We start from the raw sequence: 57,671 nt of genomic DNA on the forward strand, positions 1-57,671 counted from the left end.
CGGCTCGTCGCATCCTGGGGCTGGAGCAGGTCCCAAGGGTTTGGCTGTTCGCCAATTAAAGCGGCACGCGAGCTGGGTTCAGAACGTCGTGAGACAGTTTGGTCTCTATCCTCTGCGCTCGTTGGAATCTTGAGGAGCCCTGCCCATAGTACGAGAGGACCTGGGTGGACGAACCTCTGGTATGCCAGTTGTCACGCCCGTGGCACTGCTGGTTAGCTACGTTCGGATAGGATAACCGCTGAAAGCATCTAAGCGGGAAGCCTTCTCCAAGATAAGGATTCCCCCACACCCTAGAGTGTGAAGAGTCCCCCCACCAGACCATGGGGTTAATAGGCCAGACGTGGACACATGGCAACATGCGCAGCTGACTGGTACTAACGGACAACAGCACCAACCCGTACACACACACGCAAACCAACCCTACCAATAGCAACACACAAGACCAACACACTAATCACCCGCGTCTACTATCCGGTCGCCAACCCACCACCAACAACACAACAGAATATAGTTTTGTGGCGGTCACAGCCCAGGAGAAACGCCCGGCACCATCCCGAACCCGGAAGCTAAGCCCTGGCACGGCAATGATACTCCACCCGACAGGGTGCGGGAAAGTAGCACACCGCCACCACAACACATACAACAAAGGCTCTATCCCTTATCTCCAACAGATAACGGACAGAGCCTTTTCTTTATCTGACCGGGAGTACCCATAGCTGGAGGCCCGGCACATATACGATACGCGATGGAAGAGGCATAATGCAGACAGACAGCACCAAAAGATCAATGAAGGCCGGCGAAGAGCACCTGTCCTCAGCTGAAGAGGATAATACACGGCAGCACAATACCTCAGAAAACCCTGACCGCAAGGTCTACCCGGCTGTCACTCCGCCGCCTGAAAAGATACCGGGCAGGCTTATTGCGTCCATCATATCTGTCGGAATGGTCTCTTTTATAGGCATCCTCGTTGAAACGCTGACAAGCGTACTTTTCCCGGTCATTATGGCAGAATTCAGGGTTGGCACATCTACAGTCCAATGGCTGACCACAGGCTATCTTCTCGTCGTTTCGCTTATCGTCCCGCTGTCATCTTATATAAAACGGAAATTCAAACTTCGCACTGTTTTCCTTACTGCAGTGACACTATGCATAATCGGGTGCATCGTTGCAGCATGTTCGGCCAGTTTCCCCATGCTCCTTGCCGCGCGTATTTTACAGGGCCTGGGGACGGGGCTTGCAATGCCGCTTATGTTCAATATTATCCTTGAGCAGTCGCCGCGCTCCCATGTAGGGCAGATCATGGGGGTTGGCGGGCTGGTCCTTTCCGTTGCCCCTGCGCTTGGCCCGGCTGTTGGAGGGCTTGTCGGGACTTACATGCCGTGGCGCCTTATTTTCGTGATCCTTATCCCTTTCCTGGCTATCCCTCTGATAACCGGGTATCTGTCTATCCGCCAGGTTTCCCGGCCTGAAGCGGCACAGTTTACTGTCCTTCAGGCAGCAGCTCTGATGGTTTCCTTTGTAACGTTTATTTTTGCTGTAAATAAAGGCGGGCAGGCGGCAGTCGCTGTCAGCAGCCATACACCGGGTGCTGCTGCGGATGGCATAGCTGCAGCAGCCCTGCTGGCTGTATCAATTGCTGCGGCAGGGATATTCGCATGGATGTCACGGCGTTCATTCTCTCCGCTTATACGGCTTGGGGTGTTCCGCAGCATCACATTCCGATGGGCCCTTGCTGCCTACATCCTTATGCAGATATGCCAGATAAGCTTCGGCTATGTTATCCCCAACTCAGCACAGCTCGGATTTGGGGCGTCTGCATTAGTCGGCGGCTTCCTGATCCTTCCGGGGGCGCTTTTTGGGGCTTTCCTGGCGCCATGGGCCGGGTCCCTGCTTGATAAATACGGTCCGAAACGGCCTGTACTATCCGCCATGGTCCTGACATTTGCTGGGGTCCTTCTGTTTATGGTATTCATAACTCCGGGGTCGCCGGTGTATCTTCTTGGGATTTTCTATTTCGTATTTATGATGGGATACTCTATGAGTTTTGCGAATTTCATGACCTGCGCCTTGAATACCCTTGATCCTGAGTTCAAAGCTGACGGCAACGCAGTTTTTAATTCGTTCAATCAGCTGGCAGGGGCGCTCGGCACAACACTGATGTCAGCGCTGGTAAGTATTTCGCAGGCAGGCCTAGCCCTTGGGACGCAGCGGTACCAGGCTGCTACGGTCCGCGGCAGCCATTGGTGCTATATAGTGATGGTTGCCGCGATTGGGTGTTCTATTGTATGCCTTATCCGTGCTTTCTCCGGACGCCGGGAGTCCCGCAGCCAGAAGGGAGCGAGGCTCAGACAAGATCGCTGACGACAGAGTTCAGTATCCCGGAAATAACTGATAGTATCACGGCGCCAAGTGCTCCCCACCAGAAATTCGATATCGTGATGCCTACGCCGAATACGTTCAGTGCCAGCATAGATGCTAATCCGAACAGTGCTATGTTGATAAGCAGCGCAGCTATGCCGAAACTGACGACCGTTACAGGGATGGCAAGTACCTGGATAACAGGTTTTATTGAAGCGTTGATCAGTGCCATAAAAAGGGCGAATGCTGCATACGCCAGGAACCTGTTCCCGCCTACTGCCTGGATACCGGGAAGGAGCCAGCACATGATCCCGCAGGCGATAGTTATAACAAACCAGTTGATCAGGAATCTCTTCATGATTACAAGTATAGGAGTTATTATGCATCTGCGTACCCGCCCTTACCATATCTGCCCATTCCGGCAGGCTGGTTTTGCGGAGTTGTTTTGGCAGCAGCGGGATTGCGTATAGGCGGGCTGCGGAAAAGCAGGAGCTGGCCAGCGGCAGCAGGGCTGTCAGGGGCTGCGGAGGCTGGTGTGATGATGGAAGGGTACGATAGGCAAGGAATAAAGAATAGGGAGTAAGGACTGTTGGGATTATTGATATAGGACAGGAAGGCGCGAATGGGTACAGAACACTATAAGGGTCCGCAAAATACTCCACCCGGGGCACATAGTGCAGAAACAGATCCCGGATCTGCAGCGGCGGATCCGCTGAAAGACTGGACGCTATATGCTGCAGTATTTATAGGGGGCTGTGTAGGGACAGGGCTGCGGTATACATTATCTGCGGTTTTTCCCTATCTGCCATCCTCCGCGCATGGCTGGCAGGCGGATTTCCATCCCGGCACGCTGTGCGCCAATCTGCTGGCCTGTCTCCTGTATGCAGGACTGTCCGCTTTCTTTAGCCGCAGGCATGCGATAAAGACACATAATGGGGCTGTTGCCGACCGTGCGCTGGGGACGGGCCTGTGCGGAGGATTGTCGACTATGTCGACACTGGCATTTGAAGGGTTTTCCGCCCTTCACGCGGAAGATATAGGCGGTTTCGCAGCTTATATGGCTGCCACTTTTATCTTGGGGATTGCGAGTGCGTGCCTGGGGGCGTACTGCGGGAAGAAAGTCTGCGGGCATATCGGCAGCAGTGAGGGGAAACGTGAATGGTGATGGCTGCATCTGAGTTCTGCGCTGTGTGCATATGCGGAGGGATAGGGGCGGTATGCCGTTTTGCGCTTGATGGTGCGGTCAGGCGCTTATGGAAACACAGTTTTCCCCTGTCAACTTTTATTATCAATGCCCTTGCTTCTTTTGCTATCGGGATTATTGCCGGTATTGCTGCGCATCCTCGGATGTACGGTTTCCTGCCTCCTGCTGCCGATCCTGCCGCAGCGCGCATGATAATAGCTACGGGCTTTCTCGGAGGATTTTCAACGTTTTCAACGGCTGTCAACGAAACTGTCTCCCTCGCACGCTGTAAAAAATACGGCACATGTATAGGGTATTTTTTCAGCATAGCCACTGTGCCTGTCCTATGTGTAGCATTAGGGTATTTTATTGTGAAGTGAGCCGCAGCCTGCGTACTGGCAGATAAAATACAGGCATACGGGGTACGGGACTGTCCTGACGACACGCATGCAGATGGTTGTACCCGTTAACTATTAGATTTCATATATGATATACGGTATTGTAAGGTCATAATTGCGGATAAAAGGCTAGCATGAAAAGAAATTACGCGCTTGACGGGATCAAGGGAGTGGGCATTATTGCGGTGCTCCTTTACCACTTTTTCGCGCATACTTTTCCCGGCGGATTTATTGGTGTTGAGATATTTTTTACTATTGCTGGGTTCCTTACCTCGGTTTCGCTCCTGAAGGGTTTTGCGCTTCGGGCAGCATTTAAAAACAACATCAGGATAGGATCTGCGAGGCAGCGGGCGGAGGGACAGCAGCCGGCTGGCTTCCGCAGGTTTCCCGGCGCGCTTGCGGATTTTTACGGCAGGCGCCTTATCCGTCTTGTGCCGGCTTTGCTGTTCATGGTTCCGGCAGTTATTACTGCTGCATGGTTTATCAATAAAGATGCCCTTGTGGGTATTGGCAGGCGTGTGGTTGCCGTTTTTACATTTACCTATAATTATTATGAGATATTCAGCGGCGGGAGTTATTTTGACCAGACAGTCCCTCAGCTGCTGGAACCTTTATGGTTTGTTTCCCTCTGCATACAGTTTTACCTGATTATCCCTCTGTTTATTGCACTGGCTGTCGGCATAGCGCACCTTTTTGCGCCGATGGGGACACAGGGCATATTCTCTGATGCGCGGGGAGCAGACGGACGGAGGAAGCATAAAGGTGCGAATGCGCAGGGCGGGAACAGGAGGCTGCGGTCCCAGTTTGCCAAGTCGCTGTACGGATACAGTAAATATGCGGCATGGATAAGAGCTGTGGGGAAAACAGGTTTTATCCTTTCTTCCGCTGCAGCATGCATAAGTGCGTTTTTGATGGGGATCCTTTTTGGAGGAGGCTGGGGCAGCCCTACCCGCGTATATTTTGGGTTTGATACGCATTGTTTCGGTTTATTCACTGGGGCGGCTTTTGCTTTTGCCCTTCTGTGGTCGTATGGCGGAAAACTCCGCGGGCAGATAGAGCAGGCATTCCTGGAAAGTACCCGTACTCCGCGCAGGAAAGTCCTTGAGTCCCTTGCGGAAAAAATGGATATATCGCATCTTGCTGACAGCCAGGCTGAAGGCCCATTACTGACGCGCGTGATGCTGCCTGTACTTTCCTTTGTATCGCTGATAGCAGTTATCGCAGCAGCATATACCCTCCGCGATAAAGATTATGCTTTTTATGGTGCCCTGTTTGCAGCAAGTATCCTGACAGTGATAATGCTGTGGGGGACGCTTTCGGAGCGTTCATGGATGCGGCCTTTGTTTGCGTGGAGGCCATTAAGGCTTGCAGGGCAGTATTCCTATGGGCTTTATATCTGGCATTGGCCTCTTCTTATTCTCGCACAGCTTTCACTGCCTGGGCTCCGCGGGAAGTACCAGTGGGTTTTCGTACTTGTTTCTTTCTCCCTGACCCTTGTTATGGCATATGTAAGCGCACATTATGTGGAAAAGCCTGCATCGCGCATATATGCGGCCTTTATTTCGCGTATCCCAGGAGCTGGGCCTGCAGAGTCATCACAGCCATCTGCTGGACGTTGCGGTATGGAGGGGGCGGGTACTGCTGATGGTACCGATGAGGCTGCTGATGGTGATAAAAAGGGTGATATAAGTGCTGTAACCGCCGGGCGCATCTCAGGTATGGGGACTGCTGTACGGCGGAAACCGGCTGTGAACAGGGCAGTTATCTGCTTTATCCTTGTGGCTTTGTGGACAGGATGCGGTTTCGTGATCGCTTATGCACCCGCACAGACATCAATACAAAACCAGCTGGAGGCACAGGCTGCAATCCTGAAGGATAGCGGGAAAGCCGGCGGCCCTGCTTCTCAGGATGTCCGCAGGGCCCCAGCCCCTGAACCGTCCCCATCGCATCAGACGTCTGCCCCTGCTGAAGCGCAGCCTTCAGGACCATCTTCCACTCCTGCGCAGCAGCCTGTGATGCCTGCTGGAACTGAAATGACTGCCATAGGGGATTCGGTGATGCTCGGGTCAGCAACTGCTGTGCAGCAGAGGTTCCCCGGGATAATCATTGATGCGAAGGTGTCGCGCTTCCTCCATGAAGGGCCCGGTGTTATTACCTCTTTGAAGGCGAAAGGACTGTTGCGCAAATACATTGTTATCGGGCTGAGCACTAACGGCGCAGGTACGCCGCAGCAGTGGGAAAATATCTATAATGCTGCAGGGCCGGGGCATGTTTTCCTGGTGGTCAATGCCCATATGGACCGCGCGTGGGCTGCTGCCGCCAATCAGAATGTGCGGGACTTTGTAAGCCGGCATCCTCAGGATGCGCTTATGGTCAACTGGGATGCGGCTGCTGCGGCTCACCCCGGGCTTCTGGCAAGCGATGGGATACATGCTGCTTCTTCGGAAGGCGGAAGCCTGTACGCCCAGACTATTTATGATTCCCTCTTGGAATGGCTGCAGGCCCGCGGCAAGTAAGCTGAGCAAAGTAAGCAACTTGGGCTGGCAGCAGCGGTCGTGCTGCACTGCAGACCGCGAGGCTGTGCGGTTCCGCTGCGTTTGCTTCCCGGGTCGGAACGGCCTATCTGCTGCGTTTATCCTGACGGTGCGCTACGAGTTTTTCTGACCCTTTTGTACTCAGCGTTGATGTGAGGGCCCCTAATGCACCTGTAATAGCAGCAAACAGCATGCCGAGGAGGACTCCCTGGCTTGCCTCTTCGCCGGTAGGCATATCTGCATTATCTTCAAGGCTGTCAGAAATGTCAGACGGATCCTGTTTTTTTGCGAACCGCCCCCTATGGAAAATTGCGTCCCAGACGATAGCTATGCCTTTGCTTACTACGAAACCTGCGATTGCAGGCAGGACCCATTTAATGAGCTTATCGGAAAAACTGTCCGGATCAGACTCAATTTTTTCGCGCTGGCCGGTGACAGTTTTATCGACCTTTGCAAGGGCTGAAAAAAGCCCGTCTTTCTTATCGCCGGCCTGCCCGTCGCTGCTGCGCGTATCAATGCTGTTCGTAGTGCTCATATAAGCATTATCGCACGCCTCCATGAGAACTCAAAATATGCATGATGCGGGCTGGGTGTGTGCAGCGGATAAAACCTGCAGCCCCGCGCAGGCAGCAGCGGCTGAGCGTGTGCACTGCCGCAGGGGTGCGGCCCCACGGCTGACAGACGTTGGTAGCAGTGGTATATTACTATAGAAGGGCACAGTATAGCGGGCTGTGCCGGCATATACCGGTTATAGCTATGCCGGTTATGGCTGTGAGAAAGTACCCGGCAATGAAGCATGAGGTGAGATGTTATGGTACAGGGTGTATTACGGGGCAGGCTGGTCCTGCTGCGGCATGGGCAGACTGTATGGAGCGAAACGGGGCAGTACACGGGACGTACTGATATCCCGCTGACGCAGACAGGCTGTATACAGGCGAAGGATGCAGGCAAGAGGATCCGGGAGTTTTTGGCTGGCCCGGGCGCAGGTGCCTCTGCTGCTTTCCATGTCTATGTATCGCCGCTTAAGCGGGCGCAGGATACAGCGCAGCTTGCCGGCCTTGGGGAATATACTGTTGACGACGGCCTTGCCGAATTCGATTACGGCCCTGCTGAGGGGCGGACCCGTTCCCAGGTGGCGAAGGCTATTGGTGAGAAAACGTGGAACATATGGGACCGCGGCCCTCTTACCCTCCCTTCTGCGCTTCAGGGGATAAGGCATGAGATGCTGCCGGAGTATGGCGAGATAACTATCAATAACGGTGTCGGGGAGTCTGTCGAAATGGCAGCTGCGCGTACCCGGCAGGTCATACAGCGGGCAGTTACCGCGCTTGAGGCAGGCGAAGACGTTATATGCGTGGCGCATGCGCATATCCTGCGCATCCTGGCGACGCAGTGGCTTGGCCTTCAGCCTGAAGCAGCCCGCATGTTCGAACTGGGGACAGCCCGTTTCTGTGTGCTGTCGTGGCATCATGAGGACCGCGTCATATCCGGCTGGAATCTGTAGGGCGCTTTGCCGGATTTCTCGCTAATGCCGGTTTTTATCAATAATTTTTGAAATATTTGCGAATCGCCGGAATATAACTTGACAAAACAAAGTTGAGTTGTGTAGGCTCAAGTTTAGAGTTGAGTTGATAAGGCTCAACTTTATAGAGCACAAGCATAACAGAAAACTTACATATACACATAGTGGAGGATAATAATGGGACGTGCAGTAGGTATTGATTTAGGGACGACTAACTCCTGCATTGCAACTCTGGAAGGCGGACAGCCTACAGTTATCGTGAATGCGGAAGGTATGCGCACAACGCCGTCAGTAGTGGCGTTCAGCAAATCCGGCGAGATACTGGTCGGTGAAGTAGCGAAGCGCCAGGCAGTGACGAACGTAGACCGTACGATCTCTTCCGTAAAGCGCCACATGGGCACAGACTGGTCGGTAGATATTGACGGCAAGAAGTGGACGCCGCAGGAAGTATCCGCCCAGATCCTGATGAAGCTTAAAAGGGATGCAGAGGCTTATCTCGGTGAGCCCGTTACCGATGCAGTGATCACCTGCCCTGCATACTTTAATGATGCACAGCGCCAGGCTACAAAAGATGCCGGTACGATCGCAGGGCTGAACGTACTGCGTATTATCAATGAGCCGACAGCTGCTGCTCTGGCATACGGCCTCGAAAAAGGCAAGGAAGATGAACGCATCCTGGTCTTTGACCTTGGCGGCGGTACATTCGATGTCTCCCTGCTGGAAATCGGCAAGGATGAAGACGGATTCTCCACCATCCAGGTGCAGGCGACCAACGGCGACAACCACCTCGGCGGTGACGACTGGGACCAGGCAATCATCAACTGGCTTGTCCGCGAAGTTAAGAATAAGTACAACGTGGACCTCTCCAAAGACAAGATCGCGCTGCAGCGTCTGAAGGAAGCGGCAGAGCAGGCTAAGAAAGAGCTGAGCTCCTCGACTTCCACAAATATCTCCATGCAGTATCTTGCTATGACCCCTGACGGAACACCGGTCCATCTTGACGAGCAGCTTACACGCGCGCGTTTTGAAGAAATGACAGCAGACCTGCTTGACAGGTGCCGTGAACCTTTCAACGCTGTCCTGCGTGATTCTGGCGTATCCGTTTCCCAGATCGACCATATCGTCCTGGTCGGCGGGTCTACCCGTATGCCGGCAGTCCAGGAGCTTGTCAAGGAACTCACCGGAGGCAAAGAACCGAATAAGACTGTGAACCCTGATGAAGTCGTGGCTGTTGGTGCTGCTGTGCAGTCAGGCGTTATCAAGGGGGACCGCTCCGACGTCCTGCTTATTGATGTGACACCGCTGAGCCTCGGTATTGAGACCAAGGGCGGGATCATGACCAAGCTGATCGACAGGAATACCGCTATCCCGACCAAGCGCTCGGAAGTCTTCTCTACGGCAGAGGATAACCAGCCAAGCGTGCTGATCCAGGTATATCAGGGCGAGCGCGAATTCGCCCGCGACAACAAGCCGCTGGGTACATTCGAGCTGACAGGGATCGCCCCTGCACCCCGCGGTGTACCTCAGATCGAGGTTACGTTCGATATCGATGCAAACGGTATTGTGCACGTATCCGCTAAGGATAAGGGGACGGGCAAGGAACAGTCCATGACCATTACCGGCGGTTCAGGCCTGCCGAAGGATGAAATCGACCGCATGGTCAAGGAAGCGGAATCACACGAAGCCGAAGACAAAAAGCGCCGTGAAGATGCTGAGACCCGCAACCAGGCAGAATCCTTCGCCTATCAGACCGAAAAGCTTGTTTCAGACAACAAGGACAAGCTCTCCGATGACACCGCCAAGGAAGTTACCGATAAGGTCAACGCACTGAAAGAAGCGCTTAAAGGCGATGACATTGAAGCTGTTAAAAGCGCGCAGAGTGAGCTTATGGCTTCTGCCCAGAAGATCGGGCAGCAGCTATACAGCCAGCAGTCGGCAGACCAGGCCCAGGCCGCAGGCGGAACCGGTGCATCCGGTACAGGTTCTTCGGCAGCAGGCAGCGATTCCGGGAGCAACGGCTCTGATGATGACGTCGTTGATGCTGAAGTTGTGGACGATGATAAGGATAACAAATAATGTCTGAGTTCAGCAAGGAAGATTACCTCGCCGGCATGGAAGATGCGGACAGGCTCGCCAGCAGCGGCGGGCCTGTGCCCCCGGGCCGTGATGGAGATACTCCATTTGCAGATGCTGATCCGGCACAGGTCCCATCTTCGGCCTCAGGCGAAGGAAACAGTATACAGGGGCAGGAAGGCGAAGGCAGCCACCATGCAGATGAGAGCCGGGACAGCAAGGATAGTGATACCCTTACTCCGCTTGGCCAGGCTAAGAAAGAGGCTGCAGACTATCTGGAAGCCCTTCAGCGGGAACGGGCGGAGTTCATCAACTTCCGCAACCGGGCCCAAAAAGAGCAGGACCGGTATCGCCAGCACGGCATCATTGATGTGCTGACAGCGCTGCTGCCCGCACTGGACGACATAGACCGTATACGCACCCATGGTGAGATGGATGATTCCTTCAAAGCTGTGGCAGCGAAAATAGACAGCACGTTTGCAAAATTCGGTGTTGAAAAATATGGTGCAGCCGGTGAGGATTTTGATCCGTCGCGATATGATGCGGTCCTGCGTAAACCTGACGTCGGGGCGGACCATGAAGTAATCGATACTGTTGTTGAGGCAGGATACCGTATCAACGACCGCATTATCCGTGCAGCCAGGGCAGTAGTGGCCGTTCCGGCCGAAGATGATCAGGAAACTGATACAGGGACTGGATCAGGCAGTGCCGGCTCTGACAGGGCAGACTGACAGCCGGGGATGGAAAGGGGGACGATATGGCAGAAAATGAATGGCTGAACAAAGATTTCTATGCGACACTGGGCGTATCGAAAGATGCATCCCAGGAAGAGATCACTAAAGCATATCGTAAACTTGCACGCAAGTACCATCCGGATCTGAACAAGACTACAGAGGCTGAAGACAAGTTCAAAAACATTTCTGAAGCCTATGATGTCCTCAATAACAGCGAACAGCGGAAACGGTATGATGCCATACGGCAGTTCGGCATGGGCGGGGCGCGGTTTGCCGGCGGGTCCGGCGCCGGAGGCACTTACAGCAGTGCAGATTTCTCCGACCTTTTCGGATCCATGTTCAGCGGTGCTTCAGGCCAGGGGGCTCAGAATATCCGCTTCTCGACGTCAGGTGCAGGCGCGGAAGGCATAGATATCAACGATATACTTGGGATGATGAATGGTATGGGCGGGTCCGGCGCCGGCAGTACTGCCAGCCCCTTTGGGCGGCGGTCTGCTGCCGGTAACGGCAACCCCTTCGCACCCCGTGAGGGTGCCCATGAGCCGGTTAAAGGCGGAAATAAGAATGCCTCCATCACCCTGAGTTTCAGGCAGGCCGTTAACGGCGCCACAGTATCCCTGGGGTCTCTGGGCAATAAGTTCAAAGCCCACATACCGGCCGGCGTCAGGGATGGGCAGAAGATCCGTGTGGCAGGGAAAGGCAAAGCCGGGCAGTTCGGCGGCGCTAACGGGGATCTGTATATTGCCGTTACAGTCAGGCCCGACCCTGTTTTTACCAGTGACGGGCAGGATCTTCGCATGGTGCTTCCCGTTACGTATGAAGAATCAGTCCTCGGTACTTCAGTTACTGTGCATGATTTTAAGGGTGACAGTGTGGAAATTACTGTGCCGGCGGGCTCGGATTCTGGAACAGAGATACGTGTCCCGGGAAGGGGCATCCATACGAAAAAGGGTACAGGGGATCTGGTTGCAGTCACCAGTATCCGTGTCCCTAAGAAAATCAGTAAGGCGCAGGAAAAAGCTGTGGCAGATCTCAGCGAGGCCATGGAAGATTTCGATAATACTGTGAGCGAAAGCAGGCTTGATAAAGGCAGCAGTAAACATAGATAATTGATAAAGGATACTGCGGATAACGATCACAGCAGAGCAAGCAAAGGATAAAGGTGGGACTATGGGAAACCGATTGACGGCACGTGACCGCGAAGCATATACTGCATACGCATTTGGCCTTATTTCAGGGGCGTTCGACATTATAGGCGCCGAAGATGAGGGTTTTGATGTCAACAAGCCTGTATTTACCGTAGGCCAGACTGCAGAACTGGTGGGTATACATCCGCAGACCCTGCGGCAGTATGACAGGCTTGCGCTCATAGTCCCTCAGCGCACAGCGGGCGGCGCGCGGCGGTACAGCCTGCGCGATATCAATAAGCTGGTCCTTACCCAGCATCTGGTGATCGAAGAGTCTATCAACCTGTCCGGGGTGTCGCGCATCCTTCGCCTTATGGAGGAAAACCGGCAGCTGCGCAGGCAGATCCGGTATCTGAAAAAGGCGAAGGATCTGCGCATGTTTGCTGCAGGTGCTAATGGGAATGTTACAGAAGTATTCGGCGATGACAGCCCTGCAGGGCAAATGAAGCGTGAACTCGCGCGCCGCCGCCGCGCCCTGCGTATGGCGCGTGCCCGCGGGCGCCTGCTCCCTCCCGGGCAATATTCGCGTATCCAGCTGCGTATTACTGCCCACACAGAAGGGCCCGATGAGGATTAGCTGCCGAGTGTAATACTTATTTACATAGCGAAGGCATCTATATAGCGAAGGCCTGTCAGATGCATATCAAAAGTATCAGAAGAAGGTTAAGGGGTATTTCTCGCCGAGGGGCCGCATCGATAGTTGCGTGCTGCGAGTATCATTTTACAGTATCTGGCTTGCGCAGGGATGCACAGGTGCAGATATGGAACCGAGGAAGGCCCGGAGGCAGGCAGTTTAGGCTGGTCCATGACGGATCTATGGCCTGCGGGCGCATATCCTTATAAAGTTACGAAAGGAAAAGTATGGCTAAAAAAGTAGCAATGGTCACAGGCGGTGCCCAGGGGATTGGCGAAGCTATTGCACGCCGGCTATCGCAGGACGGTTTCGCGGTAGCAGTTGCAGACCTCAACTTTGAAGGCGCCCAGAAGCTCGCAGATGAGCTGAATGCAGACGGCGGTGAAGCTGTAGCAGTCAAGCTTGATGTTTCGGATTCGTCAGCGGTTGATGCTGCGGTTGATGAAGTAGCTGAGCGTTTCGGTGATTTTAATGTTATCGTCAACAACGCAGGCCTCGCACCGACTACCCCTGTAGGGACAGTTGACCAGGACCTTTTTGACACAGTGATGCATGTTAATGTTGCAGGCACCATGTGGGGCGTCCAGGCAGCTACGCGCAAGTTCCGTGAGCTTGGGCATGCGGGCAAGATCATCAACGCAACATCACAGGCGGGTGTTGTAGGCAACCCTAACCTCATGCTGTACTGCTCAACAAAATTCGCTATCCGCGGTATTACCCAGGTAGCGGCACGCGAGCTGGCTTCCGAAGGCATACTTGTCAATGCATATGCTCCGGGGATCGTTAAAACACCTATGATGATGGATATTGCACATCAGGTTGCAGTGAATGCCGGGAAGGACGATGAGTGGGGTATGGGCACATTCTCCAAGGATATTGCCCTTGGGCGCCTGTCGGAGCCGTCAGACGTGGCAGCAGCCGTGTCGTTCCTCGCCGGGCCTGATTCCGATTATATTACCGGCCAGACCATTGAAGTTGACGGCGGGATGCAGTTCCACTGATAGCACTGGCCATGCAGTGATCAGTTAGAATGGTCCATTCAGGTAGGGGCTGTGGAGGCTGCCGGGTTTTGCCCGGCAGCCTTTTTACATGCCGGTGTATTGTATATTTTGCTTTGCACGGCTACAAATATGCGGATATAGCCCGGTGCAGCCCGGTTACGCTGCAGATAGATCTTCACTGCTGGTGGTAAAACATGCAGATATAAAATCAAAATTGTGGAAAACCGCCGCAATGGTTTTTATATCTGCATGTTTTACCACCACGGGCCGTGGTGCGGATAGCCTGCATGGAGTAATAAAGAGGATACCGAGGGCTGAAAGGCGCCTGCATGAAAAAGCCGCTGCCATAATCCGGGGAAAAGAGACTGCAGGCACCGGAATCAGGGCTGCTGTAAGAATACGATATATGAAACAGAGATATAAAAACGCTGAACTGTGAAAGCGCCTGTCGGCGCGCAGGCCGCTCGCAGCGGCAAAAAATGAAGCCCGGGGCTTAAACACAGTTCAGCGCGCTATCCATAATACGCTATATCCGCGTCGCTTTTCCTGTGTGTCTTATTTTTGCTCAGCACAGCACAGCACGTCATAGGAAAATCAGTACAGCGAACCGTCACGCCACAATTGTGCACCGTGCCTGAAAGATGCAGCAGTTGATGCGAGTTTGCGGGAAGTGGACAGGGGAGCCGGCTGTACTGCCCGTTTGGCGAGAGCCCTGCTGATGACTTCACAGAATGCTGCTGCCCGTTCCAGTGCTACAGCGAAATCCCCGGTAAAAGCACCGGCGAGTATGGAGTCTGCAGTGCGCGCAATATCGTCTGCGCTCGGGGATACGTCAACCCCGGCAATTGCTGAGGCCGAAGTCTCCACGGGCTCGCCTTCACGCCAGAGATGCGAAATGGCCGAGGTATTCCGGCGCATCCACAGGCGCATGACGTATAGCCGCCACAGTATCCCGGGAAGGGAATCCGGTGCGGCCTTGCTCCATAATTCTGCAATCAGGTCAAGGCCTTCGGCCTCAACCAGTGTGAGCACACGGTCAACCGTTTCGGGGTCCTGGGTATGGTGTATGCGGTCCAGAAGCACTGCAGCAGTAGTATGGCTGAGCTCGCTGATCTCCTGCGGATCAGCGCCGCCGTCCAGCTGTCCGATAAGCGCAGGATCCAGCTGGGCAGGCCGTGCATAGCGCGAATCACCCGACCGGTAGGCCGCGAAGCCCGACCCGGCTGCGCGGACGGAGGGGTTCCCTGGGGTAGACAGGCTGGAAGCATCAGTAGACAAGCGGAGCCACCTTTTGGATATCTATTATTATCGGATCGTCACCGCTATTTTCGCCTGGAGCAAGTGTGACTGCAAGCATGTTCCCTGCAGGCATATAAGGGCTGCCGCCTGGTAGCTCATCGGCCAGACGTCTGGTGGCGCACAGGCTCCTCATCCGCTTCAGCATACCGCCAATCACGGGTCTGTGCATGCAGACAGCACTGTTATGGGGATTGTGCGGATCGATACAGCTGCGCATAACAGCCAGGAAATCCCGCCACGATGCCTCTTCATCGTCGGCAAATGCGGCTTCTGTCTGTGTGCTGAGGGTACGGACTGGCATATGCGCCTCATATGAATAGCTGGACACTGTTTCCATACACCGCCGCCAGGGGGATGAGAACAGTCCATCTGGTGCAAAGCATGCAATCTCGCGGTTAAGCGCATATGCTGCCGCAGCTCCGCGAGGGGTCAGAGGGCGCATAGGCTCCTCGCCTTTCCATGATTTCCTGTTTTCTGCCTTGCCGTGGCGGACCATCAGCACAGTCTGGGCACGAAGGAGGCCTGATCCGGCCGCAGACTGGAATAAGTCAATAAGATGGCGGTCCCCACTATGGGTAAGGAGTTTCCTGGCCTTGTCCAGGCTGACCCATCTGAGCCCGCCGATTTCATGAGGGTCTGGCCCGCTGACCGCACCGAAAACCTGCGGCCGTACTTCAGCAGAAGGGCTTGCAGCCGCCTGGGCCGCCCAGTAGAAAACGTGCTTCACAGGCACTGTACCAGCTTTTTTCGATGTGCGCTGTTTGTTGCCAGCAGGTATCGCGGCTTTTTTACCTTCATCAGCAAGCGGATAGCTTATATGGCCGAGGAACATCCCAAGCCGGACCGGCAGCCCTGTCTCTTCCTGTATCTCGCGGACCGCGCAATGGAAAACAGATTCATTGCCCTCCAGTTTGCCTTTCGGCCAGCTCCAGTCATCATATTTCGGACGGTAAATAATACAGACTTCAACAGCGCTGTCAGCATCATTTTCAGTATCAGCGGGAGCGGTATTGTCAGAATAGGCGTTGCCGGGACGTGTAGTGCCGGGGTGAATGCTGATTAGGTTGGGATGGATGTTGCCGGCGCTGACATCAGTATCATCCATGCTGGCATGCTGCCGGCGGGTATACCTCCAGACGATCCCTCCACCGGCGAGCACAATGTTTCCCCTGTTGCCATACCTGGCATGCTGGGCGTAGCCTTCCTTGATGATATGGCTGAAGCTGGAAAGATACATACGCAAGGTTAGTGGCTGGCCCTGGGGGAGCGCGAATGCCGTGCAATCAGAAGGCTCTGGGAATCCGTGAGAGCATTGCCGTTGCTGTCAGCAGAATGTCGGACATAGTCGCCATCAGGCTGCATATGCCACGAATTTGTGCTTTCTGACATCTGCAGGTCAATGTAGTCGATAAGCTGCTGGATCTGAGTAGCATCAGTGATGCGGACCAGAGCCTCAACACGGCGGTCAAGATTGCGGTGCATCAGATCTGCCGAACCGATCCATACTTCCGGCCCTGCAGTAGGGCCTTCGCCGATCTGCGGCCCTTGTGAATTGGCGAAAGCAAAAATACGGCTATGTTCCAGGAACCGGCCCAGGACTGAATGGACATGGATATTCTCGCTCAGCCCTTTTCTTCCGGGTTTCAGGGCACAGATACCGCGTTCAACGATATCGATCTTTACCCCGGCCTGGCTTGCACGGTACAAAGCATCAATGCAGCGTTCATCAACAAGGGAATTGACCTTGATCTTGATCCACGCCTCTTTGCCGCTGCGCGCCGCCTGCTCCTCGCGCTGGATGCGCTCAATAAGCCCTGAGCGTACTGTACGCGGGGCTACGAGGAGGCGGTGGAAACTGGAATTTGGCGCGTAGCCGGAAAGCTGGTTGAACAGGCGGGTCATATCCTGCCCGACCACCGGGTCACAGGTCAGCAGGCCCAGGTCAGTGTATAGCCGCGCAGTTTTCGGGTTATAGTTTCCGGTGCCGATATGGCAGTAACGCCGCAGCCCGTTATCTTCAGAACGGACGACGAGCAGGAGCTTGCTGTGCGTTTTCAGTCCCACGATGCCATAAACTACGTGGACACCCGCACGCTCAAGCTTCCGCGCCCACTGGATGTTGGCCTGCTCATCAAAACGGGCCTTGATCTCAACAAGTGCCAGCACCTGTTTGCCCGCATGTGCTGCATCGATCAGCGCATCAATGATAGGCGAATTGCCGGAGGTACGGTAAAGTGTCTGCTTGATCGCCAGGACCTTTGGGTCGGCGGCGGCCTGCTCAAGGAATGCCTGCACTGATGTTGAGAACGAATCGTACGGATGGTGGAGAAGGATATCATGCTCGCGAATCGCAGCGAAAATATCCTGCTCATGGCTTGACTCCACCTCTGCGATCTGCCGGTTAGTCGTAGGGACGAAATTCGGGTATTTCAGATCCGGACGGTCGATATCATGCAGCTCAAAAAGCGCTGTCATATCAAGAGGTTCAGGAAGGCGGTAAACTTCATCCTCGGAGACCCGAAGCTGCGATATCAGCAGATGGGACAGCTGGCCTGACATGGCATCGCTCAGCTCAAGGCGGATCGGGGGGCCGAAACGGCGGCGCAGAAGTTCCCTTTCCATGGCATTAAGGAGGTTCTCCGCGTCGTCCTCCTCCACATCGATATCTTCATTACGGGTCACGCGGAAAGAATGGGCCTCTTTGATGATCATCCCCGGGAACAGCGCGTCAATATGGGCGAGGACAAGGTCTTCGAGAGGGATGAAACCATGGCGTTCCCTACCGCTGTCTGAATCGAGGCTGTCAGACAGATCATCAACAGGGTACAGTCGGGGAAGGTTGTCCGGTATTTTGACGCGTGCGAAATGGGTCCGCCCTGATGTGGCGTTTTCCACGAGGACAGCAAGATTCAGGGATTTGCCCGAGATGTAGGGGAAGGGGTGCGCCGGATCTACGGCAAGTGGTGTCAGTACGGGAAAGATCAGCCGCCGGTATACCTTGGAAAGGCGTTCCTGCTCGTCAAGGGTCAGATCATTCCATTTCATGATAATGATGTTCTCATCCTTCAAAGCGGGCACCAGCTCGTTGCGGAAGCAGGAAGCATGCTCTTCCTGGAGCTTGTGGGCCTGTTCGCTGATCTCATGCAGCTGCCTGCGCGGGCTCATGCCGCTGGCGCTGGGGACTGCGATACCCGAGTCGATGCGGCGTTTAAGCCCCGCCACACGCACCATAAAGAATTCATCGAGATTGCTGGCAAAGATCGCCTCAAAATTTGTGCGCTCAAGCAAAGGCAGTGTTGGATCCTGTGCCAGCTGCAAAACACGTTTATTGAATTTCAGCCAGCTGATCTCACGGTCAAAAAACCGGTCTTTGGGCAGGCTCCTGTACTGCGAAGCCAGAGCAGTATTTTTCTCCGCCTTTTCGATTTCTGCAATATGCTCCGCGATCTGGCTGCGGAGGACTTCTTTACTGGGTCCCGTAAACTTCTGTGACATACTTCAATTGTACGGAAAAACCTGCCAAAGGGAAGCTGATATATCAGACAGCGTTACGGCTTCTGCTGCTTCCGGCTTCCATACGTGCTGCATGCTGCAGCCCCGTGTTTTCAGTAAAAGTACTGCGGCATTGTTACATTGATAGCTGACACGGATTGGGATACAGTAACGTGCATATGGAGGAATTATGGCTATGGACCGTGACCGCATCCGGGCTGCCGCTGAGGCCGGCATGGATGATATTATCAGCTTCCTTAACAGGAAAATTGCAATGCGTGCAATTTCTGCGCAGGGTGTGGATTCACAGGCTATGAAGGACGACGCGCAGTTCGTTGCCGATGCCATGGAGACTGCAGGCGTAAAGGCGGACGTCGTCCAGTCGCAGAACCCTGATGGGACCCCGGGCGCATGGGAAGTCATCGGTTCAAAAACTGTTGACCCGTCAGCACCGACCGTCCTGCTTTATGCTCATCATGATGTGCAGCCTGCGCCTGATGATGACGGTGTGTGGGAGACTGACCCCTTTACCGGTACGGTTAAGGGCGACCGCCTGTATGGCCGGGGATCCTCTGATGACGGCGCGGGAATTGCTATCCATCTTGGGGCGCTGAAGATCCTTGGCGAAGGGCTCGGCGTGAATGTCAAGCTGTTTATTGAGGGCGAAGAGGAGATGGGATCCAACAGTTTTATCCCCTTTGTCAGATCGCATCCTGAAGATTTCGATGCCGACATCATGATCGTTGCTGACTCGGGCAACTGGTCTGACACTGTGCCAAGCCTGACGACATCGCTTCGCGGGAATGCTGCAATTGATGTTACGGTAAAAGTGCTTGAGCATCCCCGCCATTCCGGTGTCTTTGGTGGCCCTGTCCTTGATGCCAATACTGCTGCAGCACTGCTTATCAGCACTATGTATGGCCCCAGTGGGGAGCTTGCTGTCCCGGGGGTTGAATCGCAGGAAGTAGTTGGCGGGCTGCAGGAAGATATAGATGAGGCGCAGTGGCGCCAGGATGCTGCCGTGCTGCCGTCCGTGAAACTTGCGGGGACAGGCTCGCTGGCTTCACGTGTATGGGTCAAGCCCAGCGTGACTGTGATAGGCTTTGATGCCCATCCCGTAGAAGGGTCCTTCAATGTTATGGCCCCCAGCACGCGGTTCCGCCTGTCTATGCGTACGGCACCAAGCCAGGACCCTGTTGAGGCGCAGAAGGCTTTGGGCCGGTTCCTTGTGGAGCATGCGCCGTTCGGCAGCGAAGTAACATGGGAAGCTGTTGATGCCGGCCAGGGCTGGGCAATGGATGCAGGATCCGCAGCATGCACGTATGCGCAGCAGGCGCTTGCAGATGCGTTTGAGGCAGAGCCTGTGAACCAGGGGCAGGGCGGGTCTATCCCCTTCATCCCCGAATTCCTCAGGCTTTTCCCGGAGTGCCAAGTCCTGGTAACGGGGCCGGAGGACCCGCAGTCCAATGCGCACAGCCCCAATGAATCACAGTCGATCTCCGCATTAAGGAAGTCTATTATCGCAGAAGTATTTATGCTGCGGGATTTTGCTTCCCTGAATATCTGAATATTCTGAGTATATAGAGTATGGGCATGTATTAGGCGGTAAAATACGGGAATAAAAAAAGCCAGCTCCGAAGAGCTGGCTTTACAAGCTAACAATGAGTGGAAATCTCGCACAACATCCTCGTCATGGCGGTAAGTCTCATATAATCCGCCCAACCTTTGACCTTATGTGATCTAGCTTTTGTGGGCTTCCACTGTTCTGTTTTGCTTGTACTTTTATTATGCATCATAAAGGTAAAAAAGAAAAATCGAAACACCGAATCTTCACAATTAATTTTGCCTTTTGGCGGAGGGCCTGAGTGTGGAAAACCTGCGGCTTTCGGCATATTTAACCACACTGGTATGTATGGTTTTGTGCCCGTATAGTTTTCCGGTTCAATAACAGTATGGTCCAGCTGAATCCGGAATACAGGGCAACGGCACCCGCGGCCTCTTCCGCGGCTTCGCCTATGCCTTCGTCCTCACCCTTAACTGCATCTTCACCTGTATCTTTTCCCGCGCCGCTGAAGATGCCGGCGACCAGACAGCAGTTCGCCGGCCCGGATACCGGTGCTGCGGGAAACGGCGGGGCTGCAGGGGGACATGACGATAGGCAGTATTACATGCCCGCATCAGCGCTGGGCAGGCGGACCCGTGATATGGACCATGCAGCTTCTGCCGGCAGATTCGGCAGGGAAGCATATGACGGAGCCCGTATTTACCTTTTTTCTTCCAGCTCCGGAGGATGCGGGACGACTGCTACAGCAGCCATGTTTGCATACCATCTTACGCAGGAAGGGCAGCGTGTGGTGCTGCTTGACCTGGATCTCTCCCGGGGCGGTATGGATATCCTTCTGGGGCTGGAACAGGATGAGGGGCTGCGCTGGTCCGGTATTGATGCCCCGCTTGGCATGATCGACGGACCGGCGCTTATACGGGAAATGCTGCAGTGGGACGGATGCCCTGTACTCAGCGCTGATACCTGGTGTGCTGCCCCGCATCAATGGTGGGAGATATCTGCCGTTATATCAGCTGTGTGTACACAGGCGGATTCAGTCATATGCGACTGCAGCACTAATACCGCTATTATACGGGGGCTTCAAGCTTACTGCGGCGGTACCGGCACATCATCTTCACAGGCACAGGACTGGCTCCATATCTGGGAGGCAGTAGGCAACAGGAAAAACGTGTCTGTAGTCTTCCTCGCAGAACTGACTGTCTTGGGGCTTATCCGTGCTAAAACTGCTGTTGACAGGTTTTCTGCGCATACATATGCTTTACAGCCTGATATTATTGGAGTCAGTCCGGGGATCGGGAAAACGGCAAGAAGAGGGATGTTTTCTGCGGGCAGGACTTCGGGCGTGCGGGGCGCTGTTTCTGTTGAGCAGGCCAGCAGCCTTTTACGGTCTGATGTGCTGGGGCCACTGCACAGGATCAGGACGGTAGATATCAGCATACGGGAAGGCAGGGGGATAGAAGATATCCCCGGAGCGTACCGCCCTATTTTTGAGGCACTCTCCAGAAAGACACTGCAGCATTGGTATCCGGATACCGGCAGCAGGGGTGATTCGGACGGCCATACAGACGGAAGCACTGACGATGATGTGGCCGGCAGCCGATATAGCCCGGATCCTGGTAGTGTACCCGGCGTGAGTAGAGCTGACGGCAGCGGGTGTAGTCCCGCACAGGGAGGCAGGAAGTAATGGCATTGCTTTTAGGGCCTCTCGAATTGATTGCGGCAGAACCGCATGTTACGGATATAGCCGTCACAAGTGACGGAAGGGTCTGGGCTGACAATGGCGATGGGATGCATGAAAGGTTTGTAGACTCGGGTTTGAAGTCGCCGCAGGTTATGCGTGATTTTGCGGTCAGGCTGTGTGCGCAGCTGGGCAGGAGGCTTGACGATTCCTGCCCTATCGCTGATGCTTCCACCCCTGACGGAGTGCGTATCCATGCTGTTATAGCACCGATCGTTTCCCAAGGGGCGGCAATCTCAATAAGGCTCCCGGACCTGTCCCGTGCAACGCTTGATGATTTATGCGCCAATGGTACTTGCCCCAGGCAGTGGGAAGGCCTTTTACAGGGGTTTGTTGAAACACGGTCCACTATCCTTATCAGCGGCGGTACGGGGTCAGGGAAAACCACGCTGCTCAAAGCCCTTCTCGGGTACTGCGGCGAGGGTGAACGGATCGTTACAGTTGAAGAGATCCGCGAACTTGGGTCAGTACCGCATAAACACTGCGAATCGCTTGTAGTCCGTGAGCCAAACATCGAAGGGGCAGGGGCAGTGACTTTGGAAGACCTTGTGAAAGCGACGGTACGCATGCGGCCTGACCGTATTGTTCTCGGGGAATGCCGCGGGGAGGAGATCTCTGATCTGCTGCGTGCTTTCAACTCGGGGCATCGGGGAGGTATGGTCACTATCCATGCTGACAGTATTGACCGTATCCCGGCCAGGTTTTCAGCCCTGGGCCTGCTCGCCGGCATACAGCCGCAGGCTACGGCGCTTATGGCCCAGGATGCGTTTGACTGCATTATCCATATGTCGCGCGTCAAAGGGAAGAGGTTCATATCCCAGATAGGATATTGCTGTGTTGACGGCAGGGATAATCTTGAAGGCCGTGTAATGGCGCGATGGGACGGGAAGGGCGAGCCGTGGTACAGCTCAGGGTGGGGGCCGTGGGCATCCCGGCGGGCCGGCACAGGGGTCGGCAATATACAGTGTGATACCGGCTGCCAGCTCATGGACTGCACAACTGTGCTGCCGGCTGTCCGGCGCAGTATTGTGGGGATGGAGGGGATATGAGCGCAGAAGGGTGGATATATAGTGTGGCCGTTTTATGTGCTGTACAGGTCCTGGTGCTGTGGAGGGATACTCCCGATCTGCGTCTGGCCGCCATCAGCAGGCATACCGGAAGAAATATTGCAGGAAGAGGCATAGATACTTCAGGCCGTCCGGGAAAGTCCCGCGGCCGGCAGGATATTGCGGATATTATTTCTGAGCTTATCTCACTGGTAAAGAATGGGAGCAGCCTGGTGGAAGCATGCGAAGAAGCTGGCGGAAGCTCTTTCGCGGTCCCGCAGATCACCCCCTCGCGTATCTTTACTATGCTCAGGCGCAGATGCAGCGGGTCTCAGCCATATTGTGCAAGGGTATCATTTCAGCTCTCATCCGCCTGCGAGCTGAGTGCCGTACTGGGATGTGCCGCTGCGAAATGCCTTGAATCAGTATCGGCAGACCATAAACGGTTCACTGCTGTTGAAGACAGGAAACATTCAGCGCTTGCAGTACCCCGTATGACGCTTAAGATCCTGCTGGCACTTCCTGCCCTTATCCTTCTCGGAGCACAGGCATCAGGTTCGCAGCCTTTCGCTGTCCTGTTTACAACACCGGTCGGATGGTCATGCCTGGCCGGCGCAGGTGTTTTTTATGGGATCGGGGCTGTATGGGTAAAATCGCTGATCCGCCATTTCCAGAAAGAAAGTGTGGAATATCTGACGTGACGTATTTTTTCTTAATTCTGGTCATATCGGTATGCGCGGGCTGTATGGTATCCTGTGCAGCTGCCCTGCGCTGCAGCACAGGCAGGAGGGCGGAAGCAGCGGTAACACGCATCCGGCAGCTGCATGCGGCAGCAGATAACAGCAAGGCTGTATCTGCCTATGAGAAACCCTCCGCAGCTTATGGAATCCGGAATCCGGCGGGCCTGCCGGATCTGCTGAATGTGCCCGGTATGACCGGATGGGGGTATCAGGGCCAGTCCGCTTTTGCTGCACCGGTTTTTCCAGTCCAGCTGATCCTTGAAATGTTTGCTGTTGCTATACAGCAGGGGTCCTCAATACCGCGGGCGCTGGAAGCTGTCGGATCCGTTATGGGCGATGGCTGCGGGCGGTGTTTTGCAGCCGTTTCTTCAAGCCTGTGCAAAGGCCAGTCATGGGATGATGCATGGGGTACGCCTGCAATAACCTTAAATGATATTGACAGCCAGATATGTGCTCTTATCAGGAAGGTCCTGGAACCGTCATGGAGGCATGGGGCTTCGCCGCTGATAAGGATTGAAACGGCTATTGATGAGGCCAGCCGCCGTGAGCTGCGTGCGGTGGACGATGCTGCGCATACCCTGTCAGTAAAAGTGCTGCTGCCGTTAGGCCTGTGTTTCCTTCCTGCCTTTGTGGCCCTGACTGTGATCCCATCCCTTGCCACATGGGTAAGCACTATGTGGAACTGACTCCGGCATCGTCGGCGGCGGATAGGAAAGGGCTCTGGTGTGCTGGCTGTGGTGGGTACAGCGGATACAGCGGGTACGGGTTCCCGCGGTAGGAATGGTTTATGCGCTTGCGTCATCTGGTGCAGATGCGGAGAGTACGGATGCCGTGCTGTATGGATGCAAAAAATATCCCATGTTATCCACATTCGACCACATTGCTGTAAATATATCCTGCTGCGCAGCTTATGCGAGCATACTGTATATACCGCACCAGGCAGGACATACTGGAAAACCAGGGCTATACCTGCCTGCATGCGATACGGCAATATACAGAACCCCCGGCCATACGTATCCGGGGCAGCAAGCAAAGGAAGAACTATGGAATTTATTACAACAGGGATGAAAGCCTCTCAGGGGCTTTCCGGTACAGGTATCAGGGAACCGCTGCCGGAGAAAATTGCAAAAGCCGTGTGCATGGCTGATGCCCGTGCCCGTACAGTACTGGATAAGCCTGAAGAAGGTATGGCGACAGCTGAATACGCAATAGTCCTGGTAGCAGCGACAGGCTTTGCAGGTGTCCTGGTCGCTATCCTGAAGTCTGATGCTGTAAGGGTAGTCCTGACAAATCTGGTGAAAAGTGCGTTATCCATTAAGTAACCCGGACCTTCCCTGCCGCTGTCCCCGGAGCCGCTGCCCGCGCTGCCATTGCCGGCAGTGCAGTACAGTGCAGACGCAGGTTTCCTGTAAAATGCGCCGGCGTTGCGGCTTGCTGCGGTGCCATGGCGCCTGCCGGAGTGACAGGGGGACTGTGACCGCAGAATTCGCCGTCATGCTTCCTGCGGTTATCGTTATTGCCATGCTGATACTTGTGCTTACAAGGCTGGCAGCGGTGCAGGTAGGATGTCAGGATGCGGCACGGGATGCAGCGCGTGTTGCACAGACCCTCAGCACGGCCCATGGGGTCCGCGGGCAGGATACCCGAATTATTTCAGCGGCCCGGCGGCATGCAGGCACATATGCATCAGTCGCCATATCGGAAGATGCGCAGGCGGTACGTATAGATGTAACATGCCCCGCTGGCCCGGGGCCGCTGCATATTTTCCCTGCATCCCTGCACGGCCATGCGTATGCAGTAAAGGCTGGTGATAGCTATGAGTGATCCGGCAACCACCAGGGTCCAGGCAAGTGAAACACCTGAGCAGGAAGTGTGCGGCTGCTTCAGGCGGCCGGCTGGGACTCCCCGGGGCCGCGGCCGTGACAGAGGGAGCGGCAGTGCTGCCGGGATAGGCCTTGTTGCGCTTGCTGCAGCAGGCCTGTTCCTGGCCGCCGTTCTGGGCAGTGCCTTTATAGCCCGTTCCCAGGCTCAGACAGCAGCAGACCATGCGGCGCTGGCGGGAGCCATGTATATACAGGATAAAGGTGCTGTATCGAGAGGGGAGGCCTGCCTGTCGGCAGATGCTGCGGCCCGTAATAACCATGCAGACCTTACCGGATGTATAGTCAGGGATAGTGATGTTACCGCGGAAACGGGTGTTTCGCCATTTTTCCGGTTCCTTCCCCGTATCCACGCGAAAGCCAAAGCCGGGCCTGTCGATTGTGTCTCAAGAAATGGATAGCCTAGTGGTATGGCACTTGCACTTTATAGGCGTTACCGTCCGGATACATTTGATGGCGTCGTTGGCCAGGATCAGGTAACCATCCCTCTGAAACGTGCTCTTGATGAGGGCAGGCTGACCCATGCCTACCTGTTTTCCGGCCCTCGCGGCTGCGGCAAAACAAGCTCTGCGCGTATCCTGGCCCGGTGCATCAACTGTGCGGAAGGCCCCACAAGCCATCCCTGCGGGAAGTGCGACAGCTGCAGGGACCTTGCGGCAAATGGGCCTGGCTCTGTTGATGTTATTGAGATCGACGCTGCAAGCCATAACGGTGTCGATGACGCCCGTGAACTGCGTGAGCGGGCAGGTTTTGCCCCGACCCGGGACCGCTACAAGATCTTTATCCTGGACGAAGCCCATATGGTGACCCAGCAGGGTTTTAACGCCCTGCTTAAAGTTGTGGAAGAACCCCCTGAGCATGTTATGTTTATTTTTGCCACTACTGAACCGGATAAGGTTATAGGGACTATACGTTCACGTACTCACCATTATCCTTTCCGTCTGGTTCCGCCTGAAGTAATGGCACCGTACCTTGAGGAGGTATGCAGGCAGGAGAAAATCGCTCCCGAAAATGGCGTGCTTAAGCTTACCATGCGCGCAGGCGGCGGTTCTGTAAGGGACACTCTGTCTGTGCTTGACCAGCTGATGGCAGGTGCTGCCGGCAATAAGATCACCTATGATTCGGCAGTTGCACTCCTGGGGTACACTCCCGATACCCTTATCTCTGATGCTGTTGATGCGGTATGTGCCGGTGATGGTGCACGCCTGTATGATGTTGTTGAAAAAGTTGTTGTAGGGGGTTTTGACCCCAGAAAATTTGTGGAGGACCTCCTTTCACGGGTACGGGATCTGCTTGTACTCACCCTGGCAGGGGATAATGCCCGGTCTGTACTCAGCAGCGATACGGGGGCAGGAAGTGAGGAGGCGCTCCACAGGCAGGCTCAGGAACTTGGGCTTGTGCGGCTGACTTCTATAGCCGAAATTATCAACGATGCTCTGGCGGGCATGTCAGGCGCTACATCGCCGCGTATGAGGCTGGAACTGTTAGCTGCGCAGCTACTGGTCCCCGGACGCGGTCCTGCCGGGGACGGCGGTCAGAGTATGGTGCCGTCCGGCTCCGATACCAGCGCATCTGCACAGCCGGGGGCGAAAGAGGCTCCCCGCGTCCAGCAGAGGCCTGCCGGGGCGAATACGGATCCGCGCCGCGGATATGTGAGGCCGCAGGAATACTCAAACCGTATAAAACAGCAGACGGGCTCGCCGGCTGCCGGGCCTGCCGCGCTCCCTGGCCAGGACCGGCCTGTTTCCGGGCGTCCTTATAACGGTGGGGTACGGGATCCGGAAAATGCCGGTCAGGAGGATACCGGCAGCAGTGTGGAGAGTTCCGGCGGCTTGAAAGGCTCGAATAGGCCAGACAGCACGAATGGCTTCCATGACGCAAACGGCTCAGGCGATTCTGACAGCCCTAATATCTCAGACAGGTCAGACAGCCCGGGTAGTTCCAGCAGTTCACCGGAGCAGACGGGGCCGGCCGATGCGTCGTTATTTACGCCTGACGCAGTAGCGCGCCAGTGGAAGGCTCTGGTCGCAGGGCTCCCGCAGGATATACAGGCGTATGTTAATGAAACCCATATCCCTCATGTGGGAGTACTTGCGAGGGGGGATATGCACAGGATCGTCCTGAGGTTCGCAGACCCGCTCAGCCAGCATGCCTTTGCACTTGGCGTGGCAAAGCAGGGGATCAATGGCCGCACTAAAGTAAGGGATATCATTGAGGATAAATGCGAAGAAGTATTTGGCAAGGGCGTTAAGGCACAGCCGGATAAGCTCACTGCCTCGGGGGATACCGTTACCCCGATATCCCGTATGAGCGACAAGGAACAGCAGAAGGTCAAAGCACAGATTGCGGCAATGGCTATGGCTCAGACCGGGGCCGGGGACGCTTCCCCCGTTTCCCGGAACAGCAGCAATACCCAGCCCGGCAAGGCGTCCCCCACAGAGATGGAAGATGTGCAGGATGAGGACGGAGATCCATGGGATACGCCGGTGGCGAAGCCGCAGGATGCCGTGCAGCGGAAAAAGGGAACCAGTGTGGCGTCTTCTGCTCCTGCAAAGGCGGGTTCTGCGGGAACACATAAGTATGGACCGCGCCGCGGCGGCTTATCTCCTGCGGGCAGTATAAACGCGGATACCGGGGAAAATACGGAAGCTGATGCAGGCGCAGTAAAGCCTGCAGGCAGCTCCCGGGCTGCAGCCTCCTCAGATACAGATGCTGCGGACAGTGCAAATACTCCCCGCAGTACTGATGGTGGCAGCACTGCAAATACGGGTAAAGCTAAAACTTCGCAGAGCGAAGCTGTGCAGCAGGCAGATTATGCTGACGACGATAAGCATGTAGACGGCCAGGGTAAGATGACAGTGGCTGAAGTTGCACGTATGTTCGATGCAAAAAGCGTGGAAACAATAGAACCCCATAATGGTGAAGGCGAGTAAAGATAATGCCAGCTGCATATGAAGGAGCGATCCGGGACCTTATAGACAGGTTCGCAGACCTGCCGGGAATCGGGCCGAAAGGGGCGCAGAGGATAGCATTTTATCTGCTGTCAGTGAGCCAGGAAGATGCGCAGGGCCTCGCTGAATCAATAACTGCCATGAGACAGAAAGTACAGTTCTGTGAGATATGCGGGAATGTCTGTGAAAAAAGCCCGTGTACTATATGCGCTGACCCTCGCCGTGACCGTACAAAAATCTGTGTTGTCCAGGAGCCCAAAGATATTATGAGCATTGAACGTACCCATGAATACAGGGGCGTATACCATGTGCTGGGCGGCGCGATAAACCCTATGTCCAATATTGGCCCGCAGGACCTCAAGATTGCTGAACTGCTTGACAGGCTGAAAAAGGATGAGAATAAGGATGTTGCCGAGATTATTTTTGCCCTTAACCCGGATATTGAGGGCGAGGCGACGACTACTTATTTAAGCAGGCTTCTGGCTCCGACGCAGATCACCCTTACGCAGCTGGCAAGCGGTCTGCCTATGGGGTCTGATCTTGAATATGCCGATGAGATCACACTTGGAAGGGCGCTTGCAGGCAGGCGGGAAGTTTAAGGCAGGCTGGGTGCAATGTCTCTTATCGTACAGAAGTATGGCGGATCTTCCGTTGCTGATGCTGATTCGATCAAACGTGTTGCCCGTCGTGTTGTTGAAACGATGGAGGCGGGGAACCGGGTAGCAGTCGTCGTGTCTGCAATGGGGGATACTACTGATGAGCTTATTGACCGGGCATCAGGTATTGATCCTGACCCTCCAGCGCGTGAGCTTGATATGCTGATGACTGCTGGTGAGCGCATCTCCATGAGCCTGCTGGCGATGGCGATCCATTCCCTGGGGCACCGGGCGTCATCGTTCACCGGGCAGCAGGCGGGCTTCCTCACCGATGCCCGGTATGGCGCAGCACATATACGCGCAGTGAGGCCCGGGCGGGTATCCCGCGCGCTGGATGAGGGGCGGGCTGCAATCGTTGCGGGTTTCCAGGGCATCAATTCACGCGGCGACACAACTACCCTCGGACGGGGCGGATCCGATACTTCTGCTGTTGCCCTTGCTGTTGCCCTTGGCGCGGATGTCTGTGAAATATATACCGATGTGGACGGTATCTTTACTGCTGACCCGCGTATCGTTCCGGCTGCACAGTGCATCCGGCATATATCGTATGAGGAGATGCTTGAATTTGCGGCGTCAGGATCTAAAGTACTGGCTCTGCGCTGTGTGGAATATGCCCGGCGGTTCGGCATGCCGATACATGTCCGCAGTTCCTTCTCCCATGATCCCGGGACCCTTGTTGCGGGGAGCATCCCAGGCAGATATGGTTCAGGCGCTGAGCCGGGTCCTGGTGTCATTGCCGGAGACACGCTTGAATACGGTGCGCAGGAGGATAAAATGGTAAAAGGAAAACAGGCAGATACAGGCAAGTATAGATATACAGATAAATACAGATAAACGAGGCAGGATATATGGGATATACAGGATACGGGGACAGCCGCGAAGATGCTTCCAGTGCTCAAAGTTTGTCCGGCGGGATGATTGAGGGTATGGCCGAGAGTACAGACGGGTCCGCAGGCAGAGGCCCGGATGAGGGCATGGATAAGGGTCTGGGCGAAAACTTGAGTAAAGATCCAAACAAAAATCTGAAAAAAGTTTCAGGCAGAGGCCTGAAGGGCGTATCCGGCGGGTCCCTTGGGGATATCTTCCCGGATCTTCAGGGTCCTGAATCCCCTGTTATTTCAGGCGTAGCCCATGATTCTTCGGAGGCTCTGGTAACGCTGCGGGGGATACTTGACGAACCGGGCCTCGCGGCACATGTATTCGCACAGTTTGCCAAGGCCGGCGTCAACATTGATATGGTAGTCCAGGCACTTGGCCGCAATGATAATGGTTCCCGGACAGCAGATATTTCCATCACTTTCCCCGAAGCCCAGATCGGTACAGTCAGGGAACTGGCTGAATCGGCTAAAGGGCAGCTGGGATACAGCTCCGCCGATGTTAACCCTTCTGTCGGAAAGGTTTCCCTGATAGGGGTAGGGATGAAAACCCATCCCGGGGTCACTGCCCAATTTTTTGAGGCCCTGAGCCGGGAAGGCATCAATGTGCTTATGATCTCGACCTCCGAGATCCGGATATCGGCCATTATCCCGCTTGATATGCTCGCCTGCGGTGTGCGCGCTGTGCATACTGCCTTCGGCCTCGACTCAGAAGGCACCCAGGCAATTGTGTATGCAGGTTCGGGAAGGTGACAGGGATGGCAGGGGCAGCAGGGATGATAAAGACGGTAAAAGTAAATGAGGCAAAAAGGATCGAGGCGGCATAGTGGTTCCGCAGACCGGACAGATATATACCCAGGTACACAGCCATGGCGTTGATCTTGCTGTTTTAGGCGCAACCGGGCAGGTTGGCATGGTTATGCGACAGATCCTTGCCTCGCGGGATTTTCCTGTAAAAACGCTGCGTTTTATGGCGTCTGCCCGGTCGGCCGGACAGAGTATCAGCTTTGAGGGCCATAATATTACGGTCGAAGACGTTGAAACAGCGGATCTGTCTGGTATAGATATAGCCATTTTTTCTGCCGGGAGCAGTACCTCACAAATATGGGCGCCGCGCTTTGCTGAGGCCGGGGCTTTTGTAGTCGATAATTCATCATGCTGGCGGATGGATAATGATGTGCCGCTTGTTGTGTCCGAGGTCAATCCGGACGACCTGGATGTGATCCCCAGGAAGATCATTGCTAACCCAAACTGTACTACTATGGCCTGCATGCCTGCGGTAAACGCCCTGCATAGGGCTTTTGGGCTGAAACGGCTTATAGTTTCCTCGTATCAGGCTGTTTCCGGAGCCGGCCGTGCAGGGGTCCGCCAGCTGGAAGCCGAAGCTGAGAGTGCAGTCGCACAGGGTGCGGAGAAATTAGTATATGACGGGCATGCCGTTGATTTCCCGGTCCCGGAAAAAGTTGTTAAAACTGTTGCGTTTAACGCCGTCCCTTTTATTGGTGCGCTGGCCGATGACGGCAGCGGGGAAACGGATGAGGAGCAGAAGCTGCGCAATGAGAGCCGTAAGATCCTCCATCTTCCGGATCTGCGCGCCTCATGCACGTGCGTACGTGTAGGGGTGTTTACTTCGCATGGCATGAGCGTTAATGCCGAGTTTGACAGGGATGTTACCGCTTCTGCTGCGCGTGAAGTGCTTTCCTGTGCTCCGGGAGTAAGGCTTATGGATGTCCCGACCCCTCTTGATGCTGCCGGCAAAGATCCGAGTTTTGTCGGCAGGATCCGCGAGGACCAGTCAGCTGCCGGCCACAGAGGGTTGTCGTTCTTTATTGCCAGCGATAATCTCCGCAAAGGCGCAGCACTTAATGCTGTCCAGATCGCTGAGATACTTGTCCGTAAATATTGGGCTCTATAATTTCTGTAGTGGGTAAAACTACTGTAGGGATTATGGAGTCTATTTTTTGTAGAAAAAAAGCCCCATAAGACCTATAATGAAAAAGTGACCAAACCCTCATTAGAAAGAATCTTATGGAACAATTAAATTTTATCACAAACATACTTGGAATGAATGACAAAAATATTATTATCTTAGATTATCTTGATGCTGGAACGCATAAAGAAGTCATTTCTAAGCTCGATTATCCTGCCTCGCCTGCCTCCGATTTTGCGCAAAATATCAGCGACATTCTGGATGGCAAGGAGCCAAACCTCACTTGGACAGAACAAGGCGTGACGCTGGGCGTCGTGGTTGCCTCTGAGGGCTACCCTCTAGCTTATGAAAAAGGCGTGGAGCTGCCAGAAAAGACTTCTGGCGACATCATCACCTACTATGCAGGCGCTAAGTTCGCTGAAAATGGCAAAGCTCTGCTGTCAAATGGCGGCCGTGTCTACATGCTGGTCACCACAGCAGACACTGTCAAAGCAGCCCAGGACAAAATCTATGCCCAGATCGCCCAACAAAACACAGACGGCCTCTTTTACCGAACCGACATCGGCAGCAAGGCACTATAAAGCGAGTCTTGTCCACTGTCTGATTAGCAGCCATTAGTGTAAAAAGAGGTGAATAAAAGTGAAAGATAGATTGCTATTTTTAGAAGGAGCCAGTCTAACTTCAAGGGAAACGCTCACGGTATTGCTGGCGGATAACTATAAGGTAGATGTACTATCTCCTGATAGGTTTTCTATTGCGGCATTCAGTCGCTTGACGCACATGCTTACAACAGTTGATGTGAATCGTTCTCCTTTGACCTATTTAAAGCAGCTTGATCAGTTGCTAGAAGAGAAGGACTATAAGGCTATCTTGCCAACCCATGAAGAGGGGTGGCTCTTAGCAAATGGAAAATCCCTCTTATCATCTGATTTACTGCTGGCTCTTTCTGAATCAGAGACTTTTCGGGAAGTGGTAGGAAAAATTGCTTTTGCTGAACTTGCGGATAAGTTAGGCTTGCCGGTTCCCAAGTGGGAGTATGTGAACGACCTGGAATCTATTCACTTGCCCTATCCGTATTGGCTCAAGGCCGATTATGGGACGGCTGGTCGCTCAGTTTATAAAATCACGAGTGATGCTGATTTGAAAAGCCTAGTAAAGCTTCACTTGCTTGACAGTGAAAGTTGGATGGCCCAGCAAGATATGGTAGGGCAATATGGTCAAGTTCAAGCAGTATTTAACTGTGGAAAATTACTGGCCGTGCACTCTAGTATAAAAGTTGGGTCTGGTGCTGGTGGTTCAGCTGCTGCCAGATTAAGTATAGACTCTGAGGTTACAAGAGAACACATTGAGAAGTTAGGACATCATTTAAAATGGCATGGTGGTCTAACATTGGATTTCATCTTCCTTAATCATCACTTCTATTATATAGAATGCAATCCCAGAATGGTCGAGCCGGCTAATGCTTATAAAGCAGGGGTAAATTTTCCCAAACTCTTGATAGAATTGGCCCAAAATAATGATTCACAACCCGATATTTCTGTAGGGAAGCCAGGGGTAAGAACGCATAGTTTATTAGCCTTAATCATTGGGACTGCTGAGAAAACGCAAAGCAGAAGAAAAATATGGGAAACGATCAGGCTGTGGCTGTTTAAAAGTGACAGTGATGAGGTCTTGACCCCGATTAGGAAAGATTTTCCAAGTATCATTCCCTTGGTTGTGATTGCGATTCGGCTACTGCTAAATCCCAAGAGTGTGAAAAAGCTTGTTGAGCATACCGTTGGCCACTATAGTGTGGCTCCTGCCACGATAAAAGCTGTTGAACAGCAGGCGTCGATGAAAACTATAGTTAACGGCATAAATAACTTTACTTTGAAGTAATAAGTCATATATGGTATACTTCTTTTAGGAGGCGCCATGATATGAACTCTCGTAAATATAATGTTGGTCGGGAAGAACTTCTTCGGCAAGGTAAAGAAATTATGTCGTCGTCAAATGAATCGCGTTATTATTTTCGTGTCTTTACCGTAAATATGGTTCTTTCCGGGTTGCCGCCATCTCAAATCTGTGAGATGGCTGGTGTAACAAAACAAGCCATTACCGGTTGGGTTAAGCTTGCCGATGAGCAAGGCTTTGATGCGCTAAAATCAAAAGAAAGATCTGGTAGACCATCAAAACTTACCAAAGAGCAGAAGGCAAGTATCGATGCAGCCTTGAATTCAGATCCTAATAAGTATGGATTCAAAGTTTGGGATGGACCAAGCCTTTCCAAGCACATTCAAAAGGAATTTGGTCTTGATATCAGCGTTCGCCAGTGCCAACGTTTGTTTCATCAGTTAGGCTATTCGCTTATCCGTCCTCAGCCCTATCCAAGCAAAGGATATGAGGATTCAAAGGAGCGGGAAACCTTTAAAAAAAACGAAACGAAATAGAACAAGACGATTCACAGTTGCTTGTATATCAGGACGAAGTCCACTTCCAGATTCAAACAACAGTTACTTCTGGATGGTACAAAAGAGGCAGCGCTCCGAAGGCAAAATCGTTTCCTGGGAGACAAAAAGCTTCTTATAGTGGATTTGTGCGGCCTGATACAGGCGAACTATTTGTGACAAAGCCAGCTCGTTTCAACTACGAAACAGTTATTGCGTCAATACGTGAATTCATTACTGCTCATCCGGTGCCCGAAGGCAAGAGATATGCTCTGGTAATGGGCAACGCACCATGGCACAAAAAGGTAATTCGTTTGGTTGAAACAGAAGAACAGCCAGAGTATGAGGATATCCGAAAGTCTGTTGCTTTTGTCAAATTGCCTCTTTACTCTCCTGACCTAAACCCTATAGAGCAGGTTTGGAGAATTACTCGTAGAGAAAATACACATAATGTATTTTTCTCAAATATTAAAAACCTTGCTGAAACGGTAGAAAACGCCTTTCTAGCCTGGGCAAAACCAAATCAGCAACTTGTAACATTATGTAGCTTTAAGTAAAATTACTTTTGTCGTTTACTATAAAATCGTTCTCGATCGCTTTCATATTGTCCAGCATCTCAGTCGAGCAATGAATCGCGTACGCATCAAAATTATGAATCAGTTTGATAGGAGATCGCACGAATATAAAGCACTGAAACGTTACTGGAAACTCATTCAACAGGATAACTATACGCTGAGCAGTAAACGATTTTATCGTCCAACATTTCGGTCGCATTTAACCAATAAAGAGATTCTTGAAAAACTTCTCTCTTACTCTCAAGATATTAGAGATCACTATGGACTCTATCAGCTTTTACTCTTTCATTTTCAAGAGAAGCACGCTGACTATTTCTTTGAATTGATCACAGAGTCCATTTTTTCTGTGAATCCTATCTTCCAGACCATTTTTAGGACCTTTTTGAGAGATCAGGATAAGATCATTAATGCACTTGAACTTCCCTGCTCAAACGCAAAACTTGAGGCCACAAATAACCTAATCAAAGTCATTAAGCGAAATGCTTTTGGCTTCCGGGACTTTGAAAATTTTAAAACGAGAATTCTCATTGCTTTGAATATCAAAAAGGAGAGAACCAATTTGGTCCTCTCCAGGTTGTAACTTTTTATCAACCCACTACAGTTGACAAAGAGCCACCTTTGGACGGTCGGAAACATAAAAAACAGGCGGGAGGTGATCGTGATGTACAATCCTCAACTTGAAACTTTCCTTCGTGTAGCGGATGCAGGCAGTTTTAATAAGGCTGCGGAGGAAGCCTATATTACGGCCACGGCTGTCATTAAGCAGATCAATCTTCTGGAAGATTCGATTGGAGTGAAATTGTTTGAGAGGACACACCGAGGGCTGATTTTAACGAAAGCGGGAAAATCTTTGTACCAAGATGCGAAATATATTATTCAATACTGTAAGGACTCTGTGACGCGGGCGAAAAATGCGATGCAGGAAGATAATGCCGTAATACGCATTGGGACTTCTCCTATGACACCGGCGCAGCTTTTGATGCAGATTTGGCCTCAAATTCAGGAACAATGCCCCGATTTGAAATTTCAAATTGTTCCCTATGAAAATACGCCGGAAAACGCCCGTGAAATTTTAGCCAATCTGGGAAAAAACATTGATGTGGTTGGAGGAATCTTTGATGAGACCATGCTGGATTTAAGGAGGTGCGCCGGTCTGGAACTATCCCGCGAACCTTTTTGCTGTGCCGTTTCCATTCACCACAGGCTTGCAGGAAAGGATAAACTACAAATACAGGATTTATATGGTGAGAACTTACTTCTGATGCACCGGGACTGGAGCCATTATGTAGATCAGCTCCGGGATGACATTTGGCGAAACCACCCGAAGATTCAAGTTGTAGATTTTGATTTCTACAATATGGATATTTTCAATCGCTGTGAAAACAGTTATGATGTTTTGCTGGCTATTCCGGGATGGGCAAATGTACACCCGCTTTTGAAAGTGATTCCTGTGGAATGGGATTACAGCATCCCATACGGCTTGCTCTATTCTCCACACCCATCCGAATCGGTGAAACGCTTTCTTTCAGCAACGAAAAGCGTCGTAAAATAGAAAAAATAGTTATAACCTTTGGGTAATAACTGATGAACAAATCGAGACTTCTGATGAAGCCTCGATTTTTTTATTATATAAGCAGGAACCACGGAATAAGCCGGTTTCAAAACTGCAAGGAGGATACAAAATGAGTATTTTATTTATCAATGGAAGCCCGAACAAGAATGGGAACACCACCCGCATGGCAAACGCACTGATGAACGGAAAGGATTACCGGACGCTTCATTTGGTGGATTATAGACTGTACGGATACGGGCAGAACTTTGCGGACGATCAGTTTGCTGAAATTCTGGAAGGTATGAAAGAGGCGGATACCGTTGTGATCGGTTCCCCTGTTTACTGGCACAGTATGTGCGGTTTGATCAGAAACCTGATTGACCGCTTTTACGGTCCGGTGAGTCAGGGAGAACTGGGAGGAAGAAAATTTGTCTTTCTGTTTCAGGGCGCTGCCCCGGAAAAATGGATGCTGGAAAGGGCCGAGTACACTATGAACCGTTTTGCCCGGATGTACGGTATGGAGTATGTCGGCATGGCAACAAACGAGGCGGAAGCGAAAAAATTATCTGAAAAGATATGATGCGCATCCTTTGCGAAAGGAGGTGGCAGAGTGAGAAACCTATTTCTGAGCATTTCGATTCTTTGCGTGCTCCTATGCCTTGCCGCGTGCAGTGCGAACGGGAATACGGACAATAGCCTTTCTGATGTGGAAAGCGTCGATGCAGCGCAGGAGCAGACACAGCCGCAGAGTGACCGGGAGGAAACGTCATTGCAAGTAATACCTGTCAGTGAACCATATACAAAAGATACAAGAATATCCGAGGTAATGAATGATCCTGCTTTTGGGGATTACGGCAGACTGATTTTCCCAGTAGACAGCGGCTATTACGGAGGCGACACGTTAGGCGGTTTAAGCCTTACCTGGTACAGCCACATAGATGCGGATAAAACAGTGGAAATTGCAAATTATCTCAAATCTCACGCCGAAGCCGGGGACACGATTTTCTATGACATTTACACGGAAGAAGAAAAGGCCGCAGATCCTGAAAAGGAGAATACAGGGCTGTTCTTCTTCAAAGGAACTCCCGGAGAAAGATTTGCCGTATGCAACGCAGGCGGTGGCTTTGCCTATGTGGCTGCCATGCACGACAGTTTTCCCCACGCTTTGGAATTATCGAAAAGAGGCTACAATGCCTTTGCCCTCATTTACCGTCCCGGTTGGGATACCGCCGTGGAGGACTTAGCAAGAGCCATCAGCTTTATCTTTGAAAACGCAGAGGAATTGGAAATAGACACCGACTGTTACTCCCTTTGGGGCGGTTCCGCTGGTGGCCGGATGACGGCTTACCTTGCATCCTACGGCCCCGCAGCCTTTGGTGGGGACGAATTGCCAAGACCGGGAACCGCAGTCATTCAATATACCGGTCATAGCGAATATACGCAGAATGACCCGCCTACCTACAGTTGTGTGGGGGATCGTGATGGCATCGCAAGCTGGCGTACCATGCAGAACCGCCTGAATGCGATGTCTGCTCTTGGCATTGACACAGAGTTTCATGTGTATGAAGGGCTGGGGCATGGATTTGGACTTGGCACAGGAACAGTCGCTGAGGGATGGCTTGATGATGCGGTGGATTTTTGGGAAAAACAAATGAACAAATAGGAGGATAACACAGAATGAACAATTTTATCTTTGAAAACAAAACCAAAGTTTATTTCGGCAGAGGCTGTGCAAAAGAATACCTGACCTGTCTGCTGAAACAGTACGGAAACAACGTCATGCTCGCCTATGGCGGCGGCTCCATCAAGAAAAACGGTGTTTACACAGAGCTTATGGGCTATCTGAAAGCTGCTGAAAAAACGGTAACGGAATTTTCCGGTATCATGTCCAATCCAACTTATGCAAAGGTGCAGGAGGGCGCAAAGCTCGTCCGTGAAAAAGGGATTGATCCGATTCTTGCGGTAGGCGGCGGCTCGGTTATTGACTGCTGTAAGATTATCTCCGCACAGGCAAAAACGGACGAGGATATTTGGAAGATGGAATTTGAGCATCATACCTATCCGTCCAGCTTTGTACCCATGATTGCCATTGTCACAGCATCCGGGACAGGTGCGGAAATGAATAACGGCGCTGTGATTACCAACGAAGATAAAGGCGGGGCTGTTGGGCGCACAGGCAGATATTGCCATGCTTGATCCCGCTTATACGATGTCCCTGCCTATGACTCAAGTAATCTCCGGGGCCTTTGATACGCTCAGTCACTGCATGGAAACCTATTTCGGCAAGCCGGAAGAAAACAATCTGTCCGATGATATGAACGAAGCAATCATGCGGAGCGTTATCCGCAATATGCGTGTCCTGCTGGATGACCCGCAGAATTACGAGGCCCGGAGCGAACTGATGTGGGCGTCTGCTATGGGAGAAAACAGCATTTTGAAGATTGGCAAAATTACCGACTTCCAGGCACACCAGATTGAGCATCAGTTAGGGGCATACACCGACTGCAATCATGGCCGGGGACTTGCGGTGATTCATCCGGTTCTCTACCGGCATATCTACAAAGAAGGACTGTCCCGCTTTGCCCGCTTTGCCGCCCATGTTTGGGATATTGATTCTTCCGGTAAATCAGAAACGGAAATGGCTCTGGCCGGTATCGACGCTTTGGCGGCCTTCATTAAGGAAATGGGACTGCCAACAACCTTCCGGGAGATGGGGATTACAGACACGCAGTGCTTCCAGGCAGTTGCGGACAGTACGAACGTAACGGCAGGGTGCTGTAAAAAATTGTCGCACGAAGAAATCTATCAAATTCTGATGGAAGCATTTTGAGAGAAATAATAGGAGGAATCTACTGTGAAAAAACTAACCGCATTGATTATGAGCTTGCTGATGATGTTCAGCCTGGCCGCTTGCAACAGCGGTGAAACTAACACTTCTGTTCCTTCTGAGACAGAATCCGCTGAGCCAGAAAGTGTCCAAACTTCCGAACCGGAAAGTACACCATCATCTGAGCCAGAAAACGAAACTGCTGGGGGCTCCGGCAGCAATACGCTGGTCGTTTACTTTTCCATGCCGGAAACAACAAATCCAGATGAAAGCAGCATGACAGAAGAAGAACGCAACAGTACCGTTATTATTGACGGTGAGGTGTTAGGAAATACACAGTATGTGGCCTATGTTATACAAGAGAATACCGGAGCCGATCTGTTCCGTATCGAGCCGGAGGTTCCTTATCCAACAGACCATGACACGCTGGTAGATCAGGCAGCGGAAGAACAGGACAACGGAGCCCGCCCTGCAATTAAAGATACGATTGAAAACTTCGACCAGTACGATACGATTTTTGTCGGCTACCCTAACTGGTGGAGTGACATGCCGATGATTCTTTACACGTTCTTTGATACTTATGATTTTTCGGGCAAAACCATCATCCCGTTTAATACCAACGGCGGTAGCGGTTTCTCGAATACAATCAGCATGATTGCAGAGTTGGAACCGGATGCGAGCATATATGAGGATGGTTTTACCGTATCCAGAAATAATGTGCAGGAGGCAGAGCCGGACATTCTGGCATGGCTGAATGAGCTGGGATATAGTAATTAAAAAACTTTATGCAGGCCGCAGCTAGGCGATGGCTGTGGCCTATACATTCAGGAGGTAACACATGAAAAGGTTAGAAAACAAAGTTGCTTTGATTACCGGTGGCAGCTCAGGAATCGGTTTTGAATCTGCCTGCAAAATGGTAGAGCAAGGTGCCGTTGTATATATCACAGGTCGCCGGGAACAGGCATTGCAAAAAGCTGTGCAGCAACTTGGGAGCAACGCTCATTATGTATGTGCCGATGTAGCTGCGATGTAGCTGTGAAACAAGATATGCTGCGTGTTTGCGAGGTTATTCAAAGCAAAGAAAAGAAACTGGATGTTCTTTTTGCAAATGCAGGAATTGGCAGATACATGAAGCTGGAAGAACTTACGGAGGAAGAAATTGACCGTACTTTTGATACGAATGTAAAGGGAACCATTTTTACAGTACAGACAATGCTTCCTATTTTATCAGAAGGAGCTTCGATTATTTTGAATACATCCATTACTGCTGAACTTGGTCTGCCTGATTTTTCTCTGTATGCTGCCTCTAAGGCTGCGGTACGTTTCTTTATCCATAGTTGGACGACAGATTTGAAAAGCCGACATATCCGGGTAAATGCTATAAGCCCTGGTGTAATTTCAACTGCCGCCGCTACTGGAGAATTGGGGAGAACAGTTCAGGAAGAACAAGAACTTCAGAAATGGCGCAAGTCACTTACTCCTGTTAGCAGAATGGGAAGTGTAGAGGATATAGCAAATGCTGTGATTTTTCTCGCTTCTGATGAGAGTAGTTTTGTGACGGGAGTAGAGTTGACCGTGGATGGTGGGATGAGCGCAGTATTTGCTAACCGGCTTTAACAGAGATTGTAGTTGTAACCTATGAGTATAAACTGGACAACCAAACGAGACTTCTGTAACTAGAAGTTCCATATTATGATAAAAGCATAAAGTAGCTTCTATCAAACAAAATTTTCAGTCTTAATAGAATAGAAAGGAAGATTTATCGTTATGAAAAAAAGAAAACTTGGAAACAGTGATTTATTTGTGAATCCGGTTGGTCTTGGCTGCATGGGATTTAGCCATGCCTCCGGTGATCCGGTAGATAGTGAAACCGCCGTAAAAACACTGCGGCAAGCCTACGAAATGGGATATGATTTTTTCGATACCGCCGAAGCATATACGGGCTTTTCCCCAGATGGCTCGGTTTCCTACAATGAGGAGTTGGTGGGCAAGGCCCTCCATGATGTGCGGGATAAGGTTGTGATTGCAACTAAAATGGGCGTACATCATAATGAAGATTTAAGCCTAACCGTAGATGTCAGACCGGAGACGATACGCAAAAGTGTAGAGGGAAGTTTAAGAAAGCTGGGAACAGATTATATTGATCTCTATTATCAGCACAGAATCGATCCGAAGGTGGAGCCGGAGATTGTAGCAGAAACAATGGCTGCACTAATCAAAGAAGGGAAAATTCGTTACTGGGGAATTTCAGAGACTACTGAGGACTATCTACGTCGCGCCAATGCGGTCTGTCCGGTGACAGCCATTGAAAACCGCTACTCCATGATGGCGCGGTGGCATGAATCTATCTTTCCCATCTGCGAAGAACTGAATATTGCTTTTGTTGCCTTTTCTCCTATGGCAAATGGGTTCTTAACAGGCAAATATACACCTGACACAAAATTTGAGGGGAAACAGGACTACCGCGCTGGTATGCCGCAGTACACACAGGAAGGATACGAAAAAGCAAAAGCTCTTTTAGAACTGCTCACTGGTATGGCAGAAGAAAAGCAGGCTACTATGGGACAACTCTCGTTGGCGTGGATGCTTTGCAGGAAACCCTATATTGTTCCTATTCCCGGTTCCAGGAAAGTAGAACGGCTGCATGAGAATATAGAAGCCGGGAAGATTGTCCTGACAGAAGATGAGGTTGCAGAAATTGATGCAAAACTGAATACGATGGAGTTTGAAGTATTCGGCGGACACAGCACAAAGTGATAAAGGAGGATTTTATTATGGAATATGTAACTTTGAATAATGGAGTAAAAATGCCGCAGCTTGGCTTTGGCGTTTATCAGATCACCGACCCTGCACAGTGTGAACAGGCAGTCGTGGATGCAATCTCGGTTGGCTACCGCAGCATTGATACTGCGGCTTCCTATGGGAATGAAGAGGCTGTCGGCAGAGCAATCAAGCGCTGCGGTGTTCCCAGAGAAGAATTATTTATTACCACAAAGCTGTGGATCACTAATACCAGCTACGAGGGCGCAAAACGCGGCTTTGAAAAATCTATGCAGAAGCTGGGGCTGGACTATCTTGACCTTTACCTGATTCACCAGCCGCTGAACGACTACTATGGCGCATGGAGGGCGATGACAGAGCTGTATAAAGCAGGCAAAATCCGTGCCATCGGCGTATGCAGTTTTTATCCTGACCGTTTGGCGGATCTAATCGCTTTTAACGAGGTCACGCCCGCCGTCAATCAAGTGGAAGCGAATATATTCTTCCAACAGACGAAAGCGCAGGGATTTATGCAGTCAAAGGGTGTGCAGATGGAAGGCTGGGCACCTTTCGCCGAAGGACGAGGTAATTTGTTCGGAAACGAAACACTCAAAGCGATTGGCGAAAAATATCATAAGAGCGTGGCGCAGGTGGTGCTTCGCTGGCTTTTGCAGCGCGGAATCGTGTGCATTCCCAAGAGCACGAAAAAGGAGCGCATGGAACAGAATCTCGACGTGTTCGATTTTGAACTGAACGGCGATGATATGGCTTTGATTGCCGCGCTTGATACCAACACCAGCGCCTTCTTTGACCACCGCGACCCGGCGGCGATTGAGCGTCTGACAAATCTGGTACGAAATGTGTAAAATGGAGGAAACAAGGCTGTGAAAGTATTACTTGTAAACGGTAGTCCTCATCAGAAAGGATGTACTTATACTGCACTGTGCGAGGTATCGGATGCGCTAAATAATAACGGTGTGGACACGGATGTATTCTGGATTGGAAAAAAGGCGCTGTCCGGCTGTATCGCGGCTTATAGGTATGGGTGTGTTGCTGGTTGGTTAGTAGGTTTCGTGCCTGGGTGTGCCGTGATGGAATTCTGTGTGGGCTAGTGCGTTTCCCCATCCCGGGATGGTTGCTTTCCATTGTTGGTATTCGTTGATGTGCCGGTAAAGTTGCGTGGTGTCGGTGTCTGTGGGCATGGTGGGTAAGTATTCTTGAGGGTTTTGGGTTGCTGTGGAATGTGTGTAACAGTACCAGAAAATTGTTTTGATGTGCCGGTTAAGTTTCATTCCTCTATGCGCGCGTAGCAGGGCTCTTAACTGGGTGTTGACACCGCCTTCTATCTGGTTATTTGTTACGATGACGTGATTCTTATACGTGTAGTAATACTTGTTATGCAGGTTGGTGAATAACTGGTTTTGTTGAATGAGCGTGTTGATGCTCCTGGCTGCTTTGGCAAGACACGCGTGCGTGTCTTGCCAGCGGGTATCGATGAGAGTTTTCTCATCGAGTCAGTCATGCCATGTCTCATACCATAGGGCATACATGTGTACCCATTGCCGTGCATGGTCAAGAGTTTTTACTTTCAATAGGCTTGTTCCTATACGAAGGAGTTGTTTACCGGGTAGTAGACGCGGGTGCAGAGTTGTTGCTGTGCGTATGGTCATGTATATGTGGAACAGGCAGCGTTGAATTTTCGTGTTAGGCCACGTGTTTTTACAGGCTTTTCTAAAGCCACTTCCTCCATCAGAAACGGCTATCGTGGGAGCTGCTATCCGTGATAGGAGTGCTGTGTATGCGGCTGTGGTCTGGCTTCTAGCCACGTACCAGCCAATAATATGCGTGGTCGTGCACGCGATTAATACCACGATTTTACGAGTGATGTAAATACCGTCAATGAATACAATATCGTAGGATTCATTGACTAAGGGTGGCAGCGGCCAATACTGCCAGAAACGGCGTGTTTTTTCTCTGAGAGTTCTTCCTGCTATCGTGTAGTCGTTTTGGCTATGCGTGTGGGTGACATAGTCCAGGAATAAGGCAAAATCTTTGAATGTTGAATCATACTCGTGTGTGAAACTCGTTTTACAGTTTTTGCAGTATTAGCGTTGTTTACCGCTACTGGTTGTCCCGTTCTTTTTAATATTCGTACTCTGGCAAGTAACACAGACTATGGTTTTCATACCACCTAGCATGCATGGTTTTTAAACAGGGTTACACCCCGCGCAATCACGAGGGGTACACGTGTTTCTAGCAACACTTTCATGCCTATACGTAAAAAAGAACAAGAAATTTAAAACACAGTCGACCCCAATAAACACAAGGAATAAAAACTAAAACAGCAACACACCCATACCTATACGCCCAATTTGGTCCTCTCCAGGTTGTAACTTTTTATCAACCCACTACAGTTGACAAAGAGCCCAAAAGAGGCTGGAGTTCCAACCTTTATTTTAAATATCAGCGTGAAATAAAGCGTTGAAGAATGCGTTCCATAGCTGAATTTGGAAGCAGCTTGGTTAATCGGATAATAAAGCGATAGCCTCTTCCAGGATAATAAGACGATTTATTACGCTTCAGAGCTGCAAGCGATTCTTTTGCACACTGCTGAGGCGTGATTTCAACCTTTTTCAATGGATTATGCGTCGCAAAATCTTGAGAGGAAGACGAACTGCTGCTGTTCCCGAAATTCGTAGCAACAGGTCCCGGTTGAATCTCTGTTATATGGACACCAGTCCCTTTTAAATCAATCCGAAGACCTCTGACCAGCCCATGGATGAGATTTTTGCTGGCGGAGTAATGAACCAGACTGGGCATGGGATGTGTTGCCGCTCCTGCTCCGATAAACAGAATATTTCCCTTGTTTTTGATGATGGCTTTTAAAAATGCCTGAGTCAGCAGGGTCGGCGCCATCGCATTGGTCACCACAGCCTTTTCGACAGTCTCAAGAGGCAGACTGTCAGCCAATCCGCTCACTCCGTAGCCGACATTGTTTACCAGGCTATCAATATCGAGATTTAAATCTTCAATCTGCTCAATGCAGCGGCGGATGCCCTCAATCGTTGATAAATCAGCACTGATTAGGGAAATCTTTAAATTCGGATTCATTGTTATCAGTACTTCTTTAGCCTGAATCAGCCTTGTCAAATTTCGTGCTACAAGGACAATATGATCGGCATCTTTTGCCAATAATTTTGCAATTTCCAGTCCTATTCCAGAGCTTCCCCCTGTGACAATAACATTTTTCATCTATCTGCTCACCCTTGCCTGTTTCTAACCTGTTCACTACTATACTCTTAAGCAGCAGCTTCATCAAGTCAAAACATTTGGCTCTATAATTTCTGATATTTGCGGCCCGAAACTTGCGGCCTGAAGCTTCAGATGGTCCGGCGTCCGTTTTTATCCCAATCCGGCTGTATCAGCTGTATGAGAAGGTATAGGGGTCATGCCCGGCCCGCTGCGGTGAATCAAGGGAATCGATCGCCTTGTGTTCGTCAGGGGTAAGTGCGAAATCAAACAGGCTGAGATTCTCTGCCATGCGTGCACGGTGCGTGGTTTTGGGGATTATAACCGTCCTGTTTTCAATATGCCAGCGGAGGATCACCTGCGCCTCGGTTTTATGATGGGCCTTGGCAATCTTCCTGATAATGCCGCCCCCTGCTGTGAGGTCAGCTCCGCGCGCCATAGGGGAGTACGCCTGGACTGCGATACCGTGACGGGTACAGTATTCCACCGTCTGCCGCTGCTGCCACGTGGGATGCAGCTCAATCTGGTTGATAACAGGATATTCGCCGACTTCGCCATAAAGCCTGTCGAGATGCTCAGGCATGAAATTGCATACGCCGATACTCTTTACCAGCCCCTGGCTGCGCAGCTGCGCCATAGCCCGCCAGGTATCCCCGCTGCGCCAGTTGAAAGGCGTTGGCCAGTGGATCATATACATATCCACGTAGTCCAGCCCAAGGCTTTCCAGCTGCGCATCGAAAGCCCTGAGTGTCTGGTCGTAACCCTGCTGGGAATCGCGTACTTTAGTCGTTACCCATAATGATTCCCGCGGCTTTCCGGCGGCGAAACCTGCGCAGCGTATCCCGTCCCCAGTCCCTGCCTCGTTCCCATAGCCTGCAGCAGTATCAATATGGCGGTATCCGGATTCCAGCGCAGCCCTGACCACTGCTGATACGTCACCGTTGCCGATACGGAGGACGCCAAGGCCGATCTGCGGGATACGGCTTCCGTCAGATAATGTGATCCGAGGTACAGCAGTTTCAGGGGAAACGCCCCTGTCTAAAGGTTCAGGCATACTGCCACACTACATCACGGATCAGAGAATAACAGCATTCCGCGGTGCTGCATGGCAGAAGCATTCCAATACCTTCAGGCCTGTATATGCCCCCGCTGTCAGGACCGCCTGGATACCTGCACGGGATGTTTACATAGTGTGTGCCATACTGGGAACATGACGCAGTCTTCTCAGGAATTGGTTCAGCAGCTTGACCGTATCGTTGCTTTAGGGTATCCCGATGTTGCCGATATGTCAGATGGGGCTTTCCGTGCGCTTGCAGAACCGCTTGTCAAAGTGCTTGAGAGGGTAGAGCTTGGAAGAGATATACTGCTTGTCCCTACCCGCGAGCTTGTTTCCCCCGAATCCCTTATTGCGCGGACAAGCATCCAGCGCAGGGCCGGCTTCACAACGATGCCGCCGCGTGACGTACTGGGGTTCCTGCCCCAGGAAGGGTTCGAACCGCCGGAGGGGCCGTTTTATCTGGTTGTAGAACCGCATACCGGCACTGCTTATACTAACCGCGAACCGGATGTAGCACGGCGCCTCATCGATTCCGACAACCGCCTTCCCCTTACCCTTGAAGAAGGGCTTGCAATTGCTACCCAGCATCCTGACTGGCTGCATGATAAAAATGGTTTCAACCTGCTGGGATCCCGCAGCGCTGATGGCAGATATCCCAGCATATGGATGAGCCAGAATGCCCCGCGGTTGGGGGCAGTCTGGCCCAACAGCCGCCACTCCTGGCTGGGCAATGCTTATTGCACCGGCCGCCGTGGCGTGTCATTATTCACGAATCCTGTGAATAGATGAAATAGATAATAAATATTTAAATTGATGCGTATAGTTTTACTTGTAATTCTTCCGGTTCAGACTGTGCGGCCGCTCTGTACGGCCGCACAGATCATATCAGGACCGTGCCGGGGATTTCAACGGGCAGCATTGGCAGGATTACCAGTGCTGTCGGGCGCTGCGGCATCCACCGTCATCGGAGCAGGAGAACTGCCCGGGCCTTCAGCTTCTCCAGGCATAGCCCCCTGTCCTTGTGAAGGGCTCGGGTAGTTGGCATAACCCTGGTCACGGTAATCATCAGAATAGCCGTCAGGATAATCATCGGGGTCGCCTTCAGCGCCATATCCGTCTGTTCCATCTTCAGCTTTCCTGCGGTCTCGGCTGACTGCAGCTATTATCCCGCCTATGATTATCGCAGCTCCGACAAGTATGCAGCACACAATACCAAGGAATGCCATATAATCCTGTGATATAAAATCAGTCACCCTGAGTATAGAGAATATGCCTATTATGCCGAGAAGGACAAGGAATATCCCCCATACAATTGTCATAGTATAAGGGCCTTTTTTATAATATATCCGCGGCCTGCGGCGGCGATGTTCCGGATACCCTGAATACCGGTCCCATCCCGGATACTGCGGGCCTGGCCTGCCTGCGTCCTGCGGGGGTATGCTGCCTGAACCGGGATAGCTGTTGCGGTATGCCTCAGATGCATACTGTGCAGAGGCATCCTGCTGGTCCTGCCATGCCTGCTGCGGTTTCCCTTCTTGCTGGGGCATAGTTTCGGTCGGTATAGCCTGGGTATCTGATGCAGCCGGCATAGCCCGGGTAGGGGAGTTGTCAGGATCTGTGTGTACGTCTGCAGCAGATCCCGGAGAGGAGCTCTGTACGGCAGTTGTGTCAATAGTATTTTTGCCGTCATCCCCCGGGAATGGGGCTGATGCAGTATTGTTATTTACCATAGTAAAATCCTTTCAGATATATAGTCCGGAACATGGTGGGGCAGCAATAGCCCTGCAGCACTGGTATCAGTCCCAGTCCTCATTATTCCCATTATCGCTGTCATCGTTAGATGTCTGGTTAGAAATCCCGCTCAGCCTGGATCTTGGGCTTGGTGAAGCAGTAACTCCGCTGAATACAGCTGATGCATTGACTGTCAGGGTTTTATCTTTGCCCAGCGTTGTCCCTCTGGGCAATCCCGATCCTTCGACAGAACCTGCAACTGCATGCTTGCCCTGATACTGTACTGCGCAGCCGTCGGGTACGCGGATATTGATGTTTGAGAAATATGCTTCAACATTCAGTGTGCCGGTGGGGCAGGCTGTCTGACGGGCAGAGGCCCAGTCCCGCAGATCTACTGTCACATTCGATGAGCTGGTTTTAAGACCGTGCTGCACCAGGTTGTCGTAGCTGTCGGGGCCGAGCGTTCTAGTGGAAAGAGTAATTTGTACAGGATGTACCAGGCTGCTGTGTATGTCAGCTGTGGAATTGAACGTACCTAAAATACTGAGCATTATAACCGCGCAGATAATGCTGATCGGCATCAGCCCGCCGGCTTTACGCCCACGGATCCCGAGCACAATAATAACAGCCCCAAGAACCAGTACTGCGGCAGTGCAGAAAATAATCCCCAGCCGCAGTGCGCTGAAAAAGTCGAGGCCCTGATAGTATACGATTCCGGAATAGACCCCGAAGGCAATAATGAGGAGCCCCAGGACTATTGATACAACGACTGGCCCCGCGGTTTTGCGGCGCCACGCAGCATAAGGCCTGCTGGGCTCAGTATACCTGTTGTTCATTGGATATGCTCCTTGGTAGTAGTTGGGATTGGATTGATATGGATATGTGTGGTATGCGGTATCGTTTTGTGTGTAGGGCGTGTAGGCGCTTTCCCGGCCGCGCGGCTGCCCCTGCCGGTCGGGCTGTGCAAAACGGTCCTTGAAAGAATCGCGGCCCTCCTTTCCCGACAAGGAAACCATGACGATCAGGCAGCACAGGACCGCCACGCCTATCCAGCCAATAAACGGCGTTAGGATATTCAGCCCGCCGCCCAGAAGGATGGCTACAAGGGCAGCCCAGAACGCGCGGCTTGTGTGGCCGCGAAATAACGCCTCCTCAGCGAGGATCTCATTATTACGGGAATCCGGCAGGAATATCCACAGGATGGCGTATACGAATACCCCTGAACCGCCGGCTATGCAGAAAGCAAAGAACAGGATCCGTATGATCACAGGGTCCCAACCGAGCTTACCGGCTATAGCCCCTGACACGCCTCCGATCCAGCGGTTGCTGGAACGGTACATGTTCAGTGAACGGATCCATCTGAAGAAGCTGTTGCCGACAGGAGGATCAGGCTGCCCCTGGGCGTTCCCGGGCTGCTGCGGTCCGCCCTGCGGCTGTTCCGGCCCGCTGCCGTATGGATGAGTAGCAGACATTGTGTTTGTGTCTCCTTTTATGTAAGACTGGGCTTATTACTTTAATTAAAGCCCGGAAAACGTCTGACGTCTATAAGGGTTTACTCTGATTTTCTGTAAGGGTATACTGCTCGGCTTTGCCGGTGTGCTTTATAATATCTGTATGAACCATCGCAGACAGGCAGATACTGGGCGCGGTTCCGGTCCAGACGGCACGGATACTGGCAGAAGCGCAGAGGCACACAATGATGCTGCCCAGGATGAGGGCGCGCCGGGACCGCAGCGGCATTATGATTCCCCGCTGCGCCGTACCACGCTAAGCGATATGGTCGATAAAGCGAGCGCAAAGCAGTCATCAGAAGGGTGGCATTCTGATTCTCCGTGGAGGATGGTTTTTATTGTTGGAGTGCTGTGCATTATGGTCAGCTTAGTGGGAGTGTTCAACCGTCTGCAATGGCGTATGATCGTGGGCATGGTCCTTCTGTTTGCCGGTATATCCTTGAGCTGGATACAGACAGGGATACTGACCGAACACCATCCGGCGAGTTTTTTTGATGACCTTCGCCACGGCCGCGCATCATCATTGCTGAGCATGCGCTATATCCTTGTGCTTGTTGGGATCCTGACAGCATTCACCGGGACCTTTGTGGCATTCAGCTCATTCCTTGATTTTAATTCCCTCCTTATAGGCGTGGGGGCAGGGCTGATACTGATCGCCATACTTGTAATGATCGTCGCGCCATGGTGGATCAGCCTTATTTCCGACCTGGGGAAGGAAAGGGCACATGCTGCACAGGAGGAGCTGCGGGCGGATATCACAGCACAGCTGCATGACTCGGTACTGCAGACCCTGGCCCTTATCCAGCTGAATGCTGATGATCCCAGTGAGGCAGCCGCTTTGGCTCATGCGCAGGAACGTGAACTGAGGGAGTGGCTGTACGGTGCTGACAGGGCTTCGGCAACTCCTGCTGCTGTGCCTGCGCCAGCCCCGCACGCCCCCGGGCATCCTGCAGCATCCGCCTCCGTTCCCATACCTGCCCCTGACAGCCGTGTATCAGCCGGCAGCGGTGCTTCTGCGAATCCTACAACTCTTACCCATGAACTTAAAAGGATCATGGCCCGTATAGAAGATTCATCGCGGGTCCCTATCGAGGTTGTAACTGTTGGGGATGCCCGGTACCGGAAAGAATTTGAGCCGCTCCTGTCAGCCGCTTCGGAGGCTGCGCTGAATGCGGTACATCATGGCAGGCCCCCGGTATCCGTGTATTGTGAAGTTGACCCTCTCCGCCTGCGGTCTGTTCAGATATTCATTCGGGACCATGGGGACGGGTTTGATACCTCAGCTGGCTATCCGGGGCATATGGGCGTTACTGAGTCGATTATCGGGAGGATGAGGCGCAGCAAAGGCTCAGCCCAGATCGATTCGCGCAAAGGGTGGGGGACTGAGGTTAAGCTGGCTTTACCTTTTTCCCCTAAAAACGGCAGTGCAGCCGGGGAAGGGCCGGGTACTGAGGCAGATGCGTAATACATACAATACGGGGCATGGCCAGCAGAAAGGGGCAGGACCCAATATGATAGGTAATATGTCAGAACAGCAGCCAGCAGGGGCAGCGCCGACAGAGGCGGCTGATGCCGCAGGCATCGGGTATGACAAGGATGTTGCAGAGGCCGGCAGCGGCTGCAGCACAGTTTCCCGGCGTATCCGCGTTACTGTTATAGATGACCATGAGATGTTCCGCCGCGGTGTTATCGCAGCAATCAGCGGGGCATGCGATGTTGTCAGCGAGGCCGGCGATGTTGAAGGTGCAGTTGCAGCCATCTCGCGCACCCAGCCTGATGTTGTGCTGCTTGATGTGCACGTTCCCGGCGGCGAAGGCGGAGGCGGCTCCGAAATAATCCTGAAAAGTGTCCCCCACGCCCCTCGGACGCTGTATCTTGCGTTGTCTGTATCGGATTCCCCTGCGGATGTGGGCGCTGTGATCCGCGCAGGGGCGCGGGGCTATGTGACAAAAACGATCACCGGGGACGACCTGGTGTCATCAATTGAGCAGGTAGCCCAGGGATACGCTGTTTTCAGTCCGCGTCTGGCGGGATTCGTGCTGACTGCTTTTCAGGGTTCGGCGGATACCGATGTCCGCGGTCTGCCGGGAGCCGGGAGAGGGCCGTTTGCCCGTCCAGCCAACGGCCGTGCCGGAACCTGGACTGCCGCCCCTTCCTGGGGCCGTGGTGCCGATCCATCAGAGGGCCTGCAGGATGGCCAGCCTGATGAGTTTGAAGATATCAGCATTAATGTGCTGACATCCCGTGAACGCGAAGTCATGCAGCTTATTGCACGCGGATATACCTACAAGGAAGTTGCTTCCGAACTGTTCATTTCTATTAAGACAGTGGAGACCCATGTTTCCCACGTGCTGCGCAAGCTCCAGCTGTCTAACCGTGGGGAGCTTGCTTTGTGGGCTGCCCATCAGCGGATCGTCTGACCTTATCCGGGTGCAGCTCCGGATTGGGACGGTATGGATGTATGTGTCAGTTCAGCCCTGCGCCCGGTGCTGGGCTATAAGCAATGTGCTGCTGTCTGTCAGCCATAGTCCCGGTTCTGCGGGTTTGTTTGTCTGCCTTCTTAGCCTTTAAGGCACAGGGAATTTTTAGGAAAGAATCAGAAAAACCTGTGTTTATCTGGAATAGCATAAAAGTTACCTTAATACTGTAGTATTGAGGAAACAGAGACGCTCTACAGGGTACAGTCAATCTGATAAAAGGAGTTTTATGACTGACAGCAAGGGGAATCCGGCAGCACCTTCGCAGGACGGCCAGCGGTATGGAACGGATGCTGACAATACATACATTCCGCAGGGATATCCACAGTATGGGCAGTCCCAGCCGCAGTATGCGCATACAGAACAGACTGCGAGGTTCCGGCAGGAGACGCAGCCTTATCAGCAAACCCAGCAGTACCAGTACGGAAATATGGCTCAGACACAGCAGCTGTCGCAGCAGCTGTTCAGCGGACAGAATGCCGGGCAGCCGGACAGTCCGCAGCTTTCAGGGGGCCAGCAGCCGGGCCAACCTTATCAGCCGGCGCAGCAGTACCAGCAGTATCAGGCGCAGCCCGGAGCCGGACAGTTCCCGCCTGTTCCGGGCCAGCTCCAGCAGCCCGCGCACCCGGTGAGCCAGGCGAACCGGGCAGATACAGCGTCAAATCCTTTTGTCAATCCTGCTGCCGGCCGGGCATCAACTATTTCTGGAGCAGCGCCGTCGCCGGCTGATGCAACGAAAAGCACAGGACGTACTGTTTTAACTTCTACACTGACTTCACTCCTTATCACACTCGTGGTCCTGGGCCTGGGGTGGCTTGCAGTCTACAGCGGCGTTCTCCCGATTTCCCGCTCATCGGGGCTGAATCCCTCTACGGGCGGCGGCGGAAGCACGTCTACGCAGATCGGCAGTGCCGGCACAAGTACATGGAAGGCTGTAGCCAAGAATGTTGCACCCTCCGTTGTTTCCATTACGATCACGACAGGGACTTCCCGGGTTATGGGATCCGGTGTGATCATTGATAAAAAAGGGTATATCGTTACAAATAACCATGTGGCGAGCAATAACGGGCAGATGGTCGTTACCATGTCTAACGGCGAAATGTACGGGGCCAGCGTTGTGGGGACTGATCCTACAACAGACCTTGCTGTGCTGAAAATCGATAATCCGCCGAGCAACCTCACGGCAGCCAGTTTTGCGAGCTCGTCGAATCTGGCTGTAGGCGAAGATGTTATGGCGATCGGGAACCCGCTGGGGTATGAGAATACGGCTACAACGGGTGTGGTGTCTGCGCTTAACCGCCCGGTAGTATTATCCGAATCGGGCTCTTCCTCATCGTCATCCAATACGGTATTCACTAATGCTGTCCAGATCGATGCGGCGATAAATTCCGGGAACTCAGGCGGGCCGTCATTCAATGCCGAAGGCAAGATAATCGGCATCAATACTGCTATAGCATCCACGCGCTCTACTTCCGGTTCCAGCGGCAGCACGGGAAGCATCGGCATTGGATTTGCGATCCCGTCGGATACAGTTAAATGGGTCACAGAAGATATTATCAAGAACGGGCATGTGCAGCATGTTTCGCTTGGCGTCACAGTACAGACAGATACTGCTAAAACAGGTAATGCCACACGGTCGGGTGCGGCTGTCAGGGATGTTGCTGCGGGAAGCCCCGCTGAAGCTGCCGGGCTTAAGTCGGGCGATACCATTGTGGGGTACAACGGCAATGTTGTAGGCAGCATGCAAAGCCTTCTCGGGTATGTCCGTGCTACCCGCATGGGCAGCAGAGTCACTCTTACGGTTATCCGCGATGGGCGTACTACGAATCTCTCGGCCACTATGGATCAGGCTGAGAATTCCGGTTCCTCCGAAGGGTCCCAGCCGAATGATGATTCAGATGGGGACAACGGCGGCAATAATGACGGGGGTAATGATGATAACAATAATAATGATGATGGGAGCGGCAACTAGGACAGTATCCCGGGCAGGACGCAGCATAGGGGATCCTGAAAGGGCTTAAAACTTCTGTCCCTTCCTTCCCTTTTCCTTTCCCTCTCTCAAAAGCGTAAAGGGCTGGATGCTAATCATCCAGCCCTTTACTGTATCCCTTCCCCTTTGATTTCCTGACTGTGATATTCCTCCCGCTATGCGTCCGGTTCATCGTACTATTCCTCCCGCTGGTGGTAAAACACGCAGATACAAAATCTGTTTTTGGCGTTTCCCGTAATTCCTATTTTCGTATCTGCGTGTTTTACCACCAGGGCCAGCCCATGACATATAAAATCCTGTGGTCACTTATGTAAAATACGGACTGACAACGGGAGGGGAGAGAGACAACAGGAGGCATTTATGGATAATGCGCCGCGGCTGCAGAGTTAAAGGAGAATGGTTTAAAGAGGATCCATAGCCCATATACATGGCTGGGATTTCTCTCATATCGGTGGAAGATATGAGGAAGAACAGGATAGATACAGCATGACCGTATCCGGAATTCTCCGTCACCGGTTTATTTCCGTGGGAAAACCATAGCTCTGCCGTACCCCTGCTTTACATGGGTATGCTTCCTGTCCCAGCTGCTAGTTCGGCGATGAAGGCTGGACAGGGGTTGTGGGCGAGGGGACGGCAGGATGCTCTCTGCCGGTATTCTGATTATTATTCCCGTTGCCGTTATCATTGCCGGAGTTTCCGCCGCCATTCCCATTATCACTGCCGCCTGAATTGTTACCGCCTGAATTATTGCCGTTACCGCTGCCGTTACCGCTCCCGCTCCCGCCGGAATTCTCGCCAGGGGATTTCCTGTCTCCGGGAGCTTCAGGTTCGTTGCCGTTTTTATTGACATCGCTGTTGTCGGGGCTGGTATTCCCGCCGGCTTTACCGCCGTCGGATGCCGCTGCACCGCGTATACCCCACGTACCGTTAGGCCCGCCGATTTTCCCGGAATCTGTGGCGCTCTCGAAGTTTTCATTAGCGGTATTGGCTAAAGCAGATTTCATATACTGCGTAAAAAGGTAGGTAGGGTAGCCGTGCCCGTATTCATATCCGTTGAACGTAGGCAATTCTGCAGCAGACCCGTCGCTGGCCGGGCTCCATATAGCGTATGCCGTAACAACGGATGGCGTATAGCCGACGAATGCAGCTGCCTTGTTATCGTTCGCAGTGCCGGATTTGCCTGCAAGCGTTTTACCTATGCTGCGCGCGGAAGAGCCTGTCCCTGATGTGATAACACCGGTGAGGGCCTTGTTGAGCAGCGCCACGTCTTTAGGCTCAAATACCCGGTTCCCTGAGACTGAGGTCTGGTAAACAGTGCCCTGGCGGGAATCATTGACTTTATCCACAATATGGATCGGCATCTGCTGTCCGCCGTTGGAGAACGTCGCATAAGCCTGGGTCAGTTCTTTCAGCGTTACCCCGTCAATGCCGAGTGTGTTATACGGTGATGTTGTGCTGATAGCCGAGGTTATCCCCGCAGATTTAGCAAGGATCGCTGTTGTTGCAGGGGTCACATCTTCATTCAGCTCCATAAAGACTGTGTTGACAGAGCTGGCGACCGCTTTGTACAGGGTTACATTCCCGTAGCTGGTGTCCCCGAAGTTCTTCACCGGAGTCTTCAGCCCTTTGAAGGTCCGCGGTGAGTTGCCGTTAAACTGTGTATCCAGGCTGCACTTTTTCTGTATAGCCCCGAGGAGGGTGAATGCTTTCATTGTGGACCCGGGTTCAAAAGTGGCCTGGGAAACATTGTTGAGCTGTTTTTTCAGATAGTCGTCGCCGGCATAAAGGGAGATGATCCCCCCGGTTCTTGAATTGACAGACAGCCCTCCTGCTTCTACAGAATTGGGGACCTTATTGCGGGCTTTTGATTCCGCAACAGTCCGGTTCATGAGGTCCTGCCTGTTTTTATCAAGCGTAGTGATGATCTTGTATCCGCCTGCGGCAAGGTCGTCTGCAGTAAACCGTTTGGATTTGACCAGCTCATTGCGCACCATGGTCAGTATGTATCCGTTGGTCCCCTGGAAATCGTTGCTTGGAGTGTGTGCGGCAGTCTTGGGGACTGCTGATGCCTGTGCCGCCTGCTCTGCTGTAATATAGCGGTCTTCTTTCATAATACGTATTACGCGCCGGAAACGTTTAGCGGCAGATTCCGGTGATACTGCGGGGTCCCATGCAGAAGGCGCAGGGATTATACCTGCTATCAGTGCAGCTTCATCGAGGCTGAGGTCTTTGGCATCTTTGTTGAAATAAGCTTTTGCTGCGGCCTGTATGCCGTATGCACCCCGCCCAAAGTAGATGGTATTCATGTAATTGCACAGTACAGTATTCTTATCCTGGGTCTGTGCGATTTTCAAGGCGAGGAGCGCTTCCTTCACTTTCCCGAAATATGATTTGGTTTCGCCCAGATAGTACCGCTCGGCATACTGCTGTGTAATAGTGGACCCACCCTGGCGTGACCCGCTCGTTACATTGTGGAACAAAGCCCTTGCGATACCTTTGAGGTCTATCCCCGGGTCGCTCCAGAAAGAACGGTTTTCCGATGCGACTACGGCGTTTTTTACATAATCCGGCAGTGCTTTACAGCTGATTATTTCGCGGTTCTGACCTGAGAAACTGCCAATCGGCGTGGTGCCGTCGCTATAATACACAGTAGTTTTCTGCGCGAGCGCGACAGCTTCCGGGCTGGGTACCTCAGTAGCCGCGTAAGCAATGCCCAGGACAGCTGCGCCTGTTGCGAAAATAAGGGCTATAGCAATGAGGAATTTCTTCCAGAGCCTCATTTTCGGTTTGCCGTTTTTCTTCAGCCGCCGTGCAGATGATGTACCGTTTTTCCCCGCTGGAGGCTTCCTTGTGCTGCGCGGCGTACCGGTATAAGAGTTGCGGAAGCTGTACGAACCGCTGCTGTGCATGCTCCGTGCCCCCCTTGTGCTGCGCGGACCGTGTGCACTGTTACCCCGTGTATTGTTTTGAGGGTTGCGCGGGCTATTTTCTGCCATATTTCCTCCGTCTGTTTCTCTATAAACTGGTCGAAACACTGAAGCCTTGGATTACTTATTATTATAGTGTCTAACAGGCTGTATCAGCGTGCCGGACACTGCTGTGCCGCCTGTCTCCGGGGCCTTGTAGCTGCATATCTGCAGGGCCGCATTGCTGGCTGCTGTCTGTGTATGTGTATGGCCTGTTTCCCTTCACTGGTCTATACCCTTTATGCTATACCATAATAATACAGCATCGCCCTTAAAAGATCAGGAAGACAGCAGTCCCGGCAGTACCCGGTCGAGGATGGGTGTGGAATGGTACATACATATATATACAGGCCAGGATATGCCGGGCAGAGTGCAAAAGGCTGCGCAGCCTGCGGGGCTGCCGTCACGGCGGGACACAGAAATATTCAGTTCCCTTCTCCGGTTTAGACAGTGAGGTATCCTGATGGGTGCGCGTCATTTGATGGCAGAATTTCTAAGGAGTTTTTGATGAGTATTCGCGTTGCGATTGCTGGTGTGGGCAATTGTGCTTCATCACTTGTGCAGGGTGTTGAATATTACAGGGATGCAAAAGACGAGGATAAGATCCCTGGGATCATGCATCCGAATTTTGGCGGTTACCGTATCCGCGATATCGAGTTTGTTGCAGCATTCGATGTAGATGCTGACAAAGTAGGCAAGGACCTGAGCGAGGCGATCTTTGCTTCTGAGAATAATACTTACAAGTTCTCAGACGT

The 57,671-nt window shown here is 52.4% G+C and carries 54 protein-coding genes, 2 rRNA genes and 3 pseudogenes (1 of these 59 running past the window's edge); 48 read left to right on the forward strand and 11 right to left on the reverse strand.

Going from position 1 to position 57,671, the window contains the following annotated elements; translation table 11 throughout:
• From HMPREF9156_RS0100005 to HMPREF9156_RS0100015, 3 genes are all read left to right on the forward strand, one after another.
• Positions 1-398, forward strand: a 23S ribosomal RNA gene (locus tag HMPREF9156_RS0100005); the annotation flags it as partial.
• Positions 399-514: 116 nt separating this feature from the next.
• Positions 515-631 (forward strand): 5S ribosomal RNA (gene rrf / locus HMPREF9156_RS0100010).
• Between the two features lie 128 nt (positions 632-759).
• Positions 760-2,361, forward strand: a complete 1,602-nt coding sequence (locus HMPREF9156_RS0100015) for an MDR family MFS transporter (protein WP_007148193.1) — start codon at positions 760-762, stop codon at positions 2,359-2,361.
• Here HMPREF9156_RS0100015 and HMPREF9156_RS0100020 read toward each other — a convergent pair.
• Positions 2,345-2,716, reverse strand: a complete 372-nt coding sequence (locus tag HMPREF9156_RS0100020) for a phage holin family protein (protein ID WP_007148194.1) — start codon at positions 2,714-2,716, stop codon at positions 2,345-2,347. The two genes, HMPREF9156_RS0100015 and HMPREF9156_RS0100020, sit on opposite strands and share 17 nt — an antisense overlap.
• 264 nt (positions 2,717-2,980) lie before the next feature.
• Between HMPREF9156_RS0100020 and HMPREF9156_RS0100025 the strand changes: the two genes are divergently transcribed.
• The 3 genes from HMPREF9156_RS0100025 to HMPREF9156_RS0100035 all read left to right on the forward strand — a co-directional run bounded on the left by HMPREF9156_RS0100025 (position 2,981) and on the right by HMPREF9156_RS0100035 (position 6,455).
• Positions 2,981-3,523, forward strand: a complete 543-nt coding sequence (locus HMPREF9156_RS0100025; protein WP_007148195.1) for a fluoride efflux transporter FluC — start codon at positions 2,981-2,983, stop codon at positions 3,521-3,523.
• Complete coding sequence (locus tag HMPREF9156_RS0100030; RefSeq protein WP_017147319.1) at positions 3,523-3,921, forward strand: fluoride efflux transporter FluC; 399 nt, start codon at positions 3,523-3,525, stop codon at positions 3,919-3,921. The genes HMPREF9156_RS0100025 and HMPREF9156_RS0100030 overlap by 1 nt, the downstream gene beginning before the upstream one ends.
• 152 nt (positions 3,922-4,073) lie before the next feature.
• On the forward strand, positions 4,074-6,455 hold the full coding sequence (locus HMPREF9156_RS0100035; protein ID WP_007148197.1) for an acyltransferase family protein: 2,382 nt from the start codon (positions 4,074-4,076) through the stop codon (positions 6,453-6,455).
• A gap of 103 nt (positions 6,456-6,558) precedes the next feature.
• On the opposite strand, the gene HMPREF9156_RS0100040 is transcribed toward HMPREF9156_RS0100035, so the two are convergent.
• The gene (locus HMPREF9156_RS0100040; protein ID WP_231198109.1) at positions 6,559-7,008 is read right to left on the reverse strand and encodes a DUF4235 domain-containing protein; all 450 of its coding nucleotides are present in this window, start codon (positions 7,006-7,008) and stop codon (positions 6,559-6,561) included.
• Positions 7,009-7,284: 276 nt separating this feature from the next.
• On the opposite strand from HMPREF9156_RS0100040, the gene HMPREF9156_RS0100045 reads away from it, so the two are divergent.
• From HMPREF9156_RS0100045 to HMPREF9156_RS07135, 7 genes are all read left to right on the forward strand, one after another.
• The gene (locus tag HMPREF9156_RS0100045; protein WP_007148199.1) at positions 7,285-7,977 is read left to right on the forward strand and encodes a histidine phosphatase family protein; all 693 of its coding nucleotides are present in this window, start codon (positions 7,285-7,287) and stop codon (positions 7,975-7,977) included.
• 195 nt (positions 7,978-8,172) lie between these two features.
• Positions 8,173-10,071 carry a molecular chaperone DnaK gene (gene dnaK, locus HMPREF9156_RS0100050; protein WP_007148200.1) on the forward strand — a complete coding sequence of 633 codons (1,899 nt, stop codon included), beginning with the start codon at positions 8,173-8,175 and terminating at the stop codon, positions 10,069-10,071.
• The gene (gene grpE / locus HMPREF9156_RS0100055; protein ID WP_007148201.1) at positions 10,071-10,799 is read left to right on the forward strand and encodes a nucleotide exchange factor GrpE; all 729 of its coding nucleotides are present in this window, start codon (positions 10,071-10,073) and stop codon (positions 10,797-10,799) included. Before dnaK ends, grpE begins: the two co-directional genes overlap by 1 nt.
• A gap of 26 nt (positions 10,800-10,825) precedes the next feature.
• Positions 10,826-11,911 carry a DnaJ C-terminal domain-containing protein gene (locus HMPREF9156_RS0100060; RefSeq protein ID WP_007148202.1) on the forward strand — a complete coding sequence of 362 codons (1,086 nt, stop codon included), beginning with the start codon at positions 10,826-10,828 and terminating at the stop codon, positions 11,909-11,911.
• Positions 11,912-11,972: 61 nt separating this feature from the next.
• A complete protein-coding gene (locus HMPREF9156_RS0100065) occupies positions 11,973-12,566 on the forward strand; it encodes a heat shock protein transcriptional repressor HspR (RefSeq protein WP_007148203.1) in 594 nt (197 codons plus the stop codon).
• Between the two features lie 284 nt (positions 12,567-12,850).
• On the forward strand, positions 12,851-13,624 hold the full coding sequence (locus tag HMPREF9156_RS0100070) for a (S)-acetoin forming diacetyl reductase (RefSeq protein WP_007148204.1): 774 nt from the start codon (positions 12,851-12,853) through the stop codon (positions 13,622-13,624).
• A gap of 184 nt (positions 13,625-13,808) precedes the next feature.
• On the forward strand, positions 13,809-14,063 hold the full coding sequence (locus HMPREF9156_RS07135) for a hypothetical protein (RefSeq protein WP_155998890.1): 255 nt from the start codon (positions 13,809-13,811) through the stop codon (positions 14,061-14,063).
• A 155-nt stretch (positions 14,064-14,218) separates the two neighbouring features.
• Here the strand turns inward: HMPREF9156_RS07135 and HMPREF9156_RS0100080 are convergent, their stop codons facing one another.
• The 3 genes from HMPREF9156_RS0100080 to HMPREF9156_RS0100090 are packed head-to-tail and all read right to left on the reverse strand — an operon-like array spanning position 14,219 to position 18,418.
• Positions 14,219-14,902: a hypothetical protein gene (locus HMPREF9156_RS0100080; protein WP_007148205.1), complete on the reverse strand. Its 684-nt coding sequence runs from the start codon at positions 14,900-14,902 to the stop codon at positions 14,219-14,221.
• The gene (locus tag HMPREF9156_RS0100085; RefSeq protein ID WP_007148206.1) at positions 14,892-16,160 is read right to left on the reverse strand and encodes an NUDIX hydrolase; all 1,269 of its coding nucleotides are present in this window, start codon (positions 16,158-16,160) and stop codon (positions 14,892-14,894) included. Before HMPREF9156_RS0100085 ends, HMPREF9156_RS0100080 begins: the two co-directional genes overlap by 11 nt.
• Before the next feature lie 8 nt (positions 16,161-16,168).
• Positions 16,169-18,418 carry an RNA degradosome polyphosphate kinase gene (locus tag HMPREF9156_RS0100090; RefSeq protein WP_007148207.1) on the reverse strand — a complete coding sequence of 750 codons (2,250 nt, stop codon included), beginning with the start codon at positions 18,416-18,418 and terminating at the stop codon, positions 16,169-16,171.
• A gap of 187 nt (positions 18,419-18,605) precedes the next feature.
• On the opposite strand from HMPREF9156_RS0100090, the gene HMPREF9156_RS0100100 reads away from it, so the two are divergent.
• From HMPREF9156_RS0100100 to HMPREF9156_RS07350, 30 genes and pseudogenes are all read left to right on the forward strand, one after another.
• Positions 18,606-19,982, forward strand: a complete 1,377-nt coding sequence (locus HMPREF9156_RS0100100; RefSeq protein ID WP_007148208.1) for a dipeptidase — start codon at positions 18,606-18,608, stop codon at positions 19,980-19,982.
• A 385-nt stretch (positions 19,983-20,367) separates the two neighbouring features.
• Complete coding sequence (locus tag HMPREF9156_RS06975) at positions 20,368-21,663, forward strand: CpaE-like family protein (RefSeq protein WP_017147322.1); 1,296 nt, start codon at positions 20,368-20,370, stop codon at positions 21,661-21,663.
• The gene (locus HMPREF9156_RS0100110; RefSeq protein WP_007148210.1) at positions 21,663-22,766 is read left to right on the forward strand and encodes a CpaF family protein; all 1,104 of its coding nucleotides are present in this window, start codon (positions 21,663-21,665) and stop codon (positions 22,764-22,766) included. Before HMPREF9156_RS06975 ends, HMPREF9156_RS0100110 begins: the two co-directional genes overlap by 1 nt.
• 23 nt (positions 22,767-22,789) lie before the next feature.
• Positions 22,790-23,464: a hypothetical protein gene (locus tag HMPREF9156_RS0100115; RefSeq protein ID WP_231198110.1), complete on the forward strand. Its 675-nt coding sequence runs from the start codon at positions 22,790-22,792 to the stop codon at positions 23,462-23,464.
• A 44-nt stretch (positions 23,465-23,508) separates the two neighbouring features.
• The gene (locus tag HMPREF9156_RS06750) at positions 23,509-24,189 is read left to right on the forward strand and encodes a hypothetical protein (RefSeq protein WP_017147323.1); all 681 of its coding nucleotides are present in this window, start codon (positions 23,509-23,511) and stop codon (positions 24,187-24,189) included.
• Positions 24,190-24,567: 378 nt separating this feature from the next.
• The gene (locus HMPREF9156_RS0100125; protein ID WP_381000604.1) at positions 24,568-24,825 is read left to right on the forward strand and encodes a DUF4244 domain-containing protein; all 258 of its coding nucleotides are present in this window, start codon (positions 24,568-24,570) and stop codon (positions 24,823-24,825) included.
• 151 nt (positions 24,826-24,976) lie between these two features.
• Entirely contained in the window at positions 24,977-25,327 is a 351-nt protein-coding gene (locus HMPREF9156_RS0100135; RefSeq protein ID WP_017147325.1) for a TadE family type IV pilus minor pilin, read from the forward strand.
• On the forward strand, positions 25,320-25,784 hold the full coding sequence (locus HMPREF9156_RS0100140) for an Rv3654c family TadE-like protein (protein ID WP_007148215.1): 465 nt from the start codon (positions 25,320-25,322) through the stop codon (positions 25,782-25,784). The genes HMPREF9156_RS0100135 and HMPREF9156_RS0100140 overlap by 8 nt, the downstream gene beginning before the upstream one ends.
• Before the next feature lie 9 nt (positions 25,785-25,793).
• Positions 25,794-28,316, forward strand: a complete 2,523-nt coding sequence (locus HMPREF9156_RS0100145; RefSeq protein ID WP_007148216.1) for a DNA polymerase III subunit gamma and tau — start codon at positions 25,794-25,796, stop codon at positions 28,314-28,316.
• Positions 28,317-28,321: 5 nt separating this feature from the next.
• Positions 28,322-28,933, forward strand: coding sequence for a recombination mediator RecR (gene recR / locus HMPREF9156_RS0100150; RefSeq protein ID WP_007148217.1), 612 nt, complete (start codon positions 28,322-28,324; stop codon positions 28,931-28,933).
• A 15-nt stretch (positions 28,934-28,948) separates the two neighbouring features.
• The gene (locus tag HMPREF9156_RS06755) at positions 28,949-29,824 is read left to right on the forward strand and encodes an aspartate kinase (RefSeq protein WP_007148218.1); all 876 of its coding nucleotides are present in this window, start codon (positions 28,949-28,951) and stop codon (positions 29,822-29,824) included.
• A 212-nt stretch (positions 29,825-30,036) separates the two neighbouring features.
• A complete protein-coding gene (locus HMPREF9156_RS06760; RefSeq protein ID WP_029246284.1) occupies positions 30,037-30,618 on the forward strand; it encodes an ACT domain-containing protein in 582 nt (193 codons plus the stop codon).
• A 73-nt stretch (positions 30,619-30,691) separates the two neighbouring features.
• Positions 30,692-31,780 (forward strand): aspartate-semialdehyde dehydrogenase, encoded by a 1,089-nt coding sequence (locus tag HMPREF9156_RS0100165; protein ID WP_007148220.1) that lies wholly within the window; start codon positions 30,692-30,694, stop codon positions 31,778-31,780.
• Positions 31,781-31,893: 113 nt separating this feature from the next.
• Positions 31,894-32,013, forward strand: a pseudogene (locus tag HMPREF9156_RS07235) (phosphoribosylglycinamide synthetase C domain-containing protein); the annotation flags it as partial.
• A 96-nt stretch (positions 32,014-32,109) separates the two neighbouring features.
• Positions 32,110-32,376, forward strand: a complete 267-nt coding sequence (locus HMPREF9156_RS07240; RefSeq protein WP_267878471.1) for a phosphoribosylglycinamide synthetase C domain-containing protein — start codon at positions 32,110-32,112, stop codon at positions 32,374-32,376.
• 58 nt (positions 32,377-32,434) lie between these two features.
• Positions 32,435-33,673: an ATP-grasp domain-containing protein gene (locus HMPREF9156_RS0100175; protein WP_007148222.1), complete on the forward strand. Its 1,239-nt coding sequence runs from the start codon at positions 32,435-32,437 to the stop codon at positions 33,671-33,673.
• Positions 33,674-33,714: 41 nt separating this feature from the next.
• A complete protein-coding gene (locus HMPREF9156_RS0100180; RefSeq protein WP_007148223.1) occupies positions 33,715-34,224 on the forward strand; it encodes a helix-turn-helix domain-containing protein in 510 nt (169 codons plus the stop codon).
• A gap of 17 nt (positions 34,225-34,241) precedes the next feature.
• A complete protein-coding gene (locus tag HMPREF9156_RS0100185) occupies positions 34,242-34,778 on the forward strand; it encodes an IS630 family transposase (protein ID WP_081482452.1) in 537 nt (178 codons plus the stop codon).
• 22 nt (positions 34,779-34,800) lie between these two features.
• A pseudogene (locus HMPREF9156_RS0100190) lies at positions 34,801-35,376 on the forward strand (transposase); the annotation flags it as partial.
• Between the two features lie 81 nt (positions 35,377-35,457).
• Complete coding sequence (locus HMPREF9156_RS0100195) at positions 35,458-36,348, forward strand: LysR family transcriptional regulator (protein WP_007148226.1); 891 nt, start codon at positions 35,458-35,460, stop codon at positions 36,346-36,348.
• A gap of 130 nt (positions 36,349-36,478) precedes the next feature.
• Positions 36,479-36,928: a flavodoxin family protein gene (locus HMPREF9156_RS0100200; protein WP_007148227.1), complete on the forward strand. Its 450-nt coding sequence runs from the start codon at positions 36,479-36,481 to the stop codon at positions 36,926-36,928.
• A 126-nt stretch (positions 36,929-37,054) separates the two neighbouring features.
• Positions 37,055-38,011, forward strand: a complete 957-nt coding sequence (locus HMPREF9156_RS0100205) for an alpha/beta hydrolase (protein ID WP_231198112.1) — start codon at positions 37,055-37,057, stop codon at positions 38,009-38,011.
• A gap of 14 nt (positions 38,012-38,025) precedes the next feature.
• The gene (locus HMPREF9156_RS07295) at positions 38,026-38,544 is read left to right on the forward strand and encodes an iron-containing alcohol dehydrogenase (protein ID WP_007148229.1); all 519 of its coding nucleotides are present in this window, start codon (positions 38,026-38,028) and stop codon (positions 38,542-38,544) included.
• A complete protein-coding gene (locus HMPREF9156_RS07300; RefSeq protein ID WP_007148230.1) occupies positions 38,513-39,178 on the forward strand; it encodes a dehydroquinate synthase/iron-containing alcohol dehydrogenase family protein in 666 nt (221 codons plus the stop codon). The genes HMPREF9156_RS07295 and HMPREF9156_RS07300 overlap by 32 nt, the downstream gene beginning before the upstream one ends.
• A 24-nt stretch (positions 39,179-39,202) precedes the next feature.
• Positions 39,203-39,952 carry a flavodoxin gene (locus HMPREF9156_RS0100215; RefSeq protein ID WP_007148231.1) on the forward strand — a complete coding sequence of 250 codons (750 nt, stop codon included), beginning with the start codon at positions 39,203-39,205 and terminating at the stop codon, positions 39,950-39,952.
• Positions 39,953-40,013: 61 nt separating this feature from the next.
• Positions 40,014-40,208: an SDR family NAD(P)-dependent oxidoreductase gene (locus tag HMPREF9156_RS07305; RefSeq protein ID WP_007148232.1), complete on the forward strand. Its 195-nt coding sequence runs from the start codon at positions 40,014-40,016 to the stop codon at positions 40,206-40,208.
• Positions 40,139-40,792, forward strand: a complete 654-nt coding sequence (locus tag HMPREF9156_RS06775; RefSeq protein WP_324602865.1) for an SDR family oxidoreductase — start codon at positions 40,139-40,141, stop codon at positions 40,790-40,792. Before HMPREF9156_RS07305 ends, HMPREF9156_RS06775 begins: the two co-directional genes overlap by 70 nt.
• Before the next feature lie 150 nt (positions 40,793-40,942).
• A complete protein-coding gene (locus HMPREF9156_RS0100225) occupies positions 40,943-41,932 on the forward strand; it encodes an aldo/keto reductase (protein WP_007148234.1) in 990 nt (329 codons plus the stop codon).
• A gap of 17 nt (positions 41,933-41,949) precedes the next feature.
• Complete coding sequence (locus tag HMPREF9156_RS0100230) at positions 41,950-42,801, forward strand: aldo/keto reductase (RefSeq protein ID WP_007148235.1); 852 nt, start codon at positions 41,950-41,952, stop codon at positions 42,799-42,801.
• A gap of 18 nt (positions 42,802-42,819) precedes the next feature.
• A complete protein-coding gene (locus tag HMPREF9156_RS07350) occupies positions 42,820-43,047 on the forward strand; it encodes an NAD(P)H-dependent oxidoreductase (protein ID WP_007148236.1) in 228 nt (75 codons plus the stop codon).
• On the opposite strand, the pseudogene HMPREF9156_RS07005 reads toward HMPREF9156_RS07350, so the two are convergent.
• The 3 genes and pseudogenes from HMPREF9156_RS07005 to HMPREF9156_RS0100240 form a co-directional block, all read right to left on the reverse strand.
• Positions 42,997-44,121 (reverse strand): annotated as a pseudogene (locus tag HMPREF9156_RS07005) (IS1249 family transposase). The gene HMPREF9156_RS07350 and the pseudogene HMPREF9156_RS07005 sit on opposite strands and share 51 nt — an antisense overlap.
• A 277-nt stretch (positions 44,122-44,398) precedes the next feature.
• A complete protein-coding gene (locus HMPREF9156_RS0100235) occupies positions 44,399-45,187 on the reverse strand; it encodes an SDR family NAD(P)-dependent oxidoreductase (protein WP_007148237.1) in 789 nt (262 codons plus the stop codon).
• A gap of 169 nt (positions 45,188-45,356) precedes the next feature.
• Complete coding sequence (locus HMPREF9156_RS0100240; protein WP_007148238.1) at positions 45,357-46,238, reverse strand: aldo/keto reductase; 882 nt, start codon at positions 46,236-46,238, stop codon at positions 45,357-45,359.
• Positions 46,239-46,394: 156 nt separating this feature from the next.
• Here HMPREF9156_RS0100240 and HMPREF9156_RS0100245 point away from each other — a divergent pair, with 156 nt between their 5' ends.
• Positions 46,395-47,030, forward strand: coding sequence for a DUF5701 family protein (locus tag HMPREF9156_RS0100245; RefSeq protein ID WP_007148239.1), 636 nt, complete (start codon positions 46,395-46,397; stop codon positions 47,028-47,030).
• Between the two features lie 116 nt (positions 47,031-47,146).
• Here the strand turns inward: HMPREF9156_RS0100245 and HMPREF9156_RS0100250 are convergent, their stop codons facing one another.
• Together HMPREF9156_RS0100250 and HMPREF9156_RS0100255 are read right to left on the reverse strand one after the other, a co-directional pair.
• Positions 47,147-47,971 carry a hypothetical protein gene (locus HMPREF9156_RS0100250; RefSeq protein WP_007148240.1) on the reverse strand — a complete coding sequence of 275 codons (825 nt, stop codon included), beginning with the start codon at positions 47,969-47,971 and terminating at the stop codon, positions 47,147-47,149.
• A 66-nt stretch (positions 47,972-48,037) separates the two neighbouring features.
• Positions 48,038-49,444 carry a PspC domain-containing protein gene (locus tag HMPREF9156_RS0100255; RefSeq protein WP_007148241.1) on the reverse strand — a complete coding sequence of 469 codons (1,407 nt, stop codon included), beginning with the start codon at positions 49,442-49,444 and terminating at the stop codon, positions 48,038-48,040.
• Between the two features lie 142 nt (positions 49,445-49,586).
• Here HMPREF9156_RS0100255 and HMPREF9156_RS07330 point away from each other — a divergent pair, with 142 nt between their 5' ends.
• The 3 genes from HMPREF9156_RS07330 to HMPREF9156_RS0100275 all read left to right on the forward strand — a co-directional run bounded on the left by HMPREF9156_RS07330 (position 49,587) and on the right by HMPREF9156_RS0100275 (position 53,932).
• On the forward strand, positions 49,587-50,948 hold the full coding sequence (locus HMPREF9156_RS07330; protein WP_007148242.1) for a sensor histidine kinase: 1,362 nt from the start codon (positions 49,587-49,589) through the stop codon (positions 50,946-50,948).
• Positions 50,949-51,153: 205 nt separating this feature from the next.
• Positions 51,154-51,903, forward strand: coding sequence for a LuxR C-terminal-related transcriptional regulator (locus HMPREF9156_RS0100265; RefSeq protein WP_050958436.1), 750 nt, complete (start codon positions 51,154-51,156; stop codon positions 51,901-51,903).
• A 286-nt stretch (positions 51,904-52,189) separates the two neighbouring features.
• Positions 52,190-53,932: a S1C family serine protease gene (locus HMPREF9156_RS0100275; protein ID WP_007148244.1), complete on the forward strand. Its 1,743-nt coding sequence runs from the start codon at positions 52,190-52,192 to the stop codon at positions 53,930-53,932.
• 605 nt (positions 53,933-54,537) lie between these two features.
• Here HMPREF9156_RS0100275 and HMPREF9156_RS0100285 read toward each other — a convergent pair.
• The gene (locus HMPREF9156_RS0100285; RefSeq protein ID WP_007148245.1) at positions 54,538-56,946 is read right to left on the reverse strand and encodes a transglycosylase domain-containing protein; all 2,409 of its coding nucleotides are present in this window, start codon (positions 56,944-56,946) and stop codon (positions 54,538-54,540) included.
• A 477-nt stretch (positions 56,947-57,423) separates the two neighbouring features.
• Between HMPREF9156_RS0100285 and HMPREF9156_RS0100295 the strand changes: the two genes are divergently transcribed.
• Positions 57,424-57,671, forward strand: the 5' end (the start) of a protein-coding gene (locus HMPREF9156_RS0100295) for an inositol-3-phosphate synthase (protein WP_007148246.1). Its footprint extends 895 nt past the window's final position; only the first 248 of its 1,143 coding nucleotides appear in the window; the start codon lies at positions 57,424-57,426; the stop codon falls past the right edge of the window.

The sequence above is a fragment of the Scardovia wiggsiae F0424 genome (genome assembly GCF_000269605.1).
GTDB lineage: Bacteria > Actinomycetota > Actinomycetes > Actinomycetales > Bifidobacteriaceae > Scardovia > Scardovia wiggsiae.

Coding starts and splice junctions, on each gene's coding strand:
- HMPREF9156_RS0100025 (WP_007148195.1), top strand. CDS start 2,981: ATGGGTACAGAACACTATAAGGGTCCGCAAAATACTCCACCCGGGGCA.
- HMPREF9156_RS0100015 (WP_007148193.1), top strand. CDS start 760: ATGCAGACAGACAGCACCAAAAGATCAATGAAGGCCGGCGAAGAGCAC.
- HMPREF9156_RS0100200 (WP_007148227.1), top strand. CDS start 36,479: ATGAGTATTTTATTTATCAATGGAAGCCCGAACAAGAATGGGAACACC.
- HMPREF9156_RS0100140 (WP_007148215.1), top strand. CDS start 25,320: ATGAGTGATCCGGCAACCACCAGGGTCCAGGCAAGTGAAACACCTGAG.
- HMPREF9156_RS0100040 (WP_231198109.1), bottom strand. CDS start 7,008: ATGAGCACTACGAACAGCATTGATACGCGCAGCAGCGACGGGCAGGCC.
- HMPREF9156_RS07330 (WP_007148242.1), top strand. CDS start 49,587: ATGAACCATCGCAGACAGGCAGATACTGGGCGCGGTTCCGGTCCAGAC.
- HMPREF9156_RS0100255 (WP_007148241.1), bottom strand. CDS start 49,444: ATGTCTGCTACTCATCCATACGGCAGCGGGCCGGAACAGCCGCAGGGC.
- HMPREF9156_RS07305 (WP_007148232.1), top strand. CDS start 40,014: ATGAAAAGGTTAGAAAACAAAGTTGCTTTGATTACCGGTGGCAGCTCA.
- HMPREF9156_RS0100125 (WP_381000604.1), top strand. CDS start 24,568: ATGAAAGCCTCTCAGGGGCTTTCCGGTACAGGTATCAGGGAACCGCTG.
- HMPREF9156_RS0100195 (WP_007148226.1), top strand. CDS start 35,458: ATGTACAATCCTCAACTTGAAACTTTCCTTCGTGTAGCGGATGCAGGC.
- HMPREF9156_RS0100090 (WP_007148207.1), bottom strand. CDS start 18,418: ATGTCACAGAAGTTTACGGGACCCAGTAAAGAAGTCCTCCGCAGCCAG.
- HMPREF9156_RS0100265 (WP_050958436.1), top strand. CDS start 51,154: ATGTTCCGCCGCGGTGTTATCGCAGCAATCAGCGGGGCATGCGATGTT.
- HMPREF9156_RS0100240 (WP_007148238.1), bottom strand. CDS start 46,238: ATGCCTGAACCTTTAGACAGGGGCGTTTCCCCTGAAACTGCTGTACCT.
- HMPREF9156_RS0100225 (WP_007148234.1), top strand. CDS start 40,943: ATGAAAAAAAGAAAACTTGGAAACAGTGATTTATTTGTGAATCCGGTT.
- HMPREF9156_RS0100250 (WP_007148240.1), bottom strand. CDS start 47,971: ATGGTAAATAACAATACTGCATCAGCCCCATTCCCGGGGGATGACGGC.
- recR (WP_007148217.1), top strand. CDS start 28,322: ATGCCAGCTGCATATGAAGGAGCGATCCGGGACCTTATAGACAGGTTC.
- HMPREF9156_RS06750 (WP_017147323.1), top strand. CDS start 23,509: ATGGTATCCTGTGCAGCTGCCCTGCGCTGCAGCACAGGCAGGAGGGCG.
- HMPREF9156_RS0100085 (WP_007148206.1), bottom strand. CDS start 16,160: ATGTATCTTTCCAGCTTCAGCCATATCATCAAGGAAGGCTACGCCCAG.
- HMPREF9156_RS0100060 (WP_007148202.1), top strand. CDS start 10,826: ATGGCAGAAAATGAATGGCTGAACAAAGATTTCTATGCGACACTGGGC.
- HMPREF9156_RS0100235 (WP_007148237.1), bottom strand. CDS start 45,187: ATGAAAAATGTTATTGTCACAGGGGGAAGCTCTGGAATAGGACTGGAA.
- HMPREF9156_RS0100245 (WP_007148239.1), top strand. CDS start 46,395: ATGACGCAGTCTTCTCAGGAATTGGTTCAGCAGCTTGACCGTATCGTT.
- HMPREF9156_RS0100110 (WP_007148210.1), top strand. CDS start 21,663: ATGGCATTGCTTTTAGGGCCTCTCGAATTGATTGCGGCAGAACCGCAT.
- HMPREF9156_RS0100045 (WP_007148199.1), top strand. CDS start 7,285: ATGGTACAGGGTGTATTACGGGGCAGGCTGGTCCTGCTGCGGCATGGG.
- dnaK (WP_007148200.1), top strand. CDS start 8,173: ATGGGACGTGCAGTAGGTATTGATTTAGGGACGACTAACTCCTGCATT.
- HMPREF9156_RS0100100 (WP_007148208.1), top strand. CDS start 18,606: ATGGCTATGGACCGTGACCGCATCCGGGCTGCCGCTGAGGCCGGCATG.
- HMPREF9156_RS07295 (WP_007148229.1), top strand. CDS start 38,026: ATGAACAATTTTATCTTTGAAAACAAAACCAAAGTTTATTTCGGCAGA.
- HMPREF9156_RS0100035 (WP_007148197.1), top strand. CDS start 4,074: ATGAAAAGAAATTACGCGCTTGACGGGATCAAGGGAGTGGGCATTATT.
- HMPREF9156_RS0100285 (WP_007148245.1), bottom strand. CDS start 56,946: ATGGCAGAAAATAGCCCGCGCAACCCTCAAAACAATACACGGGGTAAC.
- HMPREF9156_RS06975 (WP_017147322.1), top strand. CDS start 20,368: ATGGTCCAGCTGAATCCGGAATACAGGGCAACGGCACCCGCGGCCTCT.
- HMPREF9156_RS0100020 (WP_007148194.1), bottom strand. CDS start 2,716: ATGAAGAGATTCCTGATCAACTGGTTTGTTATAACTATCGCCTGCGGG.
- HMPREF9156_RS0100030 (WP_017147319.1), top strand. CDS start 3,523: ATGGCTGCATCTGAGTTCTGCGCTGTGTGCATATGCGGAGGGATAGGG.
- HMPREF9156_RS0100145 (WP_007148216.1), top strand. CDS start 25,794: ATGGCACTTGCACTTTATAGGCGTTACCGTCCGGATACATTTGATGGC.
- HMPREF9156_RS0100230 (WP_007148235.1), top strand. CDS start 41,950: ATGGAATATGTAACTTTGAATAATGGAGTAAAAATGCCGCAGCTTGGC.
- HMPREF9156_RS0100275 (WP_007148244.1), top strand. CDS start 52,190: ATGACTGACAGCAAGGGGAATCCGGCAGCACCTTCGCAGGACGGCCAG.
- HMPREF9156_RS0100070 (WP_007148204.1), top strand. CDS start 12,851: ATGGCTAAAAAAGTAGCAATGGTCACAGGCGGTGCCCAGGGGATTGGC.
- HMPREF9156_RS0100065 (WP_007148203.1), top strand. CDS start 11,973: ATGGGAAACCGATTGACGGCACGTGACCGCGAAGCATATACTGCATAC.
- HMPREF9156_RS06755 (WP_007148218.1), top strand. CDS start 28,949: ATGTCTCTTATCGTACAGAAGTATGGCGGATCTTCCGTTGCTGATGCT.
- HMPREF9156_RS0100180 (WP_007148223.1), top strand. CDS start 33,715: ATGAACTCTCGTAAATATAATGTTGGTCGGGAAGAACTTCTTCGGCAA.
- grpE (WP_007148201.1), top strand. CDS start 10,071: ATGTCTGAGTTCAGCAAGGAAGATTACCTCGCCGGCATGGAAGATGCG.